Source organism: Streptomyces actuosus (assembly GCF_016921115.1).
In the GTDB taxonomy this organism is placed as follows: domain Bacteria; phylum Actinomycetota; class Actinomycetes; order Streptomycetales; family Streptomycetaceae; genus Streptomyces; species Streptomyces actuosus_A.
On record NZ_JAFFZS010000012.1, the window covers coordinates 1 to 56,946 of the forward strand.

49 protein-coding genes, 3 tRNA genes and 1 pseudogene (1 of these 53 only partly in view) are annotated in these 56,946 nt (G+C 72.9%); 29 read left to right on the plus strand and 24 right to left on the minus strand.

Annotated elements, in window-relative coordinates; genetic code table 11:
• Positions 1–281 precede the first annotated feature (281 nt).
• The 3 genes from JS756_RS16965 to JS756_RS16975 form a co-directional block, all read right to left on the minus strand.
• Positions 282–1,034, minus strand: coding sequence for a hypothetical protein (locus JS756_RS16965; protein WP_205383938.1), 753 nt, complete (start codon positions 1,032–1,034; stop codon positions 282–284).
• Between the two features lie 1,371 nt (positions 1,035–2,405).
• Positions 2,406–2,654, minus strand: a complete 249-nt coding sequence (locus tag JS756_RS16970) for a hypothetical protein (RefSeq protein WP_205383939.1) — start codon at positions 2,652–2,654, stop codon at positions 2,406–2,408.
• Between the two features lie 99 nt (positions 2,655–2,753).
• Positions 2,754–3,809, minus strand: coding sequence for a LacI family DNA-binding transcriptional regulator (locus tag JS756_RS16975; protein ID WP_205383940.1), 1,056 nt, complete (start codon positions 3,807–3,809; stop codon positions 2,754–2,756).
• A 365-nt stretch (positions 3,810–4,174) separates the two neighbouring features.
• Between JS756_RS16975 and JS756_RS16980 the strand changes: the two genes are divergently transcribed.
• The 4 genes from JS756_RS16980 (at position 4,175) to JS756_RS16995 (ending at position 8,981) form a co-directional block, all read left to right on the plus strand.
• The gene (locus JS756_RS16980) at positions 4,175–5,509 is read left to right on the plus strand and encodes an ABC transporter substrate-binding protein (RefSeq protein WP_205383941.1); all 1,335 of its coding nucleotides are present in this window, start codon (positions 4,175–4,177) and stop codon (positions 5,507–5,509) included.
• Entirely contained in the window at positions 5,506–6,543 is a 1,038-nt protein-coding gene (locus JS756_RS16985) for a carbohydrate ABC transporter permease (RefSeq protein ID WP_205383942.1), read from the plus strand. The genes JS756_RS16980 and JS756_RS16985 overlap by 4 nt, the downstream gene beginning before the upstream one ends.
• Positions 6,530–7,429, plus strand: a complete 900-nt coding sequence (locus JS756_RS16990; protein WP_205383943.1) for a carbohydrate ABC transporter permease — start codon at positions 6,530–6,532, stop codon at positions 7,427–7,429. The genes JS756_RS16985 and JS756_RS16990 overlap by 14 nt, the downstream gene beginning before the upstream one ends.
• A gap of 103 nt (positions 7,430–7,532) precedes the next feature.
• On the plus strand, positions 7,533–8,981 hold the full coding sequence (locus JS756_RS16995; RefSeq protein WP_205383944.1) for a GH1 family beta-glucosidase: 1,449 nt from the start codon (positions 7,533–7,535) through the stop codon (positions 8,979–8,981).
• A gap of 631 nt (positions 8,982–9,612) precedes the next feature.
• Here JS756_RS16995 and JS756_RS17000 read toward each other — a convergent pair.
• The 3 genes from JS756_RS17000 to JS756_RS17010 all read right to left on the minus strand — a co-directional run bounded on the left by JS756_RS17000 (position 9,613) and on the right by JS756_RS17010 (position 13,325).
• A complete protein-coding gene (locus JS756_RS17000) occupies positions 9,613–11,103 on the minus strand; it encodes a glycoside hydrolase family 18 protein (protein ID WP_205383945.1) in 1,491 nt (496 codons plus the stop codon).
• Between the two features lie 108 nt (positions 11,104–11,211).
• A complete protein-coding gene (locus JS756_RS17005; protein WP_205383946.1) occupies positions 11,212–12,621 on the minus strand; it encodes a sensor histidine kinase in 1,410 nt (469 codons plus the stop codon).
• Positions 12,618–13,325, minus strand: a complete 708-nt coding sequence (locus tag JS756_RS17010; protein ID WP_205383947.1) for a response regulator transcription factor — start codon at positions 13,323–13,325, stop codon at positions 12,618–12,620. The genes JS756_RS17005 and JS756_RS17010 overlap by 4 nt, the downstream gene beginning before the upstream one ends.
• Before the next feature lie 164 nt (positions 13,326–13,489).
• Here JS756_RS17010 and JS756_RS17015 point away from each other — a divergent pair, with 164 nt between their 5' ends.
• Complete coding sequence (locus JS756_RS17015; RefSeq protein ID WP_205383948.1) at positions 13,490–14,008, plus strand: hypothetical protein; 519 nt, start codon at positions 13,490–13,492, stop codon at positions 14,006–14,008.
• A 58-nt stretch (positions 14,009–14,066) separates the two neighbouring features.
• Here the strand turns inward: JS756_RS17015 and JS756_RS17020 are convergent, their stop codons facing one another.
• Both JS756_RS17020 and JS756_RS17025 read right to left on the minus strand, forming a co-directional pair.
• Entirely contained in the window at positions 14,067–14,936 is an 870-nt protein-coding gene (locus JS756_RS17020; RefSeq protein ID WP_205383949.1) for a spermidine synthase, read from the minus strand.
• Between the two features lie 48 nt (positions 14,937–14,984).
• Positions 14,985–15,425, minus strand: coding sequence for a hypothetical protein (locus JS756_RS17025; RefSeq protein ID WP_205383950.1), 441 nt, complete (start codon positions 15,423–15,425; stop codon positions 14,985–14,987).
• A gap of 300 nt (positions 15,426–15,725) precedes the next feature.
• Here JS756_RS17025 and JS756_RS17030 point away from each other — a divergent pair, with 300 nt between their 5' ends.
• Positions 15,726–17,147, plus strand: a complete 1,422-nt coding sequence (locus JS756_RS17030; RefSeq protein ID WP_205383951.1) for an NsdA family TPR-like regulatory protein — start codon at positions 15,726–15,728, stop codon at positions 17,145–17,147.
• An 86-nt stretch (positions 17,148–17,233) separates the two neighbouring features.
• Here the strand turns inward: JS756_RS17030 and JS756_RS17035 are convergent, their stop codons facing one another.
• The gene (locus tag JS756_RS17035; protein ID WP_205383952.1) at positions 17,234–17,839 is read right to left on the minus strand and encodes a histidine phosphatase family protein; all 606 of its coding nucleotides are present in this window, start codon (positions 17,837–17,839) and stop codon (positions 17,234–17,236) included.
• 330 nt (positions 17,840–18,169) lie between these two features.
• On the opposite strand from JS756_RS17035, the gene JS756_RS17040 reads away from it, so the two are divergent.
• The 7 genes from JS756_RS17040 (at position 18,170) to JS756_RS17070 (ending at position 24,562) form a co-directional block, all read left to right on the plus strand.
• Complete coding sequence (locus JS756_RS17040) at positions 18,170–19,132, plus strand: phosphatase PAP2 family protein (protein WP_205383953.1); 963 nt, start codon at positions 18,170–18,172, stop codon at positions 19,130–19,132.
• On the plus strand, positions 19,074–20,204 hold the full coding sequence (locus JS756_RS17045; protein ID WP_205384093.1) for a hypothetical protein: 1,131 nt from the start codon (positions 19,074–19,076) through the stop codon (positions 20,202–20,204). Before JS756_RS17040 ends, JS756_RS17045 begins: the two co-directional genes overlap by 59 nt.
• Entirely contained in the window at positions 20,195–21,841 is a 1,647-nt protein-coding gene (locus tag JS756_RS17050; RefSeq protein WP_205383954.1) for an amino acid adenylation domain-containing protein, read from the plus strand. The genes JS756_RS17045 and JS756_RS17050 overlap by 10 nt, the downstream gene beginning before the upstream one ends.
• Positions 21,838–23,190 carry an AAA domain-containing protein gene (locus JS756_RS17055; RefSeq protein ID WP_307790724.1) on the plus strand — a complete coding sequence of 451 codons (1,353 nt, stop codon included), beginning with the start codon at positions 21,838–21,840 and terminating at the stop codon, positions 23,188–23,190. Before JS756_RS17050 ends, JS756_RS17055 begins: the two co-directional genes overlap by 4 nt.
• Before the next feature lie 159 nt (positions 23,191–23,349).
• Entirely contained in the window at positions 23,350–23,721 is a 372-nt protein-coding gene (locus JS756_RS17060; RefSeq protein WP_205383955.1) for a DUF8844 domain-containing protein, read from the plus strand.
• Positions 23,722–23,934: 213 nt separating this feature from the next.
• On the plus strand, positions 23,935–24,498 hold the full coding sequence (locus tag JS756_RS17065) for a bifunctional DNA primase/polymerase (RefSeq protein WP_205383956.1): 564 nt from the start codon (positions 23,935–23,937) through the stop codon (positions 24,496–24,498).
• Positions 24,489–24,562 (plus strand) — tRNA-Lys (locus tag JS756_RS17070). Before JS756_RS17065 ends, JS756_RS17070 begins: the two co-directional genes overlap by 10 nt.
• Positions 24,563–24,722: 160 nt before the next feature.
• On the opposite strand, the gene JS756_RS17075 is transcribed toward JS756_RS17070, so the two are convergent.
• Complete coding sequence (locus JS756_RS17075) at positions 24,723–26,069, minus strand: M6 family metalloprotease domain-containing protein (RefSeq protein ID WP_205383957.1); 1,347 nt, start codon at positions 26,067–26,069, stop codon at positions 24,723–24,725.
• A 317-nt stretch (positions 26,070–26,386) separates the two neighbouring features.
• Between JS756_RS17075 and JS756_RS17080 the strand changes: the two genes are divergently transcribed.
• Positions 26,387–28,282 carry a putative bifunctional diguanylate cyclase/phosphodiesterase gene (locus JS756_RS17080; protein WP_205383958.1) on the plus strand — a complete coding sequence of 632 codons (1,896 nt, stop codon included), beginning with the start codon at positions 26,387–26,389 and terminating at the stop codon, positions 28,280–28,282.
• Between the two features lie 82 nt (positions 28,283–28,364).
• Here the strand turns inward: JS756_RS17080 and JS756_RS17085 are convergent, their stop codons facing one another.
• From JS756_RS17085 to JS756_RS17095, 3 genes are all read right to left on the minus strand, one after another.
• Positions 28,365–29,468, minus strand: coding sequence for an LLM class flavin-dependent oxidoreductase (locus JS756_RS17085; RefSeq protein WP_205383959.1), 1,104 nt, complete (start codon positions 29,466–29,468; stop codon positions 28,365–28,367).
• Positions 29,469–29,848: 380 nt separating this feature from the next.
• Entirely contained in the window at positions 29,849–30,580 is a 732-nt protein-coding gene (locus tag JS756_RS17090) for a maleate cis-trans isomerase family protein (protein ID WP_205383960.1), read from the minus strand.
• Positions 30,577–31,377, minus strand: coding sequence for a maleate cis-trans isomerase family protein (locus JS756_RS17095; RefSeq protein ID WP_205384095.1), 801 nt, complete (start codon positions 31,375–31,377; stop codon positions 30,577–30,579). Before JS756_RS17095 ends, JS756_RS17090 begins: the two co-directional genes overlap by 4 nt.
• Before the next feature lie 262 nt (positions 31,378–31,639).
• Here JS756_RS17095 and JS756_RS17100 point away from each other — a divergent pair, with 262 nt between their 5' ends.
• Together JS756_RS17100 and JS756_RS17105 are read left to right on the plus strand one after the other, a co-directional pair.
• Entirely contained in the window at positions 31,640–32,587 is a 948-nt protein-coding gene (locus JS756_RS17100; protein WP_205383961.1) for a D-2-hydroxyacid dehydrogenase, read from the plus strand.
• A gap of 17 nt (positions 32,588–32,604) precedes the next feature.
• Positions 32,605–34,011, plus strand: a complete 1,407-nt coding sequence (locus tag JS756_RS17105) for an amidase (protein WP_205383962.1) — start codon at positions 32,605–32,607, stop codon at positions 34,009–34,011.
• Here the strand turns inward: JS756_RS17105 and JS756_RS17110 are convergent.
• On the minus strand, positions 33,992–34,486 hold the full coding sequence (locus tag JS756_RS17110; RefSeq protein ID WP_205383963.1) for a DUF3830 family protein: 495 nt from the start codon (positions 34,484–34,486) through the stop codon (positions 33,992–33,994). The two genes, JS756_RS17105 and JS756_RS17110, sit on opposite strands and share 20 nt — an antisense overlap.
• Before the next feature lie 210 nt (positions 34,487–34,696).
• Here JS756_RS17110 and ehuB point away from each other — a divergent pair, with 210 nt between their 5' ends.
• From ehuB to JS756_RS17140, 6 genes are all read left to right on the plus strand, one after another.
• The gene (gene ehuB, locus JS756_RS17115; RefSeq protein ID WP_205383964.1) at positions 34,697–35,599 is read left to right on the plus strand and encodes an ectoine/hydroxyectoine ABC transporter substrate-binding protein EhuB; all 903 of its coding nucleotides are present in this window, start codon (positions 34,697–34,699) and stop codon (positions 35,597–35,599) included.
• Positions 35,600–35,614: 15 nt separating this feature from the next.
• Positions 35,615–36,358 carry an ectoine/hydroxyectoine ABC transporter permease subunit EhuC gene (gene ehuC, locus JS756_RS17120; protein ID WP_205383965.1) on the plus strand — a complete coding sequence of 248 codons (744 nt, stop codon included), beginning with the start codon at positions 35,615–35,617 and terminating at the stop codon, positions 36,356–36,358.
• Positions 36,355–36,999, plus strand: coding sequence for an ectoine/hydroxyectoine ABC transporter permease subunit EhuD (gene ehuD, locus JS756_RS17125; protein ID WP_205383966.1), 645 nt, complete (start codon positions 36,355–36,357; stop codon positions 36,997–36,999). Before ehuC ends, ehuD begins: the two co-directional genes overlap by 4 nt.
• On the plus strand, positions 36,989–37,816 hold the full coding sequence (gene ehuA / locus JS756_RS17130) for an ectoine/hydroxyectoine ABC transporter ATP-binding protein EhuA (RefSeq protein ID WP_205383967.1): 828 nt from the start codon (positions 36,989–36,991) through the stop codon (positions 37,814–37,816). The genes ehuD and ehuA overlap by 11 nt, the downstream gene beginning before the upstream one ends.
• Before the next feature lie 410 nt (positions 37,817–38,226).
• Positions 38,227–38,985, plus strand: coding sequence for an IclR family transcriptional regulator (locus tag JS756_RS17135; RefSeq protein ID WP_205383968.1), 759 nt, complete (start codon positions 38,227–38,229; stop codon positions 38,983–38,985).
• Positions 38,986–39,251: 266 nt separating this feature from the next.
• A tRNA-Lys gene (locus JS756_RS17140) sits at positions 39,252–39,328 on the plus strand.
• A 202-nt stretch (positions 39,329–39,530) separates the two neighbouring features.
• Here the strand turns inward: JS756_RS17140 and JS756_RS17145 are convergent.
• The 3 genes from JS756_RS17145 to JS756_RS17155 form a co-directional block, all read right to left on the minus strand.
• On the minus strand, positions 39,531–40,136 hold the full coding sequence (locus tag JS756_RS17145; protein ID WP_205383969.1) for a lytic polysaccharide monooxygenase auxiliary activity family 9 protein: 606 nt from the start codon (positions 40,134–40,136) through the stop codon (positions 39,531–39,533).
• Between the two features lie 135 nt (positions 40,137–40,271).
• Positions 40,272–41,399, minus strand: coding sequence for an SPFH domain-containing protein (locus JS756_RS17150; RefSeq protein WP_205383970.1), 1,128 nt, complete (start codon positions 41,397–41,399; stop codon positions 40,272–40,274).
• 40 nt (positions 41,400–41,439) lie between these two features.
• Positions 41,440–42,756 carry a peptidoglycan-binding protein gene (locus tag JS756_RS17155; RefSeq protein ID WP_205383971.1) on the minus strand — a complete coding sequence of 439 codons (1,317 nt, stop codon included), beginning with the start codon at positions 42,754–42,756 and terminating at the stop codon, positions 41,440–41,442.
• Between the two features lie 188 nt (positions 42,757–42,944).
• On the opposite strand from JS756_RS17155, the gene JS756_RS17160 reads away from it, so the two are divergent.
• The 3 genes from JS756_RS17160 to glxA all read left to right on the plus strand — a co-directional run bounded on the left by JS756_RS17160 (position 42,945) and on the right by glxA (position 47,525).
• A tRNA-Lys gene (locus tag JS756_RS17160) sits at positions 42,945–43,018 on the plus strand.
• Between the two features lie 575 nt (positions 43,019–43,593).
• The gene (locus JS756_RS17165) at positions 43,594–45,591 is read left to right on the plus strand and encodes a glycosyltransferase family 2 protein (protein ID WP_205383972.1); all 1,998 of its coding nucleotides are present in this window, start codon (positions 43,594–43,596) and stop codon (positions 45,589–45,591) included.
• Positions 45,588–47,525 (plus strand): radical copper oxidase GlxA, encoded by a 1,938-nt coding sequence (glxA, locus tag JS756_RS17170; RefSeq protein ID WP_205383973.1) that lies wholly within the window; start codon positions 45,588–45,590, stop codon positions 47,523–47,525. The genes JS756_RS17165 and glxA overlap by 4 nt, the downstream gene beginning before the upstream one ends.
• A gap of 48 nt (positions 47,526–47,573) precedes the next feature.
• Here the strand turns inward: glxA and JS756_RS17175 are convergent, their stop codons facing one another.
• Positions 47,574–48,581, minus strand: a complete 1,008-nt coding sequence (locus JS756_RS17175; RefSeq protein ID WP_205383974.1) for a glycoside hydrolase family 6 protein — start codon at positions 48,579–48,581, stop codon at positions 47,574–47,576.
• Between the two features lie 156 nt (positions 48,582–48,737).
• Between JS756_RS17175 and JS756_RS17180 the strand changes: the two genes are divergently transcribed.
• Positions 48,738–49,547 carry an ANTAR domain-containing protein gene (locus tag JS756_RS17180; protein WP_307790725.1) on the plus strand — a complete coding sequence of 270 codons (810 nt, stop codon included), beginning with the start codon at positions 48,738–48,740 and terminating at the stop codon, positions 49,545–49,547.
• Between the two features lie 428 nt (positions 49,548–49,975).
• On the opposite strand, the gene JS756_RS17185 is transcribed toward JS756_RS17180, so the two are convergent.
• From JS756_RS17185 to JS756_RS17205, 5 genes are all read right to left on the minus strand, one after another.
• Complete coding sequence (locus tag JS756_RS17185) at positions 49,976–50,641, minus strand: class F sortase (RefSeq protein WP_205383976.1); 666 nt, start codon at positions 50,639–50,641, stop codon at positions 49,976–49,978.
• A 2-nt stretch (positions 50,642–50,643) separates the two neighbouring features.
• Positions 50,644–51,180: a hypothetical protein gene (locus JS756_RS17190; RefSeq protein ID WP_205383977.1), complete on the minus strand. Its 537-nt coding sequence runs from the start codon at positions 51,178–51,180 to the stop codon at positions 50,644–50,646.
• Positions 51,181–51,331: 151 nt separating this feature from the next.
• On the minus strand, positions 51,332–52,111 hold the full coding sequence (locus JS756_RS17195) for an HAD-IIA family hydrolase (RefSeq protein WP_205383978.1): 780 nt from the start codon (positions 52,109–52,111) through the stop codon (positions 51,332–51,334).
• A 343-nt stretch (positions 52,112–52,454) separates the two neighbouring features.
• Positions 52,455–53,252: a hypothetical protein gene (locus tag JS756_RS17200; RefSeq protein ID WP_240203908.1), complete on the minus strand. Its 798-nt coding sequence runs from the start codon at positions 53,250–53,252 to the stop codon at positions 52,455–52,457.
• A gap of 148 nt (positions 53,253–53,400) precedes the next feature.
• On the minus strand, positions 53,401–54,618 hold the full coding sequence (locus JS756_RS17205; RefSeq protein ID WP_205383980.1) for an ROK family transcriptional regulator: 1,218 nt from the start codon (positions 54,616–54,618) through the stop codon (positions 53,401–53,403).
• A gap of 37 nt (positions 54,619–54,655) precedes the next feature.
• On the opposite strand from JS756_RS17205, the gene JS756_RS17210 reads away from it, so the two are divergent.
• From JS756_RS17210 to JS756_RS17220, 3 genes and pseudogenes are all read left to right on the plus strand, one after another.
• Entirely contained in the window at positions 54,656–55,765 is a 1,110-nt protein-coding gene (locus JS756_RS17210; RefSeq protein WP_205383981.1) for a Gfo/Idh/MocA family protein, read from the plus strand.
• Positions 55,765–56,274, plus strand: a complete 510-nt coding sequence (locus tag JS756_RS17215) for a heme-degrading domain-containing protein (protein ID WP_205383982.1) — start codon at positions 55,765–55,767, stop codon at positions 56,272–56,274. The genes JS756_RS17210 and JS756_RS17215 overlap by 1 nt, the downstream gene beginning before the upstream one ends.
• 107 nt (positions 56,275–56,381) lie before the next feature.
• Positions 56,382–56,726: pseudogene (locus JS756_RS17220) on the plus strand (LLM class oxidoreductase); the annotation flags it as partial.
• A 58-nt stretch (positions 56,727–56,784) separates the two neighbouring features.
• Here JS756_RS17220 and JS756_RS17225 read toward each other — a convergent pair.
• A protein-coding gene (locus JS756_RS17225) for a fumarylacetoacetate hydrolase family protein (protein WP_205383983.1) crosses the window boundary here: on the minus strand, positions 56,785–56,946 show its 3' portion. Its footprint extends 696 nt past the window's final position; the window shows 162 of its 858 coding nt (coding positions 697–858); its start codon lies beyond the right edge, outside the window; its stop codon occupies positions 56,785–56,787.

The window sequence follows — 56,946 nt, forward strand, 5'->3', positions numbered from 1 at the left end:
CGGGCTTGGCCCTGCTCCGCAAGCGCGTCCTGCTGGCCGGGTGACCGTGCGGCGGGGGCGGGCCCGTGACCGTCCGTCAACGCTGCACGGAAAGTGATCCAGAACCAGGATTCACCCGTCGCCGACACGTGGGAGAGGCGGGCGGCCCGCCTGACGGCAGATCAGGGGGCGGGCCGCGCGCGCTACGGGCCCGTGGCACGTTCATCGTTGAGGCACGGGCCTGACCGACACGCGAACGGCCCCGGCCGACGACAGCAGAGTCGCCTGCCGGGGGCCCCATGTCACGCTGCGGGACTGCCCACTTCTTCCCACTCCTGCGCTAGTCGCCGAGCTCGCTGCTCTGTGTACACCTCGTACTCGACTTCGGTAAGGATGCGCACGGGAAGCCGCCTGATAACAGGCTCGATACCGTCGGCAACGATGGTGACGACGAGGGTGCTATCACCCGGAACAAGCTCTCGAGCATGGGCAAGATCGAAGGAAGGCAGCACTCGCGACCACCGGCCATGGACGATGCTGTCCGTTCCGCCATCCCACTGGATTGCAGTCACCCCTACACCGTGAGTGAAAGCCACCGACTCCCACCCCTCCATTGCCGCGAATCCGCCCAGCCACTCGAGCTCAATCCTGACGCCCGGGTTCTTGGCTGCATACGTGCTGGCGTTGCTCATCACCACGCGTGCCCACGACTGCTCGAAGTCCGCGATCACGCGCCCTTCGAAGACACCGTCCTCGTCAGATGCAGCCGCGAAGACGGGCTCGTTCGGAAAGCTGAAGCTAAAGGTGATCTCGATGTCCAGCTCCGGACGCCCAGTGGCAGCCCTGTAGGCCAGCACGGCCACCACCGCGGCTGCGGCGGTCAGGAGGCAGGTGTAGATCACGAGGGCCGTGTTCACCAGGACGACTCGATCGTCAGTCCCGAGCCCCAACGTCCAGCCTGCAAAGATCACGCCCAGTACCAGCGCCAGGCCTGCGGCGATGGTTGCGAGCATCGCTAGAGTGGTCAGGTTCCGGATGTCCCTCAGGCGCTTCACGCCGGGATCTTCCCAGCTCCACCGCCCTCTGGCGACAGCCCAGACTCGCCCGCCCTCGACACCCGTGCGCTCTGCGGGTGGGTGAGGAAGCGGCCTGTCGGCTGACCACCCCGAAGTGAACGATTGTTAGCAACGCCTGCGGGGCGGACGTTGGGGGCAAGTGACCTCGTAGCGTGCTACCTCGAAAAAGGCACGGGCACGAATGGTCACCAATGTCCCACATTTGGGGCTTTGTACTGACGGCGGTTACAGGCATCGCCGCTGTGGAGTACCTACTGTTGAGGATCCGCAGCCTCGCCGACGCGGCTACAGACGCGATGACAGCACTGCTCTCCGCCGCCAAGACGATCCGCGACGCGTTCCGCGGAAACAGCTGACCCCCGTGACCCCGAATGTCGCATCCAGCGGCGTTGGGGGTCCACTCGACGCTCACCTTGGATTCGAAGGTGAGCGCACACGGCGCCGATTCGACCAGCAAACCTGCAGGTCAGCCGCATACCTTCGGCGACTCAACCACCCCTCCGAGCGAGATCCTCTTTGAGGCGTCACAATAGATTCTTCGGGTTGCCGCTGCTGGTGCCGCCGCTGATCAGGAACGACAGCGACCGCGACCGGGGGCAGCACGGCGTGCAGCCGGGCGTCGGCTCAGGGCCGGGCGTCGTCCAGCCGACGTTCGGCGACCGCGGCCCAGGCGCTGGGCGAGTCGCCGTACGGCCGCGACGTCGGGGAAGCGGACCGGGCTCCAGGTGCACAAGGCCAGGGAGAGCATTGCGTGGACGATGTAGGCCGGTGCGGGATGGCGTAGACACGGCGGTTGCAGGCGACGCGATGAACTGCGCGCGCTGCGGCAAGCCGAACCGTCCGTGGCAGCAGTAGGCGCAGGTGGACCACCACAGTGCGAGCGGCCCCGGCACGACTGCCTACGTCCACACTCAGCAATGCGTTCGGGTGCCGCGACAGACGTATCCGAGCCGCTCGACGTATGGCCAGTAGCCCGGCGGCCGTCCCCGCCCCCGTACGCGACGGCCGCCCCGAGCGCGCTCCTTGACGTGCCCCCAGACAGACAGGACAGGGCAGCAGCACCCCCGCACACGCGGGGCGCTGTCATTTCCTTTGGATCACGGATAGCGGGTTTTCTACTCACCCCGGGCGCCACCGCGGGGCAGGCCAGGAGACCCTGTTCCCGCGGGAACAGACCCCGGCTCTGACGGGCACTCGACGTCATCGAGCGACATCGAACGGCACGCATTTGTCCGAGTTTCAGACGTCGCCGCAGGTCACGATTCATCCAAGAATCTGGTTCGAGTCCCGTCACTCACCCTGAACGCCGAAGGGCCGGGCAGGCGACGGCTCCGTCGGGACCGCTCCCCTTCAGACGGCTCCGCCCGGATCCTTGGGCAGCTCCGCCTCGCGCCCCCAGTTCTCCGGCCCCGCCCCACGCCAGTCGATCAGCGGCGAGTCGGCGACCTCCTCGGGTTCCATCTCCAGCCCTGCCCGCCGCAGGAACTCCACCAGATCCCGGACGCCGTGCGCGAGCCCGAGGATCTCACCGTCCACCCGCACCCGGCGCCCGCCGGTCGGCGACGGCAGGTGCACGATCACAGGACGTTTGCCGGGCATGCCCCCAGGATGATCCCACCCGAACACCACCGCATCCGGAACACACGGGGCCGGCTCTCCCCACGGCCGGTGCCGCACGGCAGTCCCGATGTGCGTCGCTCAGGAGGACGCCCGCACCACCAGTTCCGCCGGCAGGACCAGTTGGCGGGGCTCCAGTTCGCGTGTCGGGGCCGGGCGGCGGTCGGCGATCTCGGTGAGGAGGAGGTCGATCATCCGGCGGCCCATCTCCTGGATGGGCTGGCGGACGCTGGTGAGCGGCGGGTCCATGTGGCGTGCGATGGCGGAGTCGTCGTAGCCGATCAGGGCTACGTCGTCGGGGATGCGGCGGCCTGCCTCGCGCAGCAGCCGGCGGGCGCCGGCCGCGGTGACGTCGGAGCCGGCGAACACCGCGTCCAGGTCGGGGCAGCGGTCCAACAGGGCCCCCATGGCGCGGTGACCGCCCTCCTCGGTGAAGTCGCCCACCTCGATGAGGCGCAGGTCGGCCTCGTACCCGGCGTCGCGCAGTGCGGCGCGGTAGCCGTCGGCGCGCCGCTGGGCACCGTAGACGTCGAGGCGGCCGGTGATGTGGGCGATGCGCCTGCGGCCCCGGGCGAGCAGGTGCTCGACGGCCTGCCGGGCACCGTCGTAGTTGTCGGAGTCGACCGAGGTGAGCGTCTCGGCCGCGGAGCGGGGGCCGCTGATCACCGCCGGGATCTCCAGCTGGGCGACCAGGTCGGGCAGCGGGTCGTCGGCGTGGACCGAGACCAGCAGGACGCCGTCGACCCGATGGGCGGCCAGGTACTGGGCGAGGCGGCGCCGCTCCCGGTCGTTGCCCGCGAAGATCAGCAGCAGCTGCATCTGCGTCTCGGCCAGCTCCGCGCCCACTCCCCGGAGCATGTCGGAGAAGTACGGCTCGGCGAAGAAGCGGGTCTCCGGCTCGGGGACGACCAGTGCGATCGCGTCGGTGCGGTTGGCGGCCAGGGCACGGGCGGCGTTGTTGGGGACGTAGCCGAGTTCGGCGACGGCGGCCTCGACGGCGGCGCGGGTGGCGGCGCTGACCCGGGGCGAGCCGTTGATCACCCTGGACACCGTGCCGCGTCCCACTCCGGCGCGGGCGGCGACCTCCTCCAGGGTGGGCCGTCCTCCGCTGCGGCCACCCCGTGCTCCGTGTGCCATGGACTCCGCCTCCCCGTCGACCCTCTCTCCGGCCTGGAATGTAACAGCCCCGCGCGCGGGTGCGTCGGCCTCCGCTTGCGGTCGCCGGAGGGGATCGGCCACCGTGGGGGTCGGCGTCGCGACCCGACGGCGGAACCGTAGAGTCCAGTCAACGGCCGGACAACTGAACACATTTCTCGGCGTCCTCTCCCTTGACACCCCCGGACGAACCTACGACTCTTCAACACATCACCTGTGGGAGCGCTCCCACAGTATCTGACACATACACGTCCCGCACGTTCCCCGCCCGAGCCGCAGCGAGCACGAACGGGCCCAACCACAGCAGTTGGCCGGGGGGTCGGCACATCAGGCAACAGGAGGACGCAATGCGCACGAGTACCCGCCGGTCCCACCGGGTGACGGCCCTGGCCGCCGTCGCCGTGCTGGCCACGGGACTGCTGGCAGGCTGCGCCAGCGACGACGACGACAACTCGTCCGCCTCGGACAACGGCGGGGGTGGGGGCGACGGGGGCGGCAGGATCACACTGACCGTCGGCACGTTCGGCACCTTCGGCTACAAGCAGGCCGGCCTGTACGACGAGTACACGAAGCTCCACCCCGACATCACGATCAAGGAGAACGTCACCACCCGCACCGACGTCTACTGGCCCAAGGTCCTCACCCGCCTCCAGGCCGGCTCCGGCACCGACGACATCCAGGCCATCGAGGTCGGCAACATCACCGAGGCCGTGCAGACACAGGCAGCCAAGTTCGTCGACCTCGGCAAGGACGTCGACACCTCGCAGTGGCTGGACTGGAAGAACGCCCAGGCCACCACCAAGGACGGCAAGCTGATCGGGCTCGGCACCGACATCGGCCCGATGGCCATCTGCTACCGCAGGGACCTCTTCGAGAAGGCCGGCCTGGAGACCGACCGCGCCAAGCTCGCCGAGATGTGGAAGGGCGACTGGTCCAAGTACGTCGCCCTCGGCACGGAGTACATGAAGAAGGCGCCGAGCGGCACCAAGTTCGTCGACTCCGCCTCCTCCGTGTACAACGCCGCGCTCGGCGGTGGCGAGGAGCGGTACTACGACAAGGACGGCAACGTCGTCTGGGGCCGGTCCGCGGGTGTGAAGAAGGCCTGGGACGCCGCCATGGCCGTGGCCACCAGCGACATGTCGGCCAAGCTCAAGCAGTTCGACAAGCCGTGGGACCAGGGCTTCGCCAACGCCAGGTTCGCCACCGTCGCCTGCCCCGCGTGGATGATCGGCTACATCCAGGAGAAGGCCGGCGACGCCGGCAAGGGCAAGTGGGACATCGCCGCGGCGCCCACCGCGGCGAACTGGGGCGGCTCGTTCATCGGCGTGCCGACGGCGAGCAAGCACCAGAAGGAGGCCGTCGCGCTGGCGAAGTGGCTGACCGCGCCGGAACAGCAGGAGAAGGTCTTCGCCAAGCAGGCCAGCTTCCCCTCCACCCCGGCGGCCTACGGCAACCTGACGCCGCAGCCCGACACCCTGGCCTACTTCTCGAACGCGCCGATCACCCAGATCTACTCCGACTCGGCCAGGACGATCCCGACGCAGTACTTCGGCACCAAGGACCAGCCGATCAACACCGCACTCACGGACGTCGGCATCCTGCAGGTGGAGCAGAAGGGCAAGACCCCCGAGCAGGGCTGGGAAGCCGCCGGCAAGGAGATCAAGGACGTGCTCGGCCAGTGACCGGTTCCAAGCAGGCTCTCACGCATCCCGCGTCGAGCGCCGGTACCGCGCCCGGTGACCAGCCGGGCGCGGCCCGCCGCGCTCGGGGTCGCGGCCGGCCGGCCCCGGGCGGCAGCTCGTGGCGCAGCCGGCTGTACCGCTGGGACATGAAGGCGTCGCCGTACGCGTTCATCTCGCCCTTCTTCGTGATCTTCGGCGCCTTCTCGCTGGTGCCGCTGCTCTACACGGCCTGGTACTCCCTGCACCATGTGCAGCTGTCCTCACTGGACCAGCAGACCTGGGCGGGGCTGGAGAACTACAAGAACCTGTTCTCCTCGGACTTCTTCTGGAACGCGCTCCGGAACACGTTCTCCATCGGCCTGATCTCCACGGTGCCGCAGCTGCTGGCGGCGCTCTGGCTCGCCCACATGCTCAACTACCGGCTGCGCGGCTCGACCGTGTGGCGCGTGGTGATGCTGACCCCGTACGCCACCTCGGTGGCGGCGGCGACACTGGTCTTCACGCTGCTGTTCGCCCCCGACAGCGGCATGATCAACTGGCTGCTGGGCCTCGTGGGCGCGGACCCGGTCAACTGGCGCGAGTCCGACTGGGGTTCGCAGCTCGCGGTGTCCTCGATCGTGATCTGGCGGTGGACCGGCTACAACGCGCTGATCTACCTGGCCGCCATGCAGGCCGTCCCGGCCGACCTGTACGAGTCGGCGGCCATCGACGGCGCCAACCGCTGGCAGCAGTTCCGGAGCGTGACGATCCCGATGTTGCGGCCGACCATCCTGTTCACGGTGGTCGTCTCCACGATCGGCGCGACCCAGCTGTTCGGCGAGCCGCTGCTGTTCGGCGGGGTCAGCGGCACCAAGGGCGGCTCCGAGCACCAGTACCAGACGCTCGGCCTGTACATGTACGACCAGGGCTGGATCGTCGGCAACCTCGGCAAGGCGTCCGCGATCGCCTGGTCGATGTTCCTGATCCTGCTGATCATCGCCGCCATCAACCTGCTGGTCTCCCGCTGGCTGAGGACTACCCATGACCACCAGTGAAGTCACACTGCCCCAGAAGACCGCGGGCGCCCCGGCCCGACGCCCGATGCGGGTGATGGGCGCCGGCAGGCAACTGCACGCGGGTCCGGTGACCTACGTCGTCCTGGTGCTCTTCGCCCTCGTCTCGCTGGCGCCGCTGGTGTGGACGGCGATCGCGGCCTCGCGCACCAACACACGGCTGGCCCGGACCCCGCCGCCGCTGTGGTTCGGCGGCAACCTGTTCAGGAACCTCCAGACCGCGTGGGACCAGGCGGGCATGGGCACCGCCATGTTCAACACCGTCTTCGTGGCCGGCACCATCACCGCCGGCACGGTGCTGTTCTCCACGCTCGCCGGGTTCGCCTTCGCCAAGCTGCGGTTCAGGTTCTCGGCCACCCTGCTGCTGCTGACGATCGGCACGATGATGATCCCGCCGCAACTGGCCGTCGTACCGCTGTATCTGTGGATGAGCGACCTGGGCTGGGCCAACCACCTCCAGACGGTCGTCCTGCCGACCCTGGTCAGCGCCTTCGGCACGTTCTTCATGAGGCAGTACCTGGTGCAGGCCCTGCCGAGCGAGCTGATCGAGGCGGCCCGGGTGGACGGTGCGAGCAGCCTGCGGGTCGTGTGGCACGTCGTCTTCCCGGCGGCGCGGCCGGCGATGGCGGTACTCGGTCTGCTGACGTTCGTGATGGCCTGGAACGACTTCCTGTGGCCCATCATCGCGCTGAACGGGGAGAACCCGACCGTCCAGGTGGCGCTCAACCAGCTCGGCACCGGGTACATCCCCGACGACTCGGTCATCATGGCCGGCGCCCTGCTCGGCACGCTGCCCCTGCTGATCGCCTTCCTGCTCTTCGGCAAGCAGATCGTGGGCGGCATCATGCAGGGCGCGGTCAAGGGCTGACGCCGCCGCCCCCGGGAGCCGGGCCACCGTCGCCCCGGCCCCCGCCCATCCTTCTTCCCCTCACGACCCGTCGGTCTCCACGACCACCTATGGGAGCGCTTCCATGCTTGTGCCCTCGAACCCGGTGACGCCCGCGACGAACCCGGTGGCCTTCCCGCCCGCCTTCCTCTGGGGCGCCGCGACGTCGGCCTACCAGATCGAGGGAGCGGTGCGGGAGGGCGGCCGCACCCCGTCGATCTGGGACACCTTCAGCCATACACCGGGCAGGACAGCCGGCGGCGAGACCGGCGACATCGCTGTCGACCACTACCACCGCTACCGCGACGACGTGGCGCTGATGGCGGAGCTGGGGCTGAACGCCTACCGCTTCTCCGTCTCCTGGCCCCGGGTGCAACCGACCGGCCGCGGCCCGGCCGTCCAGGTGGGCCTGGACTTCTACCGCCGCCTGGTCGACGAACTGCTCGAACACGGCATCAAGCCGGCGGTCACCCTCTACCACTGGGACCTACCGCAGGAGCTGGAGGACGCGGGCGGCTGGCCGGAGCGGGACACGGCGCTGCGGTTCGCCGAGTACGCCCAGATCGTCGGCGAGGCGCTCGGCGACCGGGTGGAGCAGTGGATCACCCTCAACGAGCCCTGGTGCAGCGCCTTCCTCGGCTACGCCTCCGGGGTGCACGCGCCCGGCCGCACCGACCCGGCGGCGTCCCTGCGGGCGGCCCACCATCTCAACCTGGCGCACGGCCTGGGCACCCAGGCGCTGCGCGCCGTCATGCCGACCCGCAACTCGGTGGCGGTCAGCCTCAACTCCTGCGTCGTACGGCCCCTTTCACCGACCCCCGAGGACCTGGCGGCCGTGCGCCGCATCGACGACCTGGCCAACGGCGTCTTCCACGGGCCGATGCTGCACGGCACCTACCCGCAGACACTGCTGACGACGACGGCGAAGATCACCGACTGGTCGTACGTCCTCGACGGCGACCTGCGCGCCATCCACCAGCCGCTGGACGCGCTCGGGCTCAACTACTACACGCCGTCGCTGGTGTCGGCGACCGAGCCGCACCGGGGCGGCCCGCGCGCCGACGGGCACGGCGCGAGTGACCACTCGCCGTGGCCGGGCGCGGACGACGTGGCCTTCCACCAGACGCCCGGCGACCGCACGGAGATGGGCTGGACCATCGACCCCACCGGCCTGCACGACCTGATCATGCGCTACCGCCGGGAGGCCCCCGGCCTGCCGCTGTACATCACGGAGAACGGCGCGGCCTACGACGACGAGCCCGGCGACGACGGCCGGGTCCACGACCCCGCGCGCATCGCCTACCTCCACGGCCACCTGGCCGCGGTGCGCCGCGCCATCACCGACGGCGCCGACGTGCGCGGCTACTTCCTGTGGTCCCTGATGGACAACTTCGAGTGGGCCTACGGCTACGACAAGCGCTTCGGCACGGTGTACGTCGACTACGCGACGCTCGACCGGACTCCCAAGTCGAGCGCGCTGTGGTACGGGCGGGCGGCGCGGACGGGGACGCTGCCGGAGACCGAGGACGTGTAGGGCCGGGGGCGCCCGGCTCTCCCGCCCCGGTCGCCCAAGGGGTCTCCGGGAGCCGTGGCTCCGGTGGCTCGTGGTACCGCGGTGCATGGGCCCGGGGGCTCTGGGGCCCGGGGGCTCAGGGGCAGCGGGGGCTCAGGGGCAGCGGGGTCGGGGCGCAGTGGTTCCGTGCGTGCCGCGGACTTCACGGACCTGGAGCTTCACGGTCCCGGGGATCACGGACCCGGCCCACTCAGGCCCCCTGCGACCCGGCAGTCCGGGGCCGGGAACCCAGGAGCCGGGAGTCCAGCGGCCGGGGACGTGGGGGTCGGAACTCCGGGGAACCAGCCACCTGGGCCAGGGACGCGGGGCCAGGATCCGGACGGGCCGGTCCTCGGACGCCGGGTGGAGGCCCGCCGTACGGCCCGGCGCGGCACGCAGTGGGGAGCGTGCCGCGCCGGGCGCACCACGGGCCCGCACGGCGACCGGACGGCCCCGGGCACCGGGCGGGCCGCTCAACCCGTCGGTGTCCGGGGCCGGCACGGCCGCCTCGGAGGGCGGGTCCGGGTGGCGCCCCGGCCGGCAGGGGGAAGGGCCGGCCGGGGCGAGCAAGGGGCGAGGGAGCGCCGGAGCTCCCAGCCGCCTCCCGGGAGGGTCAGTTGTAGGCCGAGAAGGCCTTCGAGAAGGCGAACGGGGACTGGTCGACGGAGCTGCACGTGGCGTCGGCCGACGGCTTGGGACCTCCCGGGCAGGCCTTGTCGCGGGTGGCGGACCACATCGACAGCCAGCCGAGGCCCTTGGACTTGGCGAAGTTCACCAGCTGGGTGGCGTCGTCGACCTTGAACACCTCCGACGCCACGTCGTTGACGCCGATCATCGGCGTGACGGCGACGGTCTTCCACGCGGCGCCGTCGCTCAGGCCGAGAACGCTCTTGATCTGGGCCTGCGTGGCGGTGGCGGCCTGCTCGGCGTAGGTGCCCATGTCGCCGCTGTAGGAGGCCCCGTAGTCCATCGCCATGATGTTGACCGTGCTGGTCCGCACGCCGTTCTGCTCGGCGTCGGCCAGGAGGTTCACGCCGTCCTGGGTGAGGCCCTCCGGCATCACCGGGAGGGTGAAGGAGACGTCGAGGTCAGGGTGCTGCTGCTGGAGCCTGGCGATGGCCTGGGCGCGGCGGGTGTTGGCCGACGTGTTGGGCAGGGCACCGCCCTCGATGTCGAAGTCGACCTTGGTGAGACGGTAGGCGTCGACTGCCTTGCCGTAGGCCGCGGCCAGGGCGTCCGCCGAGGTGCAGGAGGTGGCCAGCTCGGTGCCGGACGCGCCGCCGAACGAGACGCGCACGTCGCCGCCCTTGGCACGCAGGGCGCCGATCTGGGAGGCGACGCCGTCGCTCGCGAGGTCGGTCACGCCGCCCCACTTGGGGGCGCAGCCCCCGCCGTCGGTGATGAAGGCGAGGTTGTAGTTCTTCACGCCGGTCGCGTCGGCGCTCGCGAGCAGGTCGAAGGCCGGGTAGAGGGAGGTGTCGACGTAGGGGGCGAAGCCGGCGCCGGCGCCCGTGCCGGTCCCGGGGCTCTGCGAGGGAGTGGGGGTGGCGGTCTGCGTAGGCGTGGCGGACTGTGTGGGGGTGGCCGTGGGCGTGGCGGTCCGTGTGGGGGTGGCCGTGGGTGTGGCGGTCGGAGTCGGCGGGTCGGTGGGCCGGCCGCTGGGCTCGGGGGTGGCGCCGCTGTCGGCGGAGCAGCTGTCCCCGTCGATGAGGCAGCCCGTCGGGTCGGCGGTGCCGTTGACCACGAACCCGACGGTCACCGACTCGCCGGCGGCCAGCCCGTCGGTGTCCCAGGTCGGAGGCGTGACCGTGACGTGCTGCCCGCTGACGCTCGACTCGCCGTTCCACAGGGAGCTGAGCGTGGAACCGGACGGCAGGTCGAACTCCAGCTTCCAGTCCTTGCCCGCCTGGCCGCTGTTGTTGGTCACGACGTACTGCGCGGTGTAGCCGGTGGACCAGCCGCTGGTCCTGGTGTACGCGGCGCCGATGCCGGCCGCCTGCGCGGTGCCCGCGAGCAGGACCGCGCCGCCGCCGACGACGGCCGCGGCGACCAGGCCTCCGATCGCCTTGTTCTTGCCAGTGATCTTCCGCCGGTGCGTGGTCATGCGCGTGCCTGCCTTCGCTGTTCACGGGGTGGGGTGGGCAGCACGCTAGCGACCCGAAATCCGACAAACGGCTTGTTCCCGACCGGCGTTGAGGAGCTTAGGGTGCGCTTAAGGAAGGGATCGGGGAGGATTAAAGGTCGAGACCAATTTGCCCGGCCTGCGGCGCCGCACCGCGCCGCGGTGCCCCCGGCCGGAGGGTGTGCGCTGCCGCCCGTCCCGCTGGATCCAGATCCGCACCTCCGTGCCGCCCAGCACCGAGCGGCCGATCCGCACGTCGCCGCCCGTGGACTCCGCGAGCCGGCGCACGATGTCCAGGCCCAGCCCCGTGGAGCCGTCACTGCCCGAGCCCCGGCCGCGCGCCATGGCCGCCTCGGGGTCGGCGATGCCGGGCCCGGCGTCCGAGACGAGCACGATCACGGCGTCCTCGCCGCTGTGCACGTCGACCGCGAAGGCGGTGCCCTCGCCGGTGTGCCGGAAGACGTTGCCCAGCAGCGCGTCGAGCGCGGCGGCCAGGTCGGCGCGGGCCACGGGGGTGCGCACCGGGCGGTCGACGCCGGCCAGCCGCCACTTTCGGCCCTCGTCCTCGGCGAGCGCCGACCAGAACTCCATCCGCTCCCGGACCACTTCGGCGGCGTCACACCCGGCACCCGGCCCGGCCGCGGCGGTCTGCGGCTTGGCTTCCCGGGCCGTGCGGATGATGGTGTCGACCTCGCGCTCCAGTTGCTCGACGGCGGCCCGGGTCTGCTCGGCGGCCGGACCGTCGCCGAGGGAGGCGGCGTTGAGCCGCAGCACGGTCAGCGGGGTGCGCAGGCGGTGCGACAGGTCGGCGGCCAGTTCGCGTTCGTTGGCCAGGAGCTGGACGACCTGGTCGGCCATGGAGTTGAACGCGACGGCGGCGAACCGCAGTTCGGTCGGCCCCTCCTCGGGCACCCTGGCTCCCAGCTGCCCCTCCCCCAGTTCGTGCGCACCCTCGGCGAGGCGCTGCGCGGGCTGCACCATCCGCACTCCGAGCCGGTCGGCGACGGCGACCGAGCCGACGACGAGGGCGGCCCCGACCGCGGCGAGCACCGCCCAGGCCGTGCCGACGCCGTTGCTGACCTCGGCCTCGGGAACGTACACCTCGACCACGGCCATCGCGCCCGTGCTCAGCGCAACCGGCTGCAGCAGCGTCGACCCGCCGGGCACGGCGGTGGTGGAGGCGCGGCCCAGTCGACGCACGGTGGCGATGTCCCCGTCGGCGGCGCGCTGCCGCCCCAGGTCGACGGCCGGCTGGTCTCCGCTCGGGGGAATGTGGACGGCCATCCCCGCGTCGGACTCCGCGGAGGCGACGACCCGTTCAAGCTGGTCGCGGTCGGTGGTGATGGACAGGGCCGGGACGACCGCGGCGGCCACGCGTTCGGCGTTGGAGAACGCCCGGTCCCGGGCCATCTCCTTGATGACGAGGCCGAGCGGGACGGCGAAGGCGACCACGACCATGGTGGTGACCGCCAGGCAGACCCTGACCAGTGCCCATCTCATCGCGGTGGCTCCCCTTCCGCGGGCGGCTCCAGCTTCACGCCCACGCCGCGAAGGGTGTGCAGGTAGCGGGGTCGGGCGGCCGTCTCGCCCAGCTTGCGGCGGAGCCAGGACAGATGGACGTCGATGGTCTGGTCGTCGCCGTAGGACTGCTGCCACACCTCGGCGAGCAGTTCCCGGCGCGGTACGACGACACCGGGCCGGCCGGCCAGGAAGGCGAGCAGGTCGAACTCGCGCCGGGTCAGGTCCAGCCGCGCGCCGTCCAGTTCGGCCTGGCGGCGCGTCGGGTCGACGGTGAGGCCGCCGACGCGGATGACGGTGGACGGGGGCGTCTCCCCGGCGAAGGAGCGGGCGCGGCGCAGCACGGCCGCCATGCGTGCCGAGAGGTGCTCCACCGAGAACGGCTTGGTGAGGTAGTCGTCCGCGCCGGCGTTGAGCAGCCGGACGATCTCCGCCTCGTCGTCCCGCGCGGTGGCGATGATCACGGGAACGTCCGTGATGCCGCGCAGCATCTTCAGGGCCTCGGAGCCGTCCAGGTCGGGCAGACCGAGGTCCAGGATCACGACGTCGAAGCGGAAATGGGCGACCTCGCGCAGCGCCTCCAGCGCCGTCCCGACACTGCGCACCGTGTGGGCGGCGTCGGTCAGATGCCGGATGAGCGCCGAGCGTACGAACTGGTCGTCCTCGACCACGAGCACACTTGCCATGCGCCGCACCGTACGCCATGCGGGCGACGGGCCTCCGGGCCCTGTGGACACCTTCCGCCCTGTGGACACCTTCCGCCCGCGGGGGTGCCCTCCGTCGCGGACGATCGGGGAGCGTTCCCCGTCGGCGGGACACCCGCGGGGCGCGTGAGGCAGTATGGCTCGCGATGCGCAGAGGACTCCTACACGTACTGGCGTGGTCGCTCGCCACGGGCGCGGCGGTCACGCTGTCGTGGTGGGGTGTGCACACGGTGATGGCGGGCACGGCCTACGATCCGCCGCGCGCCCTGCCCATCACGGCGGCCGACGCGACCACGCAGAGGTCCGCGCCGCTGGCGTCGTCGACGGCACGGCCGAGCCCGTCCGGGCCGTCCTCCCCGCCGGAGCCGGCGCCGAGCCGGACGTCCCCGCGGCCCGCGCCGTCCGCCCCGGCGGCGAGCACCACGCCCTCCCCCTCGGCCTCGGGCCGGGTGAAGGGCTACGACACCGACGGCGGCCGGGTGGTCTTCGACATCCGCGCCGCGGACGCCTCCCTCGTCTCCGCCACGCCCGGACCGGGCTGGTCCATGCAGGTGTGGAAGACGGAGTCCTGGATCCGGGTGGAGTTCACGTCGGGCGCGGACCGGGTCTCGGTGTTCTGCACCTGGCACGACGGCCCGCCGCGGGTGGAGGTCGGCACCTACTGACGCGGCCCGCGGGCACGCACCCGCGGGGCTCCGCCGGGCCGCGGCCCGCCCCCGGCCGTCAGCGGAACACCGACGGCGGCGGCGCCGGTGAGGCGACGGCCCGCGCGTCGGTGACGGGGACGGCGCCGCCGGTGAAGTCGACGAGCGCCCGGCCGTGCTCGACCCGGCCCGGGTGCGGGTCGGAGGCGGCGCGGCGGGTGAGCTCCGCTGTCGGCAGCGGGTCGTCGCAGGCGACGAGGACGGCGTTGCCGAAGCGCTTGCCACGCAGCACCGTGGGGTCGGCGACAAGGGCGAGTTCGGCGAAACGGGCGGCGGCGGTGGCGATCTGCCCGCGCAGGTGGGCCAGCGGCGGCCCGTCGGCGAGGTTGGCGGTGTACAGGCCGCCGGGCCTCAGGGCCCTGCGGACCTCGTCGAGGAACTCGGTGGAGGTCAGGTGGGCGGGGGTGCGGGCCCCGCTGAAGACGTCGGCGATGACGAGGTCGGCCCAGCCGTCGGGCACCTTGGCGAGCCCTTCGCGGGCGTCCGCCGACCGTACGCGTATCCGGGCGTTCGGATCCAACGGCAGTGTCCGCCGGACCAGTCGGACGAGGGGCGCGTCGCGCTCGACGACCTGCTGGGTGGAGCGGGGGCGGGTGGCGGCGACGTACCGGGCGAGGGTGAGCGCGCCGCCGCCGAGGTGCACGGCGTGGATCGGCCGGCCGGGCGGGGCGGCGAGGTCGATGACGTGGCCGAGGCGCCGCTGGTACTCGAAGGACAGGTACACCGGGTCGTCCAGGTCGACGTACGACTGGGGCGCGCCGTCGAGCAGCAGCGTCCAGGCGCGCGGCCGGTCCCGGTCCGGCACCAGCTCCGCGAGCCCGCCGTCGACACCTTCGACGACAGGTTCCGCGGCGTCCTGCCGGCGCCGGGAATTCTTCGACCTGCCCACTCGGCCATTATGCGGAGCCGCGCGTCGGACCGCCCGCCCGGGTCGGTCTCAGCGGCAGCTGTCCGCCGCCTCGATCAGCCGTGCCGCCTCCCCCAGCGCGGCGCGCAGCACCGCCGCGTCGGTCGCCAGGTCCGCCTCCCCGGGCGGGACGAGCCAGTCGGAGCCCTCCACCGGCGGCTCGGGCAGCGCCGGGCCGGCCCCGCGGCCGTCGGTCTCGGTGCAGGTGCTGCCCGGCACGTCCCAGCCCGCCGCGGTTCCTGGCGGGACGAGGAAGCCCAGCGTCTCGCGGTCGTCGTCGTGCAGGACGGGGCCGACCGCGTCGAGCGCGACACGGCGCAGGATGTCCACCGCCTCCAGTCCCTGCCGGGTCGGCACCGTGACGAGGTCCCAGGCGGCCCGCGCGGCCGGGGGTGCGCTGCACGCCGGACTCGGCGGGTGCCCTGCCGTCGACGGCGCCGTACAAGGCTCGATGCTCTGGCTGGTCTCCATCCCGGCCTCCACCACGGAACCCCTCTGAAACACCTTGCGCGACCCGCGAGAACGTCTTGTGCGGTCCACAGAGTCCAACGCATCTCGACGTCAACGGCTACGGCGGAAGTCCGCCGCAAAGGATGGCAGTTCATGGCAGATCGCGGATGAGATATCCGCTTTGTAGCCGAACACCGCGTGGCGGCTCCGTCGCAGCAGGTACGTTCTAGCCCGCTGGAGACAGGGTGATCAGGCCGGCAAACCGGTCAACTCGTCCCATGTTCCGGCATGGTTCGACGGTTCGCACGAGAGGACCCGGCCATGGCGTCGTCCACGCTGAACGCATCCCAGACGTCCCAGCCCGACCGGCCACCGCGGCCCAACCTCGCCTTCCGGCAGGTGCGCGGGCGGCGGTCCCCGGCCGAGTTCGCCGCACTGGTACGGCGGGCCGCACGCGAGATCGGTGAGCGGGTCAGCTGCGACGCGCGCTACATCGGCCGGGTCGAGGCGGGTGAGATCCGCTGCCCCAACTACGCCTACGAGCGGGTGTTCCTGCACATGTTCCCCGGCCGCACGCTGACGGACCTGGGGTTCGCGCCCCGCTCGGCCGTCCGCGGGCGCAGGCCGCGGGCCGCTGAGACGCAGGGCACCGGCGATCCGTATGACACGCCGAGCACGCACCACGCGCAGGACCCGTACGACACGCACGACGACCACGAGGAGAGCGACGTGCTGCGTCGCGCATTCATGACCGGCGGGGGCGCCACCGTGGCCGCCGCCTCGCTGGGCACCTTCGGCCTCGCCCCCGACGCCGTGGCGGCGGAACGTCCCGCCGGCCGTCCGGGAGCGGGTGAGGCGAGCGCGCTGGAGGAGGCCGTCCGCAGGATCCGCCTGCTCGACGACCGGCACGGCGCCGACGGCCTGTACCGGCGCGCCGCGGCCCCGCTCCGCGCCGCGTACGCACTGCTGGACGCCGGCGCGACCCGGCAGGCGACCGCCGACCGGCTCCACTCCGGCGCCGGCGAACTCGCCATCTCGGTCGGCTGGCTGGCCCACGACTCCGGCCGCTTCGACGACGCGCGCTCCCACTACGCGGAGGCGCTCGCGACCGCCCGGATGACGGGGGACGACGCGCTGGAGGCGCACGCCTTCTGCAACGCCGCCTTCCTCGCCCGGGACGCCGGGCGCCCGCGCGAGGCGCTGCGCGCCGCGCAGGCCGCCCAGCGCGCGGCGCGCCCTCTGGGCTCCGCCCGCCTGATGTCGCTGCTGGGGCTGCGCGAGGCGGGCGGCTGGGCGGGGCTCGCCGACCGCGCCGCCTGCGAGCGGGCCCTGGTGCGGGCGCAGGCGCTGTTCGCACGCGGCGCCTCGGACGCCGACCCGGAGTGGATGAGCTTCTACGGCGAGGCGGAACTGGAAGGCCTGGAGGCGCAGTGCTGGTCCACGCTGGGCGACTGGCGGCGCGCGGCGCAGCACGCACGGCGCGCGGCGCAGCTGCAGGACCCGCACTTCACCCGGAACACCGCGCTGTACACGGCCGAGCTGGCCGACGACCTCGCGCGCGGTGGACGGCCCGACGAGGCCGCCACGGCCGGGATGCGGGTGCTGGACCTGCTGGGCGAGGTGCAGTCGTCGCGGATCCAGACGATGCTGGCGGGGACCGCGCGGGTGCTGCTGCCGCACCGGCGGACCTCGGGTGTGTCGCAGTTCCTGGAGCGGCACGCCTCACTGCCCCGGACCGCCTGACGCCGGTCGGCCGGCGCCCGCCGCCGGGGCCGGCGGGCACGCCGCGGCGCCGCGGATCGCGCGCCGCGCGCCCACCGGCGCCGGGGCTACGGCAGCTGCCCGGCCAGGTGCCCCAGGTCGTTCCAGCTCTCGACGGCCGGCTCGCCGTAGGCCCAGCCCAGGACCGACAGGGAGGTCGGGTTCAGCCGTATGCGGGCCGCGAAGTCGAGCGGCAGGCCCAGCCAGCGCGCGCCGATGGAGCGCAGGATGTGGCCGTGGGCGAAGACCAGGACGTCGCGGTCGGCGGAGCGGGCCCAGGCGACGACCTCGTCCGCGCGCGCGGTGACGTCGGCGAGGGACTCCCCCTCGGGGACGCCGTCGCGCCAGATCAGCCAGCCGGGACGGACGGCCTGGATCTCGGCGGGGGTCATGCCCTCGTACGCCCCGTAGTCCCACTCCATGAGCGTGTCCCAGGTGGCCGCCCGGTCGCCGAAGCCGGCGAGTTCGCACGTCTCCCGGGCGCGTGCCAGCGGGCTGGTGCGGACCTCGGCGCCTGCGAGGCCGTCGAAGGGGACCCGGTTCAGCCGCTCACCGAGCAGTTCGGCGCCCCGGCGGCCCTCCGCGAGGAGGGGGACGTCCGTCCTGCCGGTGTGCTTGCCGGACAGCGACCACTGGGTCTGTCCGTGCCGGGCCAGCAGGATGCGCGGTGCCATGAGCGGCCTTTCCGTGGGAGTGGGAGTGAACCGTGTGAAAGGAACGGAGCGGACGAGGGGGCCGGGGGAAGGCCGTGCGAGTGGGCCGGAGAGCGGTGGCGGCTCTGGGGGGTGTCAGCGCGTCGGCCGCCCGCACACCCCGTCAGGCGGCGGGGCGGCCCGAAGCGGAACCCCTTCCATCATCGCGCACCGCTGTCGCGGGCAACCCGGTGGGCGATCACGACGTCTTTCAGGGCCGGGGGGCGGCCGGTACGGGCGCCCGCCCACGCCGTAGAGTGACCGTCCGCGCCACCGGGTGCCGCAGCGACAAGAAGGGGGAGGGCGAATCGGATGCCGCAGACCGAGCCTCCAGGCATCGAGGCAGCCCCACGGACCCGGCTGCGATGGTGGACGGAGCTGCCGCTGATCCTGCTCGTGTACGGGTGCTACTCCGCCGGCCGGCTCCTGGTGCGCGGCGACGTGTCCTCGGCCGTCGGCCACGGGCTGGACATCCTGCGGATCGAGCAGGCCCTGCACCTCGACGCCGAGCACCCGCTCAACCGGCTGTTGACCCGTCAGGCGTGGCTCGGCGTCCCGGCCGACTTCTGGTACGCGTCACTGCACTACCTCGTCACGCCCGCACTGCTGGTCTGGCTCTTCCGGTCGCGCGCCGTGCACTACCGGGCGGCCCGCACCTGGCTGATGACGTCGACCTTCCTCGGCCTGATCGGCTTCACTCTGCTGCCGACCTGCCCGCCGCGGCTGCTGCCGCCGGGCCACGGCTTCGTGGACACGATGGCCCAGTACAGCTCGTACGGCTGGTGGGGCGGCCAGGCCAGCGCGCCGCGCGGCCTGGGCGGCATGACCAACCAGTACGCGGCCATGCCGAGTCTGCACGTCGGCTGGGCCCTGTGGTGCGGAGTGATGCTGTGGCGGTACGGCGGCACGCGCAGCACGAAGGTGGCCGGTGTCGTCTACCCGCTCGTCACCACGCTCGTGGTGATGGGCACCGCCAACCACTACTTCCTCGACGCGGCGGCGGGCGCGGCCGTGATGGGCGTCGGGCTGCTGCTGGCGCCGGTCGTCATGCGCCGCCTGGACCGGGTGTGGGCCTGGACGGGCGCGCGTGTCCCGACCGTCGCGGTGGGCTCCGGCGCCGCAGGCGCCCCGCTTGTCAGTGACGGATGCCAGACTTCGGCGGGTGAGCGAATTCCACGGCAGCGCGACGCGCGGCTCGGAGCCGGAGCCGAGCCGGGTGCCTCCCCCACGGACAACGCCTCGGCGGGGGAAGGCGCTCCGGCACCGGCTCGCTGAGTTGCGCGGTCCGGACGTACCGGCCAAGGCACTGGACGCCCGCGGACTCGCGGCGCTGGCCGCGAACCCGGGCTGCAGCAGACGCGCGCTGCTCGACGGCGCCGGGGTGAACAAGGCGGCGCTGGCGAGCGCGCTGGGCGCGCCCGCTGCGTTCGGACAGTCCCAGTTCGCCCTCACACGGGGCAACGCCTTCGAGACGCGGGTGAAGGCGGACGGCGGCGCGGTGCTGCTGCGGCTGGTGCGGGAGCAACTGGACCCGGCGGCGCCGCCGCCGGAGCGGACGTACGCGCCCGACCTGACCGCGCCCGGCCCCGAGGGCCGCACGGCACGGACGGCGCTGGCGCTGCGGGAGGCCGTCGCGGCGGGCGGCTGGACGCTGCTGGACCATCCGATGCTGGCGCTGGACGTCGCGGGATCCCCCGCCTTCCTGGAGCCGGACGCGGTCGTGGTGCACCCGGACGGCGCCTGGACCGTCGTGGAGATCAAGTCGTTCCCGATGCTGGACGGCTCCGCGGACCCGGCGAAGGTGGGGGCCGCGGCCCGGCAGGCCGCGGTGTACGTGCTCGCACTGGAGGAGGTCGCCGGCCGGCTGGATCCGGCGCCAACGGTCCACCACCGGATCCTGCTGGTGTGCCCCAAGGACTTCTCCAACCTGCCCGCCGCCTGCGCGGTCGACGTCCGCAAGCAGCGCGCGGTGACCGCCCGGCAGCTGTCCCGGCTCACCCGCATCGAGGAGATCGCCGACGCGCTCCCCGCAGGCACGTGCTTCTCCCCCGACCTGCCCGCCGAGCAGCTCACGGCCGCTGTGGAGGCGGTGCCGGCGACCTACGCGCCGGAGTGCCTGGCCGCCTGCGAGCTGGCCTTCCACTGCCGCGACCGCTCCCGCGGGGCGGGCGCGGTGACGTCGCTGGGCCGTTCGACGCGGGCCGAACTGGGCGGCCTGGCCACCGTCGAGGACGTGCTGGCCGCGGCCCGCGGGGAGGCCGGCGACCCGGACGACCCGGTGGTGGCGGCGCTGCGCAGGGCGGCGGCGCTGCGGGTGGAGGCACTGGAGGGGGCGGCGTGTCGCTGATCGTCACCCTCGCGCGTCTGGAGGCCGTCAGCACCGGCCGCGCGCAGCCCACCGCGACCGTGCGGCACCGCCGTCTGTCGGACCGTCCGCTGGTCGTCGTCCCGCTGACGACCGCGGGCGAGGCCGGTGCCCCCCTCGGCGCGCTCGTCGGCGCCGATCCCCACGCGCCGCGGCTGCTCGTCGTGCCCCAGCCGCGCGACCGCGACCTGAGGTTCGCGTTCCTGTCCGAGCTGGCCGACATCGTCCTGCCGCACATCGAGTCCTGCGCCGACGCCGTGGAGGCGGCCGAGCGGACCGAGACCGATCCGGAGACAGGCAAGCGGGTCAAGGTCGAGGTCGACCTGTGCGCGGACGCACCGCAGCTGATCGTGCCGAGCCGCGCGGGCATCGAGTTCGTCCGGCTGCTGGGCCGCTCCATGCGCTTCCGCCGTACGGCCGAGCAGGATCCTCAGGCGCCGTACCCGGCGCCGCCCCGGGTGCCGCTGCTCGGCCGGTGGCTGACCCACTACGGGGAGCGGGCCCGGGTGCCCGGCTCCTCGCTGCTGCTGGCGCTGACCGACGTGCTGGCCCGGCACTGGGCGACCGGCCAGTCCAGCCTGGAGGACCAGCACCTGGGCGCACTGCTGGCGTGGATCGACCCGCCGCAGCGCATGACGGGCGCCGAGGCCGCCGAGCGGGCCGAGCGCGAACGGGACGGCGCGGGGCAACTGGTGTGCCCCCCGGCCGGCCCGGCCACCGACCCTGCGTTCGACAACAAGCTGCTCGCCCCCGCCATCGAGCGCTACGACCGCGCCCGTACCGCCCTGGCCGCCGCCGAGGACGGCCCGGCCGCCGACGAGCGGCTCGGCGTCCTGACCGCGGCCGAGCAGGAGATCCGCACGCTGGTGGAGGAGGTCGCGCTGCCCACCTGGCGGGCGGTGTGGCGCGGTCTGGAGCTGCTGCGGCGGCTGCCGGAGGGCGCGCACGTCGAGGAGCGGTGGACGCGGGACCGCTGGTCGTTCACCGGTCACCGCGACCGGGTGCTGGCGGGCGAGCCGCCGCAGCCGCGCCGCGACGACGCCGTGACGGCCGCGAACAAGCTGGCCGCGCGCGAGCGGGAGCAGGCCCGGCTGGAGGCGCAGGAGGCGCTGGACGACCCGCTCGTGATGGCGGGGCGGCGGCTGGCCGGGGAGGCGTTCGCCGGTGAGGTCACCGACGTCGTCATGACCTGGAGCGAGGGCCAGCGGCCCGCCCCGCGTCCGCTGGTGACCGTCCGCACGGACGACCGCCCGCACCTGGCCGGGTGCACGAAGGTGTACCGGTCGCTGGGCGGGAAGGCGCAGACGGCCGAGTTCGTGGGACACGCCGGCGGCGACCACGGGGAGGGCGGCGGCGGGGGGCCGGGCGGCACCGGGACCGACGACGGTCCGGTGGTGCTGCGGATCGTCGACCGGATGGGCCGCGGCAAGGAGCCCGTGGAGGGGTCCGTTCCCGTGAAGGGCGATCGGCTCTGCTTCACCCTGTTCGAGCACGAGCAGCGCGGCGGCGCGAAACTGCCCGACCCGGAGGACACGCCGTGGACCCATGGCGGGCCGCCGGGCGGGCAGGCCGCACCGGCGGAGGCAGCCGACCCGGTGACCGAGGAGGACGTCCTGTGACCCTGCCGCAGACCCGCGAGGCCGCGTTCGACCCGGGTGCGGCGGCTTCGCGGGCCACCGATGCCATCCTGCGCGACACGCTGCACGGCCCGCACCGCGGTGTCGTCGTCGACTCGCCGCCCGGTGCCGGCAAGTCCACGCTCGTGGTGCGGGCGGCGCTGGAGCTGGCGGACGCCGGGCGTCCGCTGATGATCGTCGCGCAGACCAACGCCCAGGTCGACGACCTGGTGCTGCGGCTGGCGGAGAAGAACGCCGAGCTGCCGGTGGGCCGCCTGCACAGCAGCGACGCCGACCCGTACGACAAGGCGCTCGACGGCCTGCCGCAGGTGCGTACGTCGGCGAAGGCGGCCGAGCTGGCCGGTCTGCCCGTGGTCCTGTCCACCGCCGCCAAGTGGGCGCACGTCAGGACCGACGAGCCGTGGCGGCACGCGATCGTCGACGAGGCGTACCAGATGCGCTCGGACAGTCTGCTCGCCGTGGCCGGGCTCTTCGAGCGGGCCCTGTTCGTGGGCGACCCGGGCCAGCTGGACCCGTTCGCGATCGTCGGCAGCGAGCAGTGGGCGGGGCTGTCGTACGACCCCTCGGCGTCGGCGGTGACGACTCTGCTCGCGCACAACCCGGAGCTGCCGCAGCACCGCCTGCCGGTGTCCTGGCGGCTGCCGGCGTCGGCGGCGCCGCTGGTGTCGGACGCCTTCTACCCCTATACGCCGTTCCGCAGCGGCACCGGCCACGGCGACCGCCGCCTGTCGTTCGCCGTGCCGTCGGACGGCTCGGCTCCCGACCGGGTGATCGACGAGGCGGCCGCCTCGGGCTGGGGGCTGCTGGAGCTGCCGCGGCGGCACACCCCGCGCACGGATCCGGAGGCGGTGGGCGCGGTGGCCGACGTCGTGCGGCGGCTGCTGGAGCGCGGCGGGGCGGCCGTCTCCGAGCGCTCCGACGGTCCCTGCCCGCTCACCTCCGACCGTGTCGCCGTCGGCACCGCCCACCGCGACCAGGCGGCGGCCGTCCGGACGGCTCTCACCGACGTGGGCGTGACCGAGGTCACCGTGGACACCGCAAACCGGCTCCAGGGCCGCGAGTACGACGTGACCGTGGTGCTGCATCCCCTGTCCGGCCGCCCCGACGCGACCGCGTTCCATCTGGAGACCGGCCGCCTGTGCGTCCTGGCCTCTCGGCACCGGCACGCGTGCATCGTGGTGTGCCGGGCGGGTGTGGGCGAGCTCCTGGACGACTACCCGTCGACGGAGCCGGTCCAGCTGGGGACGGTCGTGAAGTTCCCCGACGGCTGGGAGGCGAACCACACCGTGCTGGCGCACCTCGGGGAACATCGCGTGGCCTGGAGACCTTGAGTCTGCGGGGGTGCGGGGCCAGGCTGTGGTGTCCGCCGGTCCGGGGCCCCCTTGCGTCGGCGCGGGACAATGGAAGGCGGCCCACGCACGAGACACCCGGCAGCCCACCGGCGGCCCCCGGAACGCACACACGGGACGACCCCACGAGGAGGACATGACATGGCGGAGCCCACGCCGCGTCGCAACGAACCGCGGCTACGCCCCGCGCCCCTGCTCTTCGAGCCCGCGGAGGCGGCCTCCGACCCCGAGCACTTCTTCGACCTGGAGTCGATCGCCGACCCGCAGGCGCTGCTGGCCCGGGCGACGGAGCTGACCCAGGCGTTCCGCGCGGCGACCGACCGGGCCATGGAGTTCCAGGCGATCGCCGCGGCGCAGCTCGCCGACCCGCGCCGGTTCGACCGGATGACGACCGCGGACATCGCCGAGCGGGCCGCGTGGACCGAGGACTACGCGAAGAAGATGGTCGAGTTCGGCCGCGACCTGCTGCGCAGCGGCGAGGGCGCGGCAGCGGGCTTCGGCGACCCCACCTGACACGCCCGGGCCGTCGGGGGCGCCCGGGACATCCCCCTCAGGTGCCCGCCGGGGCGTCGAGGCCGCCGGTTTCCGCCCGGCGCGCCCGGTTCGCCGCCTTCCACGACACCTGGCATATGCCAGGCGGGCAAGATACTCCTCGCCACCCTCCGATGTCCCGGATTCCCGCAACTCTGAAGAACCGTTCGTTCACCCCCGGTAGATGTAGGTGGCATGAGCAGCACTCGCCATGTCACGCACGACGGCGCCGCCTGGCTCGCCTCGGCGGCCGCGTACCCCCGCAGCACTCTCGCGCTCTGGGACGAGCGCCCGGACGTCCCGGTGGTCCTGCCCTGCGGCTCCGCCTTCGACGTCGTCGGTGTGCCCGCCCTGTTCGGGCGCCGCATGCTGGACCGGCTGTGGGACGAGGGGCCGGGTTCCGGACCGGTGGCGGTCCACCGCGGGCGGATGCTGCTCTTCGCCGCCCCCGGCACCGCCCAGCGGCTGCCCGCGTTGCTGGAGTGGGAGGAGTGGGCCGGCGGCCGTACGGCGGGCATCCCGCCGCTGCTCTGCCACGGCACCGGCGACGCGGTGACCGTGCCGGCACCCGCCCCCTCGGGCCGGGCGACGGCGGCGAGCCGCTGGCTGGTGGCGCCCGACACCCGGCACCCCTGGCTGCCCGGCCCCGAGGTCGTGCTGTGGGCGGCCGTCCGGGCGGCCCGCGCCGCCGTGCGGATATCGATTTCGCACCCCGCCGACCAGGGTGCTAATGTCTACGACGTCAGCAGGCGCCGCTAGCTCAGTTGGTTAGAGCAGCTGACTCTTAATCAGCGGGTCCGGGGTTCGAGTCCCTGGCGGCGCACGACAGTCGAAAGGCCCCTCGCCTCAGCGGGGGGCCTTTCGTCGTCCCCCCGAGCGCCGTCGCCGGAGCGTCCCCGCCCCGGAGCGCCACCCCACCGGCCGCCGCCGGGCCGCGGACCGTTCCGCGCCGACCGGCCGCCGCGCCGGGCCCCGCCGCCGGGTCAGGCGTCCGTACCCGCCTCGGGCACTCCCGGCGTGATCTGCACGGTCCACGCTCCCGACGCCGTACGCCCCTGCACCTCCACCCGCACACGCTCCCCGGGGACGGTGAAGCTCTCGCCGAGGGCGACGGGGGCGTCGGCGAGGGGCGGATAGACCGATCCCGCCCAGCAGGCCTCCTCGCGCGGGTGGGCGTCGATCACCTCGACGGGACCCCGACCGGACTCGGCCGTGCTGCGCACCCGGTAGACGAGGATGCCGGCACGGCAGGCCGCGCGGTCGTTGCCGACGGGCCCGCGCGCCTCGAACGCGAGGACGCTGTCGCGGCCGGTGCGGACGACGGCGAGCTTGATGCCGTTGCCGAGCCCGAAGGCGGGCGCGCCCGCGGCGCCGGTGACCGGGACCCCGGGACCGGCGCCGAGGGGCTCCAGGGTGAGCCGGGTCGGCCTGGTGCCCCGCACGCACCTCACCTGCCGCGGCTCCAGCCAGCCCAGCTTCCACTTGTGCCACCCGAACAGGTCCGGAGCCATTCCGAACTGGCTGCCCATCAGATCCCAGTCGCCGACGAAGGTGTCCCAGTCGCCCTTGCCGTCGACCGGCCGGTGGTAGAGGTCGGGCAGATCCAGGACGTGCCCGGTCTCGTGCGCCAGGACCAGCCGGTCGGGCGGGTGGTGCTCGAAGACCGTCACGACACGGCGCAGGTCGGTGCCGTCGGCGTGCAGCGGCGCATCCAGGTTGACGACCTTCGTGGCGTCCGAGTCGACGCCGGGCGCGTCCGGGTCGGCGACGAGGTAGACGATGTCGTACCGGGAGAAGTCGACGCGCGGGTCGGTGACGGCGAGGGCGTCGTGCAGGTAGGCGGCGCGGTCGGCGGCGTTCCAGTCCCGCTGCAGGGCGTAGGCCGTGGAGGGGCGCGGCATCCTGAACCAACGCCGCAGGACGTGCGGGCGCAAGGTGAACTTGCCGTAGGAGGCGCGGGCGAAGTAGCGGCTGGTGCCCGGGAAGTGGTCGGCGGCCAGCTCGGCGGGGGTGGCGAGGGGCTCGGAGTCCGGGAAGGAGAGGAAGAGCATGACCGCGTCCAGCGGGCGGGTCGGCCGCGGATAGGCGGCATTCCAGGTGTCCAGCCCCTCGGAGTGGTGGGCCACGGTGCGCCGCAGGGCGCAGGGCGCCGTGGAGAAGGGTTCGGCGACCGAGGGGCCGGTGACCAGGGAGGTCGCGGCGAGCGCCGACATGGTGGTGAACACGGCGGCGGTGCTGCGCAGTCGGGGCCGCACAAGCGCGCCGCCGAGCCCCCGGGCGCGTACGGCGGCCGTACGGGCGAGCCCCTTGAGGCGGAGCTGACGCGACAACGGGACCTCCGGATGCGATGGACGGAACACCGCACCCAGCTTGTCCGTGTTTATTGACGTATCGCCTGTTTATCTGATCCAGACGTGTGAGGAGCGCCGTAGGGGGCGCCACCAGGCCGACACCCCCGAATCGCTCACGGAACGTCACATTCGGTCGAGGGCGGGAACAAGCCGCCCAGGCGCACGCAGAAACGATCTGCCGTAACGACCCCGCGGCCCTGAACCATGGACGGCGGCTGGAAGGGGCCGGCGCCAACCTCTATGATCGGCACACTTTCCTGCGCGGACAACGATCGAGTGGACTGCGGGAGCCAGCGGTGAACGGAACGTCCGATGGGCCGACGCCCGCGACAGACATCGATGGGTCGATCATCACAGAGAGTGACGTGATCGACTCCGCCCGTGCCGGATCGTCCTCCGCCCGTGCCGGATCGTCCTCCGCCCGGACCGGATCGCCCGCACTGTGCCCCGAGCCTCCCCGCCGCGCCGCCTACCACTCCGCGTTCGACGCCGCACCGCTCGCCATGGCCGTCGTCGACCCCGAGGGCCTGGTCGTGCACGCCAACGACACGCTCGGGGACCTGCTCGGCTGCGCTCCGGACGAACTGTCCGGGCGGGCCGCCGCCGACCTGGTGGACCTGGCCTCGGACGCCCGCACCTGGCGCACCTACCGCGAGGTGCTGCGCGGCCGCCGGGCGAATCTGCGCTGCACGCGCCGCCTGAAGCATCCCGGCGGCCCGTCGGTGTGGGCGCAGGTCACCGTCTCCCCGCTGGCCGGGGACGAGCCCGGCGCCCTGCTGTCGGTCGCCGACATCAGCGCACGCCGCGAACTCCAGGCGAGGCTGCGGCACTTGGAGATGCACGACCCGGTGACCAGGCTGCCCAACCGCACCCTCTTCTTCGAGCGCCTGTCGGCGGCGCTGGACGCGCAGTCCTACGAACTGGGCGGCACCGGCCGGATCGGCCTGTGCTACCTGGACCTGGACGGCTTCAAGGCCATCAACGACACCCTCGGACACCGCGAGGGCGACCGCCTGCTCGCGGCGGTCGCCGAGCGGCTGACCCGCTGCGCCGACGAGGCCAGGCAGAACCGCGTCAGCGCGCCGCTGGTGGCGCGGCTGGGTGGCGACGAGTTCGCGCTCCTCGTGGAGGACTCCACCGGCACGGAGCAGCTCTCGGAGCTCGCCGAAGCGGTCCTGACGGCTCTTCAGGCCCCCTTCGACCTGGCCGGGCAGCGGCTGTCGCTGTCGGCGTCGATCGGCGTGGTCGAACGCCACGCCGCCGGCACGACGGCCACCGGACTGATGCAGGCCGCCGACACGACGCTGTACTGGGCGAAGGCGGACGGCAAGGCCCGCTGGACGCTGTTCGACCCCGAGCGCAACGCCCACCTGATGACCCGCCAGGCTCTGGCGTCCACGCTCCGCCCCGCCGTCGAGCGGGGCGAGTTCGTGCTCGACTACCAGCCGCTGGTCGGCATGGCGGACGGGCGGCTGCGCGGCGTGGAGGCCCTGGTCCGCTGGGACCACCCGCGCTTCGGGGCACTACCGCCGAATCGGTTCATCACACTGGCCGAGGAGGACGGCTCCATCGTGCCGCTGGGACGCTGGATCCTGGCCGCCGCCTGCCGCCAGGCACGCCGCTGGCAGCACGAGCACCCCGGTGAACCGCCGGTCTTCGTCAGCGTCAACGTCGCCGTCCGCCAGGTCTGGGACTCGGACCTGGTCGCCGACGTGGCCCGGACCCTGACCGAGACCGGACTGGCGCCGCACCTGCTCCAGCTGGAGCTCACGGAGTCGGCGGTCATGGGCTCGGCGGGTCGGCCGCTGCGGGCACTCCAGGCCCTCAGCGACATGGGCGTGCGCATCGCCATCGACGACTTCGGGACCGGCTACTCGAACCTGGCGTACCTCAGCCGCCTCCCGGTCGACGTGCTGAAGCTCGACGGCTCCTTCGTGCGCGGCTTCCAGTACGACGGCGGCGAGGCCGCCCCGAGCCCCGCCGACGAGGTCATCGTCGAAGCCATGATCCAGCTGGCCCACCGCCTCGGCCTCACCGTCACCGCCGAATGCGTGGAGACGGCCGCCCAGGCCGACCGACTGCGCGGCATCGGCTGCGACACCGGGCAGGGCTGGCTGTACTCCCGCCCGGTGCCGCCGGAGCGCATCTCCGAACTGCTGGGCGCAGGGTCGGCCTGCACGCCGGGCAGCTGAGCCGTCCGCCGGCGGCGCCCCAGGCGTCGGCACCGGTGCCGGCGCCGACGACCCGGCGGGGCGGTGCCGCGCGGCGCCGCCGTCAGACCGCGGGGAGGCGGTAGGCGTCGGCGACGAGCTGATACGACCTCAGCCGCACCTCCCCGCCGTGCGCGTTGGAGGTGAGCATCAGCTCGTCCGCCCCGGTGCGCTTGTGCAGGTCGTCCAGGCCCGCGCGGACCTCGTCGGCCGTGCCGTGCATGACGTTGGAGCTCCAGGAGGCGACGAACTCCTCCTCCCGTGGGCTGAACTCGTACGCCTCGGCCTCCTCCGGGGTCGGCACCAGCCCCGGCCGGCCCATCCGCAGGCGCAGCATGCTGAGCGCGCCGGCGCGCACCTGCCGACGGGCCTCCCGCTCGTCGTCGGTGGCGAGGGCGGCGACACCGATGAGGGCGTAGGGCTCGTCGAGCACCGCGGACGGCCGGAAGGACTCCCGGTAGAGGTCCAGGGCCGGGATCGTGTTCTGCGCCGAGAAGTGGTGGGCGAAGGCGAAGGGCAGCCCCAGCAGGCCCGCCAGCCGTGCGCTGAACCCGGACGAACCGAGCAGCCAGACCGGCGGCCGGTGCGGGGACTGCACCCCGCCGGGCGAGGTGGCCTGGACGGGGCCCGGGACGGCGTGGATGGGGCGGTAGGGGTGCCCGTCGGGGAAGTCGTCGTCGAGGAACCGCGTCAACTCGGCCAGCTGCTGAGGGAAGTCGTCGGCGCCCTCGTCGAGCCGGTCGGCGCGGCGCAGCGCCGCCGCCGTCGCCCCGTCCGTCCCGGGCGCCCGGCCCAGGCCCAGATCGATGCGCCCCGGCGCCATCGCCTCCAGCGTCCCGAACTGCTCGGCGATCACGAGCGGTGGGTGGTTGGGCAGCATCACGCCGCCCGAGCCGAGCCGGATGCGGTCGGTGTGGGCGGCGAGATGGGCGAGGATCACCGCCGGGGACGAGGAGGCCACGCCCGGCATCGAGTGGTGCTCGGCCACCCAGTACCGGTGGAACCCGCGGGACTCGCTCAGCCGGGCGAGGGCGACGCTGGTGCGCAGGGCGTCGGTGGCGGTGCGCCCGGCCCCGACCGTGACCAGGTCCAGCACCGACAGCGGCACCGCGGCGGTCCCTCGCGCCGTCCCTCGTATCCCGTCGCCGGTGGTGTCGTCTGCGCCCACGGGGGTGCCTCCTGCGGTGTGCGGTGCGGTGTCCTCCGGACGCCAACAGGAGGAGGTCTCCGGTTATTCCCCGAGGCGGAGGCCCGGAAGGGGGAGGAACCGCTGCGCGTCCCGCGGCCCGCGGGACGGGGGCCGGGTTCCGGCACGCCGGGACGGCGGGGCGACGACCGCGGGCACGTGGGTGACGACGCGGGCGCGGCGGTGACCGCGGGGCGTCCGCGCCGGCCCCGCGGGGGTGATGCCGGCGCGGACGCTCCGGCCCGGCGTCCCGCTGAGACACGCCCGCCAGGGTGGGGCATCCGGCGAGGCGGCATCGGCCGGGCGCGGCTTTGGCCCCGCCGAGCCGGAACGGCGGGGCCAAAGCCGCGCGGTGCGGCGCTTCACGCCTGGACGAGCGGCTCCCGCCGGAACAGGACGCCGAGCTCCGGTGCGTTCACGCGGCGGTCCGCCAGCCGCAGCCCCTCCCACACGGTCACCTGGTTCGCCGTGAGCACCGGCTTGCCCAGCTCCATCTCCAGGGCGGGCAGGCACGAGGCCGTGTGCAGCGCGGTGTCCGGCAGCAGCACCGCGCCCGCGTCCTCCCGGTCGGCCTCCCGGGCCAGCGCCAGGACCTGCTGCTCCCCCCAGGTGCCGACCTCGGCCGCCGTGATGATCCCGGCCCCCCGCACCCCGGTCACGTCCAGGCCCGCGGTGTGCAGGAAGTCGGCGAACAGCCCGGCGACGTCGTCGGGGTAGGTCGCCCCGACGGCGACCCGGCGCAGCCCCAGCTCCCGCACCGCGTGGACGAAGGCGAAGGACGTCGAGGAGGCCGGCATCCCGGCCGCCCGGGCGAGGGCGCGCACCTGGTCGTGGGCACCCTCCCAGCCGTGGACGAAGCTGCCGCTGGTGCAGGCCCACACCACCGACTCGGCCCCGATCAGCCGCAACTCCTCCACCCCGGCGGCGAGCCGCTCCGGCGCACCCATCCGGCGCAGCGCGTCGACCCGGTGCGCGTCCTCGCCGATGTCCGTGTGGACGAGGTCCAGTCGGATGTCGCTGCCCAGGAGCTGCTCGATGCGCGGGTAGTCGTCCTCGGCCGAGTGGCCCGGATAGAGGAACCCGAGTGATGTCATGTCCAGCCTTCCTGCTGCTCGCCGTCCGGCACCTCCGGGACGGCCGGGGGCCACACCCGCGCGGATGCGTCGAGCAGCGCCTGGTACGGCCCCACGGCCCGGGTACCCAGCCGGCGCAGTGCCGCCCACATCGTCACCTGGTTGGCCGAGAGCACCGGAATGCGCAGTTCGGCCTCCAGTTGGGGGATCACGTCGTACGTCGGCAGGTTGGTGCAGGAGATGAACAGCGCGTCCGGCGCGCCCACGCCTGTTGCCCGCCGCGCCATGTCGGCCACGTCGCGGTACGGGACCTTCCAGATGTGCCGGGTCAACCCCATGAAGGCGCACCCGGTCACGGTGACACCCGCCTGCGCCATGTACAGCTCCAGGGCCCGGGTCACCGACTCGGTGTACGGCGTCACCAGCGCCACCCGGCTCGCCCCCAGCTCGGCCAGTGCCTCCAGCAGCGCCCCGGAGGTGGTGAGGGACGGCACGACGCCCGCCCGTGCCATCGCCTCGCACATGCGCTGCTCGCCCGTGATCCCGGCGACGAAGCTGCCGGAGGCGCAGGCGTAGGCGACGACCTCGGGCGCCACCGCGATCAGCGTGCGGACGGCGTCGGTGAGCGTCTCGTGCTCGCTGACCAGCCGGGCCAGGCCGAGACTCACCTCGACCGGGACGTAGGGCGTCCGGGTGAGGTGCAGGGAGACGTCGTCGGGCGTCCAGCGCCACAGCTCCCGGTCGAGCGCGAAGTCGAAGGGGGCGACCACACCGACTCCGCGCTGGGCGTGGGGGCCGCCGAGAAAACTGACATCCATGACGCCCATGGAGGACACCGCCTCGCGGTCGGAGACGACGGGGCAACGGATCGTACAGGCGCCCCTGTTGACGACGGTAGGTTCGGGTGCGAGCGTGGTCAATCCGCGCATGTCAGACAACAGGTCACCGCTCCGCCCCGGGCCGGATCACCCGTTTCCGCCCCGGGAACCTCCCGCACGGCTCCCGCACCGCCGCCGGATGAAACACGCGCAGAACGCCAGGAGACCGTCCATGAAGCAGCCACGGCAGAAACGGCCCTGAATGACCGCCCCGACCCTCCTCGTCCTCGACGCGGATCCCCCACCCCGCCTCGGCCGCCTGACCGGCCGCGCCCGGATCGTGCACACGGACGAGGCGGGCCTCGCCGACCGGCTGCCGGACGCCGACGTGCTGCTGGTGTGGGACTTCACCTCGCACGCGGTGGCCCGGGCCTGGCCGGGCGAGGGCCCGCGCCCGCGCTGGGTGCACACCGCCAGCGCGGGGGTGGACCATCTGATGTGCCCGGCGCTCGCCGCGTCCGACACGGTGGTCACCAACGCACGCGGCGTCTTCGACCAGCCGATCGCCGAGTACGTCGCCGCGCTCGTGCTGGCCATGGCCAAGGACCTGCCCCGGACCTGGGAGTTCCAGCAGAAGCGGGAGTGGCGGCACCGCGAGAGCATGCGTCTGGCCGGCACCCGCGCGTGCGTGATCGGTTCCGGGCCGATCGGCCGAGCGATCGCCCGCACCCTGAAGGCGCTCGGGGTGACCGCGGCGATCGTCGGCCGCACCCCCCGTACCGGCATCCACGGCCCGGACGACCTGGACCGGCTGCTGTCCCGCGCCGACTGGGTGATCGCGGCGGCCCCGCTCACGGACGCCACCCGGGGCATGTTCGACCTGCGCCGCTTCGGGGTGATGCAGCCCTCCGCCCGGTTCGTCAACGTCGGCCGGGGCCCCCTGGTCGACGAGGACGCCCTTGCCGAGGCCCTGTCGAAGCGGTGGATCGCGGGCGCCGCCGTGGACGTCCTCACCCATGAGCCGCTGGCGCCGGACAGCCCCCTGTGGCAGGTTCCGGGGCTGCTCGTCTCCCCGCACATGAGCGGCGACACGGTCGGCTGGCGGGAAGAGCTCGGTGCGCAGTTCGTGGAGTTGTACGAGCGCTGGGCCGCCGGCCGGCCCCTGGTGAACGTGGTCGACAAGAGCCGCGGATACGTCCCCGGTCACTGACGCCCCTGGGAGGATGCATGACGGATCTCACCGAGCCGACGGCCGTACGGCTCGCCGAGGGCTACCGCAAGGGCGAGTTCTCCCCGGTGGAGGCGACCCGGGCGGCTCTGGAGGAGGCCGAGCGGATCCAGCCGCGGGTGAACGCGTTCGTGCGGCTCCTCGCCGAGGAGGCCCTCGCGCAGGCCCGCGCGGCCGAGGACCGCCTGCGGCGCGGGGAACCTCGCGGGACGCTGGACGGCGTGCCCGTCACCGTCAAGGACATGCTGCTGCTGCGCGGCCGTCCCACCCTGCGCGGCTCCCGGACCGTCGCCGAGGACGGGCCCTGGACGGAGGACGCCCCGTCCGTGGCGCGGCTGCGCGAGCAGGGCGCGGTGTTCATCGGCAAGACCACGACCCCCGAGTTCGGCTGGAAGGGCGTCACCGACTCGCCGCTGACCGGGGTCACCCGCAACCCGCGCGACCCCTCCCGCACCGCGGGCGGGTCCAGCGGCGGCAGCGCGGCGGCGGTCGCGCTCGGCGCCGCCCCGCTGTCGCTGGGCACGGACGGCGGCGGAAGCGTCCGCATCCCCGCCTCGTTCTGCGGGATCTTCGGGCTGAAGCCGACGTACGGCCGGGTCCCGGTGTATCCGGCGAGCCCCTTCGGCACGCTGTCGCACGTGGGGCCGATGGCACGGGACGCGGCGGACGCGGCGCTGCTGCTGGACGTGATCGCCGCGCCGGACGCCCGGGACTGGTCGGCGCTGGCCCCGGTCACCGGCTCCTGGGCCGACGCCCTGGCCGAAGGGGTGCACGGGCTGCGCGTGGCGTTCTCGCCGTCGCTCGGCGGGCAGGTGGCGGTCCGCCCGGCCGTCGCCACCGCGGTGCGGCACGCGGTGGAGCAGTTGGCCGGGCTCGGCGCGTACGTCGAGGAGACCGACCCCGACGTCACCGACCCGGTGGACGCCTTCCACACCCTGTGGTTCAGCGGCGCCGCCCGGCTCACCCACGGTCTGGGGCGGCAGCAGCGGGAGTTGCTCGACCCCGGACTGCGGGAGATCTGCGCCCGCGGCGCCCGGTACAGCGCCCTGGACTATCTCGCCGCGGTCGACGTCCGGATGGACCTGGGCCGCCGGATGGGCCGCTTCCACGAGACGTACGACCTGCTTCTGACACCGACGCTGCCGATCACCGCGTTCGAGGCGGGCGCGGAGGTGCCGCGGGCCTCGGGGCACCGGCGCTGGACGGGGTGGACGCCCTTCACCTATCCGTTCAACCTGACCCAGCAGCCCGCCGCCACGGTGCCGGTCGGGACGGACGCGGACGGGCTGCCGGTGGGACTGCAGATCGTGGCCGCCCGGCACCGCGACGACCTGGTGCTGCGGGCGGCGCACGCCCTCTACGAGGCGGGCGTCGCCTCCTCGGCGCTCACGCCCGCCGGAAGCTGAGCGTCTCCCCCGCCGCACCCGTCCGCCACAGGTCGGTGCATGCCTCGGCCATGGCCTCCAGCCCGTCGACGACCTGCCCCCAGACGATGCCGGGCACCCAGCCCACATCGCCGTTGAGCAGCAGGTTGTTGCGCTCGTAGAACAGGGCCAGGTCCACGACGGTGGTCCCGGCGCGGACCTCGCGGTCGTAGCCGTAGGCCCGGGTGCCCAACTCCGTTCCGGCGAAGGAGAAATAACAGAGGTCTCCCGGGATCGGGGTGACCGTCGGGTTCTCCAGCGGGGGCTCCCGCCGTGCGAACGGCGGGAAGAGGGCGTAGATCTCGTTGCGCGCGTACTTGGCGTGGTAGACGTCGCCGGCCAGCGGCAGCGCGTCCCACACCGCATCACACGTCAGCGGCGCACGGTCGTCGAGCAGTTGTGCGGTGCAGCGGATCCCCCGCCGGGCGAGGGACACCTCCAGATAGCGATCGGCCATGCCTTGCCCCTTCCCCGGCCCGGCGGGTGCGCATGCCCGGACGGGACCCGAAGACAAAGAGAAGATCACGTTCCGGACACTGTTGGGTCACATCCACCGGGCGCACCGCATAGGTCGCCGGGATCGGGCAGGCGCCACCACTGGTCTGCGTAGGACCGCAGGTCTGTGCAAGGCCGCCCCGGCAACGCTCTCTTTGGAGGTCGAGTGTCCATGTCCGAGTTCCCCCACCTGTCCCGCCGCGGTTTCCTCACCAGAAGCGCGGCCGTCGGCGGTCTGGTCGCCGTCCCCGGCCTGATCACCGCCTGCAGCAAGACCGACAGCGGCAGTGACGGCGAGGGCTCGAAGCTGGAGCAGCTCAAGAAGCAGGGCTACGTGAAGGTGGCCTACGCCAACGAGGCGCCCTACGGCTACAAGGAGGACGACCAGCTCAAGGGCGAGGCGCCGACCCTGCACCGGGAGATCTTCAAGGCGCTGGGCGTCGCGGAGCTGCGCCCGACGTTCTCGGAGTGGGACGGCCTGATCCCCGGACTGCAGGCCGGCAAGTACGACGTGATCAGCGCCGGTATGGCGATCATCCCGGACCGCTGCGAGAAGGCGCTGTTCTCCGAGCCGGAGTTCGTCTCGCCGACCGCGATGATGGTGAAGAAGGGCAACCCGAAGAACCTGTCCGACCTGGCGTCGGCGAAGGAGGCGGGGGTCACCGTCGGTGTGATGTCGGGCGCGGTCGAGAAGAGCTACGCCACCGCCGCCGGGATCTCCGGGGGCAGCATCAAGACGCTCCAGAAGCCGCAGGACGGCGCGGACGCGGTCAAGGGCGGCCGGATCGACGCCTTCCTGCTGACCAGCATCTCGCTGAACTGGCTGGCCAAGAACAACAGCGGCCTGGAGGTCACCGAGGCCTTCATCCCGGAGGCCGACGGCAAGAAGCAGTACAGCCCGGGCGGTGCCGTCTTCCGCAAGGGCACCGAGGACCTGCGCGACGCCTTCAACCGCGAGCTGAAGAAGATCACCTCCGACCCGGACCGGTACGTGCAGCTCATCGGCGAGTACGGCTTCGGCAAGGAGACCATCCCGCCGGCGGACCTGAAGACCGCCGCCCTGTGCAAGGGCTGACGAGGACACCTGCCCATGGGTGACTTCTTCTCCTATTTCTTCGACCACATCTCGCAGGTGTGGTCCGGGCTGAGGGTGACGGTCGAGGCCACGGTCCTCGGCGCGGCCGTCGCGCTCGCCCTGTCCTTCGTGTTCGGCTTCATGGCGTTCAGCGGGCCCCTGCCGGTGCGGGGCCTGTCACGGGTGATCGTGGAGTTCTTCCGCGGCACCTCGCTGTACGTCCAGCTGTTCTGGCTGTACTACGCGTTCCCGCTGCTGTTCGGCTACGAGCTGTCGCCGCTGTTCTGCGGAGTCCTGGCGTTCGGCATGAACTACGGCGCGTACGGCTCGGAGGTGGTGCGCGGTGCGCTGAACGCCGTGCCGAGGGCACAGTGGGAGGCGGCCGTCGCGCTGAACATGACGCCGTTGCAGCGCATGCGCCGGGTCATCCTGCCGCAGGCGTGGGTGCAGATGATCCCGCCGTTCACGAACCTGCTGATCCAGCTGCTGAAGGCGACCCCGCTGCTGTGGCTGATCACGGCGGCCGAACTGACCACGGTGGTACAGCACTTCAGGGACCGCACCGGTGAGACGACCTGGGCGTACCTGACCCTGCTGGTGATGTACTTCGTGCTCGCCTACGCGCTCACCCTGATGATGAACGCCCTGGAGCGGCACGCCAAGATCCGGCTCGGCCGGCACCCGGGGGGCGGCGGCCTGCTGCACTCCCGCGGCGCCGACGCGCCACGCAGATCCGAGACGGCGGGGGGTGCGCTGTGAACTACCAGTGGGACTGGGGCGCGGTCCGGGAGTCGCTGCCGTACCTGCTGGACGGGTTCGGCATCACGCTGCTGGCCACGGTGCTCGGCACGCTGGTGGCGGCCGTGCTCGGGCTGGTCGTCGCCGTGCTCGGGCGGGTGCCGAGCCGGCTGGTGACGGTGCCGGTGCGCGCGCTGACCGAGTTCGTCCGGTCCACGCCGCTGCTGGTGCAACTGGTCGGCGCCTACGCGATCTTCAACTCGATCGAGCCGCTGACCATCGGTATCGCCGTGCTCGGCATCCACTACGCCTCCTACATGTCGGAGGTGTACCGGGCGGGCATCGACGCCGTGCCGAAGGGCCAGTGGGAGGCCTGCCGGGCGCTGTCGATGTCACCGCGCCGGACGTGGCAGGCGGTGATCCTGCCGCAGGCGGTGCGCAACGTGCTGCCCGCGCTCGGCAACTACGGCATCGCGATGTTCAAGGAGACCCCGTTCCTGGCCGTGATCACGGTCGTGGAGATGGTCGCTCAGGCCCGGGAGTACGGCGCGAACCACTTCGTGTACGCGGAGACGTTCACCCTCGCGGGCCTGATCTTCCTGGCGGCCAGCTATCCGACCTCGCTGCTGATGAGAAGACTGGAGAGGCGTCTTGGCCACTGATCCCCTGCAGAAGACGACCCCCGCCCCGGCGGACGCGGAGCCGGACGCGCCCGGAGACCTCGTGCGCTTCGACCACGTGGTCAAGCGCTTCGGCGACCACACGGTGCTCGACCGGCTGGACTTCTCCGTCCAGCGCGGTGAGCACGTGACACTGATCGGGCCGAGCGGTTCGGGCAAGACGACGATCCTGCGGCTGCTGATGACCCTGGAGCGGGTCAGCGACGGCGTGATCTGGGTGGACGGACAGCCGCTGTCGCACATGCCAGGCCCGGACGGCCGGCTCAGGCCGGCCGACGAGAAGCACCTGCGGCAGGTCCGCAAGAAGATCGGCATGGTGTTCCAGCAGTTCAACCTGTTCCCGAACATGAAGGTGCTGCAGAACATCACCGAGGCGCCGGTGAACGTCCTCGGACTCGGCCGCGAGGAGGCGGAGCAGCGGGCGCGCGAGCTCCTCGACCTGGTCGGACTCGCCGACAAGGTCGACGCGCACCCGTCCCAGCTCTCCGGCGGCCAGCAGCAGCGGGTCGCCATCGCCCGGGCACTCGCCATGCGCCCGGAGATCCTCCTGCTGGACGAGGTGACCTCCGCCCTCGACCCGGAGCTGGTGGCCGGGGTGCTCGACCTGCTCAGGGAGATCGCGCACACCACCGACATCACCATGCTCTGCGTGACCCACGAGATGAACTTCGCCCGGGACATCTCCGACCAGGTGATGATGTTCGACTCGGGGAAAGTGATCGAGTCCGGTGCCCCGGACAAGATCTTCGGCGACCCCGACCACGAACGGACCCGGTCGTTCCTGAGCGCCGTTCTCTGACATGGCTCCCGGCCCGAGGTCCAGGGATCCCGGCCTCGCGGTGTCTCCGCATCGTGCGGCGGAGCACCGCCTGTGGTCGTCCGCCCCGTAACATCGCGCAGCACGGACGATCGAGCAGCGGGAACGCCCGCTCCGCAGTCGACGTCGTCCGGGCAGCCCGGAGACGCAGTCGTCCCCGGCGTGAACGCCGGGGCTCTCCGCGGAGGGTTCCTGTAATTGCACAACGCGCCCGGACCGTCGTTCCAGGTCGGAATGCGGTTGCATGTCAAGGACATATGCCAGAGTGCCAGCGTCGCAGTTGAGGAGGCCGGAATCTCGCCAACACCCCCTCCACGCAGGGCTCTTGCCGGTTATCGTGGAGGGGATCCGGACCGGATCACGGCCAGAAAGCGACCGCTGGGGGGACCACCGTGGCGCTGATGCACGAGCCGACCGCGCCGTACCGATCGGCCCAGGACGCCCTGCGCGTCCTGGAGACCGTGGCCCGGCACACCACCGGCGTCAGTGACGCCGAACTAGCCCGCGAGACCCAGCTCGGCACGGAGCGGCTGACCACCCTCCTGCGGATGCTGCGCCGCGAGGGGTACGTCGAGCAGATCACCGACGGCGCGTACGTCGCCGGCGGCGCGCTCGCCCGGCTGGGCGCGGCGCAGGGCCGGGACGAGGCAGTGCGCACGCAGCTCCAGCGCATCCTCCGCCGGCTGCGCGACTCCGTCGGCGCCGCCGTCTACATCAGCCGGTATGTCGACGGCGAGGTCAAGGTGACCCAGTACGCCGACGGTCCGGCCACGCCCGCCGTGCACGAGTGGGTCGACTTCCGCTGCTCCGCCCACGCCACGGCGGTCGGCAAGAGCCTGCTCACCCAGCTCGACCACAACGGCCGCCGGGACCACCTCTCCCGGCACAGGATGGCCCGGCTCACCTCCCGCACGATCACCAGCGACAAGCTGCTGCTGTCCCGGCTGGCCGCCCAGCCGCCGACCGTGCCGGTGCTGGACCTGCAGGAGTACGCGATCGGCACGGTCTGCGCGGCCGTCCCGATCACCGCGGGGTCGTCCGTGGGCTGCCTCGCCCTCTCCCTTCCCGTGGAGCACGCCCACCGGCTCCGCCAGGCCGCCGACACCCTCAACCGGAACGCGGCGCCGGTCCTGCTGTCACTGACGATCTAGGCGCCAGGGCGTGTTTCGGGGGTTCCGTCCTGCTCGCGGCGTCCGGGCGGACGACGCTGCTTTCGAAACACGCCCTGGTCGCACCGCCCCGCGGCGGGAAGGCTTCGCCGACGGGCCGCAGACCCCGTCACGGGCGCGCCGCGGGCGGTGGTCCCCGTCGCGGCCCGGGCCCGGTTCCGGGTGGTCGGGAGCACCCCCGGGGACCGGGTAGTATTTTCTTCGTCACCCGGCACGGAGCGAGATGTTCCGAGGCCGGTGGGAGTCATGCGCCGCTAGCTCAGTTGGTTAGAGCAGCTGACTCTTAATCAGCGGGTCCGGGGTTCGAGTCCCTGGCGGCGCACCATGGAGGAGCCCCTCGCGCGAGCGAGGGGCTCCTCTGCGTGTCACTCCCGCCCCGGACGGCACCGGGTGTACGGCGCACCCCCGCGCCCCGGTGTCCGCGCCCGGTGGGTGCCGGGCGCGGACGGCAGCCGGCTCCGGTGCGGTGCGGCCCCTGCCGGACGGGGACCGGCACGGGCCGCCGGGAGCCCGGGCGCGGTCGGAGGTCAGAACGTGACGTCGGAGCAGGCGTAGAACGCGTTGCCCGTGTCGGCGATCGTCCAGACGGCCAGGATGACGTGGTGGCCGCTCAGGCCGGACGGCAGCCTGCCGCTGTGGGACAGGGTGGACGGGGGGCGCCGACCGCCGTAGGGGACGGTCAGGAACGGGGTGAGGTCGAGGTCCGAGCGGGTGAGGGCGTGGTTCTGGTTCCAGCCCTGCTTGGTGACGTAGTAAGTGAAGTCGGTCGTGGCGTGCCGGGCGGTGAACTGCCAGCGGAAGGTGTACGACTGCCCGCCGGTCACCGCGGTCCTCGGCCAGGGGGCGCCCGAGGGCGTGACCGGCGAGCTGAGCTGGGCGAACCTGCTCACGCTGCCGTTGCAGATCTGCCCGTCGGCGGGACCCGCGGCCGGGAAGCCCTTGGGCCCCTCGACGCTCTGCGGCTCCCACCGGATGTCACCGCAGCCGGTGACCGTGCCGATGGCGCAGAGCTTCTGCCTGCTGACGGGGAGGTCGGTGTAGCCGTGGGCGCTGGCGCCGCCGGAGGAGAGGACGAGAGCTCCGGTCGTGGCCAGTCCCACCACGGCGGCGTACCACTTGGTCCTTCTGCGCATGCTGCCGCTCCTGGAGAACGTGGGGAGGTCCTGTGAGCCGTGCAGGTAGGTCTAGACCAAGTCGCAGCGTATTGCCGCAAGTTGAACATGTCCATACCAATCACGGCGACCGCCGCCGCACCCTCCGGAGCATCGTCACGGCCCGGCCTCGCCCCGCCCCGCACAGAAGGCCACCGTCAGGTCCTTCACCAGCGCCTTGCGCTCGTAGTCGTCCAGGTCGACCAGTCCGCGGACGGTCAGCCGGGTCACCGTGTCCTCGACCGAGTCGACGACCGAGGTGAGCACGCTCGCCCGGTGCTGGGCGTCCAGCGCGGCGATCCGGCGGCGCTGCATCACCGCGGCGACCTCCGGCGCGTACTCCACCCGCACCGGCTGCACCGAGAAGACCTCGAGCCCGACCGGCGCCATCTCCTCCGCCACCGACCGCGTCAGCACCTCCGACGCCCCCTCGGCCGGCACCCGCCCACCTCCGGGTGGTTCCACGGCGACCCGCGCCAGCGCCGCCTCGACACACTCGCGCAGGTACGCCTCGTGGTCGTCCACCCCCAGCGCGGCCCGCGCGGTGTCCCGCACCCGCCACACCACCAGCACCACCGCCTTCAGCGCCACCCCGCTGCCGTCGGCAGCGGGCATCGGATCGCTGCGCCAGTGCCGCAGCCGCACGTCGACACGGCGACGCAGCAGCAACGGGTTGACCCACATCAGGCCGGTGCGCCGGACCGTGCCCCGGTAGCGGCCGAACAGGCCGAGCACCCAGGCCCGGCCGGTACGCCCCCGCGCCAGTCCGCCGAAGCCGAACAGGCCCACCGCGCCCGCCCCCGCGTACGCCGCCCACTGCGCGGGCCCCAACCCCGCCCCCGCGTACGCCGGCAGCCGCAGCGCCTCCAGCGCCACGGGCGGCAGCACCCCCGCCCACCACGAGGTCGCCGCACACCCGGCCGCCCCGCAGACGCCCGCCAGCACCCCTACCGTCCCGGGGAGCACCCGTGCGGGCCGCTCCGCCAGCTCCGGGTCGACCTGCGGCACCGGATGCCGGCGCAACTGCGGGCCGGGACGGCGCACCCGGGGCTGCTCCCCGGTGCCCTGCCGGCGGCCCACCACGGCGGGCCGCACCGGCACCGGCTCAGGGTCGGGGTCGTCGCGGAAGAGCAGGTGGACGGGGATCTCCGTGGTCGCCTCGTTCTGGATGAGCCGCGTGGGCCGGGGCGCCTGCCCGTCGGCGTTCTCCTCGGGCTCGGGTGACGATGCAGTGGTCGTACTCATACATGCCTCCAACCGCTCCGCATGGGTGAGGTCATCGACGTCACGAGAAGAGCCGGCGCCAGGTCTCCGGCCCGGGATAGCCGTCCGCCGCGATGCCGCGCCAGCCCTGGACGCGCTGGAAGGCCTCCACGTTGCGCCGGTCCGCCTCGCCCCAGCGCGGACCGGGACCCTTCGTGTAGTGGGTGCCGTACCCCTTCGCGACCAGCTGCCTGCCCAGCTGGGTCACATACGCGTTGTTCGCCCCGGGCCGGAACATGCCCCGGCCCGGGAACGGCGGGACGGTTCCGGGCGCCGGCGAAGTCGCGGGCGGCACGTCCCGGCCCGTGCCGGTGACCAGCAGCGACCAGGTGTGCGGCCCGGGATAGCCGTCCGCCTCTGCGCCCTTCCAGCCCTGCGCCCGCTGGAAGGCCTCCACGGCGCGGCGGTCGGACTCCGTCCAGCGCGGGCCGGGCCCGCTGGAGTAGAAGCGACCGGCGCCGCGGGCCACCAGCATCCGGCCGAGCCGGGTGACGTACTCGTTGTCCGCCCCGGGCCGGAAGGAGGCCACCCCCGGGAACGGGGTCTGCTCCTCGGGCTCCGCCGGCCCCTCGGGCTCCGCGGCCTCGCCGCCCGCCGCGCCCGCCGCGCCCGCCGGGTCCGCGGTGACGCCCTTGTAGCGGTAGGGGACGTACTGGCTCGCGTTGCTCCAGTAGGGGTAGGGGGTGGCCTGGCGGCGGGTGGTGGGGGCGGTCTGCTCGTAGGCGATGTAGTAGGTGTGCGTGTAGTCCGTCCAGCCTCCGAAGATCACCACGTGCGAGCCCTTCGCGGGGTTCGCGAGATTGTGGAAGAGCAGGATGTCGCCGGGCTCCAGCTCGTCCCGGGAGATCCGGTCCGCGTACTGGGCCAGGCTGCCGGTCCACTCGTTGCCCGGCAGGTTCCAGGCCATGGAGACGAAGCCCGAGCAGTCCTGCCGGTAGCCGTCCGACCAGTAGCTGGTCATGCTGTACGGCACCTTCGCCGCGACCCACACCTTGGCCCGGCGGATGATCTCCGCACGGGTCGTCGCGGGCAGCTTCACGGTCCCCGCCGGCGTGTCGGTCCCGGCGCTCGGGCCGTGCAGCGGAGCCGCGGTGCCCTGCGGGGTGTCGGGCTCGTCACCGGCGGGGAGGCCGGGCAGTCCGGCTCCGTGCGGGACGGCCGCGGCCGGGGCGGCGTGCGCCGCGGCCAGCGCGCCCGAGGCGGCCGCCGCCACGATCAGGGCCCCTCGGTGGGCCGGGGGGCGGCACACCGAGGGCGGGAGCGTCCGCCGGCGCTGAGCGCATCCGGGGCAGTCGCAGTCACTCTCGGGGTCGACCTCCTCGAAGACCGGTGTCTCCATGCGATTCCCCTCACACTCCGGGTGGAAATGTCCACGCTTGTGCACATTGATCAGTTTCCCAACTGATATCCGGGCGCGCATGCTGACGGTCCGAATGATGTACACAGGGTCTATTTCGGAATATTTCCGGCGTGTCGCAGTGGCGGAAGGCACTCCTGGAGGTCATGTAGAGTTGTCGACGTCAGCAGGCGCCGCTAGCTCAGTTGGTTAGAGCAGCTGACTCTTAATCAGCGGGTCCGGGGTTCGAGTCCCTGGCGGCGCACCGACAGCAAGGCCCCTCACTCACGCGAGGGGCCTTCTGCTTTCCGACACCGCCGCGATCGGCGCGGCCGGCGGGGCGCCGGTCCGGCCGCAGCCGGTCGGCGTGCGGACGCTCGGGCCACCGCGCGGACCGGCGACCCCGTCCGCCCGGATCGGGTCGCAACCGATCGTTTCGAGAAAGATCCGAACCCTCCCGTGCACGACTGTGCACAGTGCGCCCACAGGGACTCCACAGCCGCCACAATGACCGCGTATGACCAGTAAACACCGCGTTTCGCATCTTGCGATCATGCTGAGCACCGTAGAACCCTGGTTGTTCAAGATGACGCGGATCAGCGGCACTTGGGGCGTAAGTAACCGGTTGCGGGAGGCTTGACGGGGAGAGGGACCCCGTACGCGGATCGATGCCGAGGGGGGCATCATGCAACCGGAAGGGCGCACTTCCATGTCTGTAGGGTTGGTCGGGCGTGGTGACTGCGACCCACCACTGCAACGCCTGTGACGGTCGAGGGGGCTCGAAGCAGGCGCACGGACAACCGGACGACACGCGGGGACCAGCGTGTGGGGGGATGACTCATGACGTCGACGCCGAGCGGCGCCCGGCGGGATCTCGACCCGTCGGAAACCACTCAGCTCAGGGTGCCTTCGCACCGGATGAGCACCACCGGAACCTTCCGGCGGATCAAACGGACCCTGCCGAGGTACGACTACGAGCACTACAGCCGCCTGGCGGGCCCCCTCACCCAGCCGGAGCGGGGCAAACCGTACACAGTGCAGTACCGCTCGCTCATCTCCCAGGAGCCGCACCGCATCCGGGTGGCCCTGATGCTGGCCGCCGCCCCGGTGCTGTCGCTGGTCCTGCTGTTCTGGCTGCTCCAGCCGGAGCACTGGACCGAACGCGACTACCCCTCCTTCGACTTCCTCCCCGCCCTCGACGTCGTCATGCTCGTCTCGATCGGCCTGATCGAGTTCTTCCGCTGCATGAACGTGCTGTCCAACGCGCACGCCACGCTGGTCGCCCGCGACCCGGTCCCGGTCGTGCCCGAGACCGGCACCCGCGTCGCCTTCCTCACCTCCTTCGTGCCCGGCAAGGAGCCGCTGGAGATGGTGACGAAGACGCTGGAGGCCGCGGTGAGGATCCGTCACCGCGGCCTGATGCACGTCTGGCTGCTCGACGAGGGCGACGACCCCGAGGTGAAGGCCGTGTGCGAGCGCCTCGGCGTGCACCACTTCTCCCGCAAGGGTGTCGCCGAGTGGAACCGGCCCAAGGGCCCGCACCGCGCCAAGACCAAGCACGGCAACTACAACGCCTGGCTCGAGGCACACGGCGACGACTACGACTACTTCGCCTCCGTGGACACCGACCACGTGCCGCTGCCCAACTACCTGGAGCGGATGCTCGGCTTCTTCCGCGACCCGGACGTCGGCTTCGTCATCGGCCCGCAGGTCTACGGCAACTACGACAACTTCGTCACCAAGGCCGCAGAGTCGCAGCAGTTCCTCTTCCACGCGCTGATCCAGCGCGCCGGCAACAAGTACGGCGCCCCCATGTTCGTGGGCACCTCCAACGCCGTGCGCATCAAGGCGCTCAAGCAGATCGGCGGCCTGTACGACTCGATCACCGAGGACATGGCCACCGGCTTCGAGATCCACCGCCACAAGAACCCGGCGACGGGCCGCAAGTGGAAGTCGGTGTACACCCCGGACGTGCTCGCCGTCGGCGAGGGCCCGGCCGCCTGGACGGACTTCTTCACCCAGCAGATGCGCTGGTCCCGCGGAACGTACGAGACGATCCTCAAGCAGTACTGGAAGGGCTGGTACTCGCTGCCGCCGGGCAAGCTCTTCAACTACACCATGATGATCATCTTCTACCCGATGTCGGCCCTCAACTGGATTCTCGCCGCGCTCAGTTGCGCGCTGTTCCTGGGTCTGGGTGCCTCGGGTGTGAACATCGACCCCACCGTGTGGCTGATGCTCTACGGCAACGCCTCCGCCCTCCAGATCGGCCTGTACATCTGGAACCGCCGCCACAACGTCTCGCCGCACGAGCCGGAGGGCTCCGGAGGTGTGGCCGGCATGGTGATGTCCGCGCTGTCCGCACCGCTGTACGCCAAGGCGCTGATCGACTCCGTGCTGCGCCGCAAGAGCAAGTTCGTGGTGACCCCCAAGGGCGACTCCGCCAGCCCGGACACCTGGTTCGGGACGTTCCGGTACCACTGGTACTTCATCGCCGTCTTCGGCGCCTCGGTCGTCGCCGGCTTCGTCCTCGGGCACTCCCACCCGGCGATGATCACCTGGGCCGTGTTCGCCATGCTGATCACCGCCTTCCCGGTCTTCGTCTGGCGGCACGAGCTGCGCGAGGCGCAGAAGAAGTCCGCCGCCACGGAACCGCCGCACGCCGTCGCAGCGTCGACGCCGGGGACGGCGGGGCAGGTGCCCGGCTCCTACGCCCCGCACGGCGCCGCACCGCACGGGCCCGCGCCGCAGCCCGGCTGGGCCGCCGGCGGCCCGGACGCGGGCAACGACCAGACCATGCAGATCGCCCTTGGTGGACTTGGGGGACGTAAGGAATGAAAGACCAGGCCGGCCGCCGTCGCGTCCGTCGACTCGCGATAGGCACGGCGGTGGTACTCGCGCTGGCCGGGATGAACGGGCCGTGGCTGTACCGTTTCAGCACCGAGAAATACCACCAGTACCAGATCAACAGACCCGAGTACAAAGCCGACAACGGCCACTGGCAGGTCATCGAGTTCCCGAAGGAGTTCCGGCAGAACACCATCCACGCGGCCCTGCTGCACACCGGCAAGATCCTGATGGTCGCGGGCTCGGGCAACAACCAGGACAACAAGGACGCCAAGAAGTACGACACCCGGATCTGGGATCCGGTCAAGGGCACCATCAAGAAGGTGCCCACGCCCAACGACTTCTTCTGCACCGGCCACACCCAGCTGGCCAACGGCAACCTGCTCATCGCGGGCGGCACCCGGCGCTACGAGAAGCTGAAGGGCAACGTCAAGAAGGCCGGCGGCCTGATGATCGTCCACAACGAGAACCCGGACAAGCCGATCACCCTGCCCGCGGGCACCAAGTTCACCGGCCGGGACAACGGCAAGACGTTCGTCTCCAAGGACCCGGTGCTCGTGCCGCGCGCGAAGAAGGTCTTCGACAAGCAGACCGGCACCTGGCTGCGCAACGACCCCGGCTACGGCCGCATCTACGTCGAGGCCCAGCAGGAGGGCGCCGAGTACGAGACCGGCACCGAGGACAACTACCGCGTCCAGGGGCTGACCGGCGTCGACGCCCGCAACACCTACGGCATCGCGCAGAAGCTCGCCCTCGACAAGAAGGACTTCCAGGGCATCCGCGACGCCTACGAGTTCGACCCGGTCGCCGAGCGGTACATCAAGGTCGACCCGATGAACGAGGCGCGCTGGTACCCGACGCTCACCACACTGAGCGACGGCAGGATCCTCAGCGTCTCCGGCCTCGACGACATCGGGCAGATCGTGCCCGGCAAGAACGAGATCTTCGACCCGAAGACCAAGAAGTGGACGTACACGGGGAAGCAGATGCAGTTCCCCACGTACCCGGCGCTGTTCCTGATGCAGAACAGCAAGATCTTCTACTCGGGGTCGAACGCCGGCTACGGCCCGGACGACGTCGGCCGTGACCCGGGCGTCTGGGACCTGGACACCTACACGTTCACCAAGGTGCCCGGCCTGAGCGACCCCGACCAGATGGAGACCTCGGGGACGGTGCTGCTGCCGCCGGCACAGGACGAGAAATACCTGGTCATCGGCGGCGGCGGAGTCGGCGAGTCCAAGAAGTCCACCAACCGGACCCGCCTGGTCGACCTCAAGGAGAAGAACCCCCGCTTCGTGGACGGGCCCACGCTGGACAAGGGAACCCGCTACCCGCAGTCGTCGGTCCTGCCCGACGACACGGTGCTGGTCTCCGGCGGCTCGGAGGACTACCGGGGGCGCAGCGAGTCCAACATCCACGAGGCGCGGATCTACCACCCGGACACCAACAGCTTCGAGCGGGTCGCCGACCCCAACGTGGGCCGCAACTACCACTCCGGCTCGATCCTGCTGCCCGACGGCCGCGTGATGTTCTTCGGCTCCGACTCGCTGTACGGCGACAAGGCCAACACCAAGCCCGGCACGTTCGAGCAGCGTGTGGAGATCTACACGCCGCCGTACCTGTACCACGGCTCGCGGCCCTCTCTCGGTGAGGGGCCGCAGACCGTCGAGCGCGGCGGGTCCGCCACCTTCCCCACCCGGCACGCCGCGTCCATCAGGACGGCCCGGCTGATCCGGCCGAGCGCCACCACGCACGTCACCGACGTCGACCAGCGGTCCATCGCCCTGGAGCTGAAGAAGACGCAGAACGGCGTGACGGTCACCGTGCCGAAGAACCGGAACCTGGTGCCGTCCGGCTGGTACATGCTGTTCGTGACCGACGACCAGGGGACGCCGAGCAAGGCGCAGTGGGTCAAGGTCCCCTGACGGTGGAGAACGTGGGGCGCCCTTCCGTCGGGAGGGCGCCCCTCGGTGTCAGCGCGAGGCCTTGGCCAGCTTCAGGGCGTAGTCCGGCCACCACTGCCCGGCCTTCGGGCCGCCCTTGCACTCGCCGTCGGACTCCCCCGGCCGCTTCACCCACAGATAGGCGTCGACGAGCGGGTCCGCCGTCTTCGTCGTCGGGGGCTCGCCGAGGGCCCGGCCGGGCGGGTTGCACCAGCGCTCGTCCGGATCGCCGTCCGTGTAGGGGCCGTTGCCGTTGCGGCTGGTGTCGATGACGAAGTGCTTGCCGCCGACCTTCGCGGACAGCCGCTTGCCGTAGGCGACGGAGTCCCGCGTGGAGTAGAAGTTGGAGACGTTCACCGCGAAGCCGTCGGCTCGGTCGACGCCCGCCCGGCGCAGCGGCTCGAAGATCTGGTCGGGATGGCCCCAGCCGGCGTTGCCGGCGTCGAGGTAGACCTTGGTCCTCTTCAGCGACTTCAGCGTCTTGACGGCGTCCTTGAGGAGGTCGTAGCGCTCCTCGTGGAACTCGTCCGGGGTGCACCCGTCCACCAGGTGCAGCACGGCGTCCGGTTCCAGGATCACCGTGGCGGGGCGGTCCCCGATGCCGCGGGCGACCGCCGCGACCCAGGTGCGGTAGGCGTCGCCGTCGGCGGCGCCGCCCTGCGAGTACTGGCCGCAGTCCCGGTGCGGGATGTCGTAGAGGACGAGCAGGGCGGTCCGTCCGGCCTTGTCGGCGGCCTCGGTGAACCCGCGTGCCTCCTGCTCCGGGTTCTCCGGGCCGATCCACTCGCCGGTCGGCTGCGCGGCGATCTTGCGGATCTGTTCCGCCTCGTCCTTCTTGCCGCGCTGGACATAGGCGGCCACCTGCTGGGCCGCGTTGCCGCTGGGATTGACCCAGAACGGGTCGGCCTCCCTGGGCTGCTGGGTGATCCCGGCGTCCGCGCCGTCCCCCGTGGTCTTCCCGCCGCCGTCCCCGGAGGAACAACCGGCGAGCAGCAGTGCCGCCCCCAGCACCGCCGCCGCCCCCCTCGTGCCGTGCATCCAGCTCCCCCTCGGAGTGTGTTCCGTGGCTCAATGCTGACACACACCCCGCGGCGTCCACGATGCAGGCCGGGACGGTGTCGGCCGACTGTTACAGCGTGCGGCCCCGGGGTAAGTGGCGCGTACAACGGCGTCGGGCGGGAAGGGCGGCGGACGGTGGACCGGCACATCCCCCTGGAGATCCGGCTGGCGGCGGCACTGGTGGAGGCGGCCGACACCCTCGACGACGGCTTCGACACCGGGCGGTATCTCCAGCGGATCTCCGACCACTGCGTGGACCTGCTGTCGGCCCGGGCGGCGGGGGTGATGCTGATCGGCTCCGGGGGGCCGGCGGCCCTGGCGGGCAGCAGCCGGCACCAGGAGACGGCCCTCGACCTGCTGCGCGCCCAGCACCGCGGCGGACCCTGCCGGGACAGCTGCGTCACCGGCCGGCCCGTTCCGCCGGTCTCCATCCGGGACGCCCACACGGACGCCCGCTGGCCGCACTTCACCGAGCGGGCGCTGGCGCACGAGGTGGCGGCGACGTTCGCGGTGCCGCTGCGGCACCGGGGCACCCTGCTCGGCGCGCTCAACGTGTTCGCCCCGGCGCTGCCCGGCGCCCCGGCATCCGACGGGCCGGCGCAGCTGCGGGTGACGCAGGCGCCGGCCGACGCCGCCGCGGTGGGGCTGCACAACCGCCGCGCCTTCGCCGAGTACCGCGCGCTGTCGCGGCAGTTGCAGCGGGCCCTGTCCACCAGGATCCGGATCGAGCAGGCCAAGGGCATGCTCTCCGAGCGCTGGGGGACGACCGCGGACGAGGCGTTCGCGGCGCTGCGGCGACATGCGCGGCGCCGCCGGGTGCCGCTGGACGAGGTGGTGCTGGCGGTCGTCGAGCGGACCGCGGACGACGCGGAACTCAACCGGGAAGCCCGGTACGGCCGGAACGGGGACCGACGGGACCCGGGCTTGCCGGGCGGGCCCGCTTGAGGGCGTCCCGGGCGCGGGGCAGGTCCCGACGGGCGTGGCCGGGACGGGCTCGCGCCGCGTTCCCGCCGCCCCCGCCCGCGCTCCCGCCGTGCCGTGCGCGGTGGCGGACGGTTCGCGGCGGCCCGGCCCCGAGCGGCGGCGGGGCGACCTGTGCGGATCACGCAGCGCGTCGGGACGGGGACTTGACGTCACATCACCCCTGGGCCCGGGGCGCCCGTTCGTTCTAGAGTCGGGTCCACGGCCCCAGTCCCCGGCCGGTGGTTCACTCACCGTTGCCCGTCCATGCCTCCCGCGCCGACCGCCGGGTTACTCCCGCAGCCCGAGCGCGCGCGGTCGAGGACCGGCCCGGTCGGTGGTCTCGGGGGGGGGCGGGCTGCCGGCCGGGCCGCGTGCGCCGACGGCACGGTCGGGCCGCTGTACGGCCCCCGTCACGCACTCGTCCCCGTCAGGTAGGCCGACACGATCACGTTCGCCGTGTAGGCGTGGCCGGTCCGGTCGAAGATGCCTCCGCAGGTGATGAGGCGGAGTTCGGCGCGGCCGGCCCGGCGGGTGCCGTAGGCCCGGTGGGCGTCGAAGCGGTCGCGGGGGACGACGTCGACGGCGTCGACGGTGAACTCGGCGACCTTCCCGTCGTCGCGGACGACGCGGACGGTACGGCCCGGCACGAGTGTGCTGAGCTTGTAGAAGACGGCGGGCCGGGTCTCGGTGTCGACGTGCCCGACCATCAGCGCGGTCCCGGCGGCCCCGGGCCGCACTCCGCCCGCGTACCAGCCCACCACGGCCGCCTGGTCGAACGGCGGCGGGTCGATCGCGCCGTCGCCGTCGAGGCCGCGTGCCACGACCGGCGCCTGCACGCCGAGGACGGGGATGTCGATGCGCTGCGGCAGCGCGGCCGGCAGAGGCTGTGCGGGAGGCGGCAGTTCGACGTCGCCGGGACGCCCGACGGCCGCCACGTCACCGGCGGCCCGCGCGGACGCCCCGGACCGGCCACCGGTGACCTCGCTCCCCCACATCCACAGCCCGAGCAGCAGCACCGCCCAGGCCAGGCCGGTCAGCAGCCGCCCGGTGCCGGCGTGACGTTCGCTGTCGGCCATGGTCAGTCCGTCCTGCGGCTCCGGCGGGTGCTGCGGAGCGCCACGGCCACGGCGGCCACGCCGGCCAGGACCAGCCCGGTGACGGCCTGGGCGGTGCCGGGCCCGTGGGCGCGGGCCTCGGACGCGGCCAGCCGCGCAGTGCCGCCGCCGCCCGCGGGGACGGGCGCGACGGGGGACTCGGGCACCTCCGCCGGATGCGGACGGCCGGACCGCTCCACGACGGTGATGCGCCCCTTGATCGTGAAGTCGGCGCAGGTGATTCTCACGTCGTAGGCGCCGGGATCGATCGAGGAGCGGACCTTGGTCTCCCCGGCGAGTGTGCCGTCGGTGCCGGCGAGGTGGACGTCGGCGACGAACGCCGTGGACACCGCCGTCGCCGTTCTGCCGGAGCAGCCGCTCACCCTCAGCGCGACGTCGGCCCCGGCGACGGGCGAGGACGGGCTCACGGAGACCCCGCCGCCGTTCGACGCGTATGCCGTCGGGGTGAACGCCGCGAGGGCGGCGGCTGTTGCACAGAGAGTGAGCTTTCGTCGACCCATGGTGTACCTCCAGTTATCTGGAGGGTCCTCCCCGGTGCATGGCGCCGCATCCGCTGGGGGACGCGGCTACGCCGTACGGGTTGTGGCAGGTTTCGGGCCCGCGCCGCGGTTCCCGGGCCCGGGCCGCAGGTCACGGGCCCGGACCCGGGGCTCAGATGCGGTCGACCAGGTCCGCGATCGAGTCCACGACGGTCGACGGCCGGTAGGGGAAGTCCTCCACCTGCTCGGGCCGGGTCAGGCCGGTGAGCACGAGGAAGGTCTGCATGCCGGCCTCCATGCCGGCCAGCACGTCGGTGTCCATCCGGTCGCCGATCATCGCGCTGGTCTCGGAGTGGGCGCCGATCGCGTTCAGGCCGGTCCGCATCATCAGCGGGTTGGGCTTGCCCGCGAAGTAGGGCTGCTTGCCGGTGGCCTTGGTGATCAGCGCGGCGACGGCGCCGGTCGCCGGCAGGGGGCCCTCGGTGGAGGGGCCGGTCTCGTCGGGGTTGGTGCAGATGAACCGGGCACCGCCGTTGATGAGGCGGACCGCCTTCGTCATGGCCTCGAAGGAGTAGGTGCGGGTCTCGCCGAGGACCACGTAGTCGGGCTCGTGGTCGGTGAGGATGTATCCGATGTCGTGGAGCGCCGTGGTCAGGCCGGCCTCGCCGATGACGTAGGCGCTGCCGCCGGGGCGCTGGTCGTCGAGGAACTTCGCCGTGGCCAGGGCCGAGGTCCAGATGTTGTCGATCGGCACGTCCAGGCCCATGCGGGTCAGGCGGGCGTGCAGGTCGCGCGGCGTGTAGATGGAGTTGTTGGTCAGCACCAGGAAGGGCTTGCCGGACTCGCGCAGCTTCTTCAGGAAGGCCTCGGCGCCGGGGATGGGGACGCCTTCGTGGATGAGCACACCGTCCATGTCGGTGAGCCACGATGCGACGGGCTTGCGTTCTGCCATGTGCTGCGTCTCCTGGCGATGTACGTCAGACCGGAGCGGACACCGGACTGGGAATACCGGACTGGGGCGCCGGAACCACGGCGTACCGACGCCGCACAGCCTAGTGCCGCGGCAGGCAACGTTCGCCCGTCGAGGAGCGGCGTCCGGTGCGTGCTCCCGGTGTGCCGGCCGGAAGCCCTCGTACGGGATGTACTCGGGCTTTCGTCCGGTGCAGCGAGAGTGCGTGCCGGGCGTCGCGACGGGGCGAACGTCGCCCGGTGCGGCACTGGTCAGGACGGGCTGATCCGTACCCCGTCGATCACCGGGTACCCGTTGTCGCCGCCGGCGCGGCGGAAGCGGACGGTCAGCGCCGCCGGCGCGTCCTGCGGGCGAGCGCCAGGCCGGCGCCGGCGAGCAGCAGGCCGGTGGTGGCCGCGGCGAGGGCGGCGCGCGGGACGGGGAATCCGGTGCGGGCCAGTTCGTCGGGCAGCCGGGGCTCGCGCGACCGGCCGGCGTCGGCGGGCTCGGTGGGGGAAGCGGACGGATCGGTACCGGTGGAGTCGGAGCCGGTGCCCGGGTCCGTGGCGGCGTCCTGCTCCGCGGGGGCCCGCACCACCGAGAACCGGTAGTCGTTCGACTGCCCCACCCAGTCGCCGTCGTTCGCGTGGCGCTGCACGAGGGTCGCGTTGACGGTGACGTCGTCGGGCGCGGCGTCGGCGCCGAACGCCAGCCGCACCCGCACGTCCAGTGTGCGGTGCGGCCCCACGGTGAAGCCCGTGAACCCGTCCGCATCGGTGAACGCCCCGACCAGTTCGTCCTCGTCGGTGGCCTCCAGGCGCACGGCGTGCGTGCGCCTCCCGTCGGAGAACTCCAGGCGGGCCCGTTCGGGGGTCAGCGTGTGGCGCTCGTCGACCAGGACGACGACGGGGTGGATGCCGGTGCAGGTGCGGGTGGTGGTGTTGCGCAGCTCGATCTGCCAGGTGCCGTGACCGCCTCCGGCCTCGTAGGAGTCGGGACCGCCATGGATGCGGGTGGTCAGGGGGAAGTTCCGGCTGTCGGAGACGGCGCAGCCGGAGGGGGGCGCCGCCGCGTGCGCGGGCGCTGCCGCGGCCGGCGCGTTCAGCTGCAGAAGCACGGCGGCGGCTGCGAGACAGGGGGACATGGATGTGCACAGTCGCATGAACATATGAGCGTGGTGGACCGGGTGTGCCGGGCCGGGCACCACGCCGAGCGGGGCCCCGAAGGGGGGAGGGCATTGCGACTGTTCGGCGCAGGCGCGGGAGCCGCCGGGCGGCTCCCGCCGCAGGCACTCACGCGTCACCCCGCCCGAACACCGCGCCCAGCACCAGCTGGGCCGCCCCGGCCGCGACCCTCCGCTCGCCGCCGCCGACCATCCGCACGGGCACCGGATCCCCCACGGCACCCTCCCTCCGCGCCCGCGCCCGCAGGACGTCCGCCACACCGCGGACGAACACGGCCGGCGCGGCAGCCACCATCCGCCCGCCCAGCAGCACCTCGTCGATGTCCAGCAGCCCGACGAGGTTCGCGGCTCCGGTGCCGAGCACCCGTGCCGCCTCCTCGGCGTCCCCGCGCGCCACGGCGGCCAGGCACAACGCCTCGATGCACCCGCGGTCACCGCAGCCGCAACGCGGCCCGTCCAGCTGGATCACCTGGTGCCCGAACTCCCCCGCTCCGGTGCGCGCCCCGCGGTGCACGGCCCCGCCGATCACCAGCCCGGCCCCCAGTCCCGTGCCGAGGTGCAGATAGGCGAACGACCGCCCCGGGCCGGTGCCCGCCCGGACGCCGGCCTGCCCGTCGTCGCCCCGACTGCCGCCCTCCGGCCCGCCGCGCCCCGGCCCGTCGTCCTCCGGCCCGCCGACGCCCTCCCCCGCGACCGCGAGTCCCAGCGCCGCCGCGTTCGTGTCCTTGTCGACGACCACCGGCACCCCCAGCCGCTCCGCCAGCACCTCCCGCAACGGGAACCCGTCCCACTGGGGAAACCCGGTGACCCGGTGCAGGACGCCCCGCGCGTGGTCGAGCGGCCCCGGCAGCGCCACCCCGGCACCGAGGAGGGTGCCGCCGCGCACCGTTCCCGCCAGCGGTTCCGCCTGCCCGGCCACGGCCGCGGCCGCCGCGCCGGCCCCCGCCCCGTCGAGGTCGACCGCGGCCCGCCGCTCGGCGACGATCCGCCCGGTCAGATCGACGAGCACCGCCCGCACCTCGTCCCGGTCGAGGTGGATCCCCATGGCGTGCCCGGCCTCCGGCACCAGCCGCAGCACGGTCGGCGGCTTGCCGCCGGTGGAGGCGCGCCGCCCCGCCTCGGCCGCCAGCCCCTCCTCCCGCAGCCGGGCAATGATCTTGCTGACCGCCTGGGGGGTGAGCCCGGTCCGCTCGGCGAGTTCGAGCCGGCTGATGCCCCACTCTCCCGCGGTGCGCAGCAGGTCCAGCACCAGCGCGGTGTTGTGACTGCGCAGGGCCAGCAGATTGACGCCACCGTTCGTCCTGTTCACGACGCCATTGTCCCCCATGCTTGCACTTTGGCAACAGTGTTGCGAAAGTGGCTCCATGACTGGCACCCCCCTCGGCACCCCGCACGGCGGCGCCCCCAGCTCCCCGCTCCGGGCCGGCCTGATCGGCTACGGCCTCGCCGGCTCCGTCTTCCACGCCCCGCTGATCGCCGCGACCGAGGGCCTCGCCCTGGACACCGTGGTCACCGCCCGCCCCGAACGGCAGGAGCAGGCGCGCGCCGAACACCCGGACGTGCGCGTCGCGGCCACCGCCGACGAGCTCCTGGACCGCTCCGGCGACCTGGACCTCGTCGTCGTCGCCGCCCCGAACAGGACGCACGTCCCGCTGGCCACGGCCGCCCTGAAGGCCGGCCTGGCGGTCGTCGTCGACAAGCCGATCGCCGGCACGGCCGCCGAGGCGCGCGAGCTGGCGGCCCTCGCCGCGGACCGCGGCCTGTTCCTGTCCGTCTTCCAGAACCGCCGCTGGGACAACGACTTCCTCACCCTGCGCCGGCTCGTCGCCGACGGCGAGCTGGGTGAGGTGTGGCGGTTCGAGTCCCGGTTCGAACGCTGGCGGCCCCGGCCCAAGGGCGGCTGGCGCGAGTCCGGCGACCCCGCCGAGATCGGGGGCCTGCTCTACGACCTCGGCAGTCACGTCGTCGACCAGGCGCTGGTCCTCTTCGGTCCGGCCGTGGAGGTGTACGCCGAGTCGGACGTGCGCCGGGCCGGTGCGACGGCGGACGACGACACGTTCATCGCGCTCACCCACACCGGCGGCGTCCGCTCCCACCTCCACGTCTCCGCCACCACCGCCCAGCTCGGCCCCCGCTTCCGCGTGCTCGGCTCGCGGGCCGGCTACGTCAAGTACGGCCTCGATCCGCAGGAGGCGGCCCTGCGCGAGGGCCGGCGCCCGGGCACCGGCGACGCGTGGGGGACCGAGCCCGAGTCGCTGTGGGGCCGCGTCGGCGCCGGAGAGTCCCCGGTGACCGGCGGGGGACGCGCCGTGCCGACCCTGCCCGGCGCCTACCCCGCGTACTACGCTGCCGTGGTCGGGGCACTCGCCGGGCGCGGCCCCAATCCGGTGACCGCCCTGGAGGCCGCCGCCGCGCTCGACGTCCTGGAGGCGGCCCGGCGTTCGGCCCGTGACAAGGTGGCGGTGACCCTCTGATGAGTGCACATGAGCTGACCCCGAAGTTCCATCCCGAGCTCACCCCGGGCATCGAGGAACTGGAGGCCCAGGAACGGCGCCTGGCCCTCCCCCGGTTCACCCATGACGACGCCTGGGCGCTCGGCTCCCTGCTGGTCCGGCTGGCCCGGGAGCGCCAGGCCCCCGTCGCCGTGGACATCCACCGCGGCGGGCAGCAGCTCTTCCACGCCGCACTACCCGGTTCCACCCCCGACAACGACGCCTGGATCGGGCGCAAGCGCCGCGTCGTCGAACGCTACGGCGCCTCCTCCTACCTGGTCGGCGCCCGCTTCCGCGCCAAGGGCACCACCTTCGAGGAGTCCTCCCGCCTCGACCCGGACGTCTACGCGGCGCACGGCGGCTCCTTCCCGATCCGCGTCGAGGGCGCGGGCGTCATCGGCGCGGTGACGGTGTCCGGGCTGCCGCAGCTCCAGGACCACCGGTTCGTCGTGGCGGCGCTCGAGGAGTTCCTGGGCCTGGACCTGGACTGACCACCGCGGACACCGGTGCACCGGGGAGCGTGGCGTCGCGAACGCCGCAGACGGGGCTCCCGGCGGCCGGGGACGGGGAAGCCCCGGACGTCGGGGGCCGAGGAGTCGAAGGCCCGCTGCTCGCCCCCGAGCTGGGGGTCGTCCTGGAGGCCGACCCGGCCCGCGCTCGGGAACTGGCCCGCGGCGCCCTGGCCCTGTACCTCGGCCTGCCGAACTACACCGGCAACCTGCTGCGCCTCGGCTTCACCGAGGACGACCTCACCGACGGCGGCAGCGACCGCCTGGTGGACGCGTTGTACGCCTGGGGCCCACAGGACCGGATCCGTGCCCGGATCGAGGAGTTCCGCGCGGCGGGCGCCGACCATGTGGCGCTCCAGGTGATCGACGGCGGGACGAGGGAGTCCCTGCCGAGAGAGGCGTGGAGCCGACTCGCCGAACTGCTGCCGGCCTGAGAGCGCGGGGAGCCGCGAGCCGGGCCGTTGCCGGCCGGGCCCGCGGCTCCCCGCGCTCTCAGGCGTCCTTCAGTTCCTGCCGCTGCCGGCCGAGCCCGGAGATCTCCAGCTCGACCACGTCCCCCGCCCGCAGGTACGGCTTCGGCTCGGGCTGCCCCATGGCCACCCCGGCCGGCGTCCCCGTGTTGATGACGTCGCCCGGGTACAGGGTCATGAACCG

Bases quoted from the DNA above. Each gene is read 5' to 3' on its own strand.
- JS756_RS16970 (WP_205383939.1), bottom strand. From the start codon at position 2,654: ATGCCCGGCAAACGTCCTGTGATCGTGCACCTGCCGTCGCCGACCGGC.
- JS756_RS16975 (WP_205383940.1), bottom strand. From the start codon at position 3,809: ATGGCACACGGAGCACGGGGTGGCCGCAGCGGAGGACGGCCCACCCTG.
- JS756_RS16980 (WP_205383941.1), top strand. From the start codon at position 4,175: ATGCGCACGAGTACCCGCCGGTCCCACCGGGTGACGGCCCTGGCCGCC.
- JS756_RS16990 (WP_205383943.1), top strand. From the start codon at position 6,530: ATGACCACCAGTGAAGTCACACTGCCCCAGAAGACCGCGGGCGCCCCG.
- JS756_RS16995 (WP_205383944.1), top strand. From the start codon at position 7,533: ATGCTTGTGCCCTCGAACCCGGTGACGCCCGCGACGAACCCGGTGGCC.
- JS756_RS17000 (WP_205383945.1), bottom strand. From the start codon at position 11,103: ATGACCACGCACCGGCGGAAGATCACTGGCAAGAACAAGGCGATCGGA.
- JS756_RS17005 (WP_205383946.1), bottom strand. From the start codon at position 12,621: ATGAGATGGGCACTGGTCAGGGTCTGCCTGGCGGTCACCACCATGGTC.
- JS756_RS17010 (WP_205383947.1), bottom strand. From the start codon at position 13,325: ATGGCAAGTGTGCTCGTGGTCGAGGACGACCAGTTCGTACGCTCGGCG.
- JS756_RS17015 (WP_205383948.1), top strand. From the start codon at position 13,490: ATGCGCAGAGGACTCCTACACGTACTGGCGTGGTCGCTCGCCACGGGC.
- JS756_RS17025 (WP_205383950.1), bottom strand. From the start codon at position 15,425: ATGGAGACCAGCCAGAGCATCGAGCCTTGTACGGCGCCGTCGACGGCA.
- JS756_RS17030 (WP_205383951.1), top strand. From the start codon at position 15,726: ATGGCGTCGTCCACGCTGAACGCATCCCAGACGTCCCAGCCCGACCGG.
- JS756_RS17035 (WP_205383952.1), bottom strand. From the start codon at position 17,839: ATGGCACCGCGCATCCTGCTGGCCCGGCACGGACAGACCCAGTGGTCG.
- JS756_RS17040 (WP_205383953.1), top strand. From the start codon at position 18,170: ATGCCGCAGACCGAGCCTCCAGGCATCGAGGCAGCCCCACGGACCCGG.
- JS756_RS17060 (WP_205383955.1), top strand. From the start codon at position 23,350: ATGGCGGAGCCCACGCCGCGTCGCAACGAACCGCGGCTACGCCCCGCG.
- JS756_RS17065 (WP_205383956.1), top strand. From the start codon at position 23,935: ATGAGCAGCACTCGCCATGTCACGCACGACGGCGCCGCCTGGCTCGCC.
- JS756_RS17090 (WP_205383960.1), bottom strand. From the start codon at position 30,580: ATGACATCACTCGGGTTCCTCTATCCGGGCCACTCGGCCGAGGACGAC.
- JS756_RS17095 (WP_205384095.1), bottom strand. From the start codon at position 31,377: ATGGATGTCAGTTTTCTCGGCGGCCCCCACGCCCAGCGCGGAGTCGGT.
- JS756_RS17100 (WP_205383961.1), top strand. From the start codon at position 31,640: ATGACCGCCCCGACCCTCCTCGTCCTCGACGCGGATCCCCCACCCCGC.
- JS756_RS17105 (WP_205383962.1), top strand. From the start codon at position 32,605: ATGACGGATCTCACCGAGCCGACGGCCGTACGGCTCGCCGAGGGCTAC.
- JS756_RS17110 (WP_205383963.1), bottom strand. From the start codon at position 34,486: ATGGCCGATCGCTATCTGGAGGTGTCCCTCGCCCGGCGGGGGATCCGC.
- ehuB (WP_205383964.1), top strand. From the start codon at position 34,697: ATGTCCGAGTTCCCCCACCTGTCCCGCCGCGGTTTCCTCACCAGAAGC.
- ehuC (WP_205383965.1), top strand. From the start codon at position 35,615: ATGGGTGACTTCTTCTCCTATTTCTTCGACCACATCTCGCAGGTGTGG.
- JS756_RS17145 (WP_205383969.1), bottom strand. From the start codon at position 40,136: ATGCGCAGAAGGACCAAGTGGTACGCCGCCGTGGTGGGACTGGCCACG.
- JS756_RS17150 (WP_205383970.1), bottom strand. From the start codon at position 41,399: ATGAGTACGACCACTGCATCGTCACCCGAGCCCGAGGAGAACGCCGAC.
- JS756_RS17155 (WP_205383971.1), bottom strand. From the start codon at position 42,756: ATGGAGACACCGGTCTTCGAGGAGGTCGACCCCGAGAGTGACTGCGAC.
- JS756_RS17165 (WP_205383972.1), top strand. From the start codon at position 43,594: ATGACGTCGACGCCGAGCGGCGCCCGGCGGGATCTCGACCCGTCGGAA.
- glxA (WP_205383973.1), top strand. From the start codon at position 45,588: ATGAAAGACCAGGCCGGCCGCCGTCGCGTCCGTCGACTCGCGATAGGC.
- JS756_RS17175 (WP_205383974.1), bottom strand. From the start codon at position 48,581: ATGCACGGCACGAGGGGGGCGGCGGCGGTGCTGGGGGCGGCACTGCTG.
- JS756_RS17185 (WP_205383976.1), bottom strand. From the start codon at position 50,641: ATGGCCGACAGCGAACGTCACGCCGGCACCGGGCGGCTGCTGACCGGC.
- JS756_RS17190 (WP_205383977.1), bottom strand. From the start codon at position 51,180: ATGGGTCGACGAAAGCTCACTCTCTGTGCAACAGCCGCCGCCCTCGCG.
- JS756_RS17195 (WP_205383978.1), bottom strand. From the start codon at position 52,111: ATGGCAGAACGCAAGCCCGTCGCATCGTGGCTCACCGACATGGACGGT.
- JS756_RS17200 (WP_240203908.1), bottom strand. From the start codon at position 53,252: ATGTCCCCCTGTCTCGCAGCCGCCGCCGTGCTTCTGCAGCTGAACGCG.
- JS756_RS17205 (WP_205383980.1), bottom strand. From the start codon at position 54,618: ATGGGGGACAATGGCGTCGTGAACAGGACGAACGGTGGCGTCAATCTG.
- JS756_RS17210 (WP_205383981.1), top strand. From the start codon at position 54,656: ATGACTGGCACCCCCCTCGGCACCCCGCACGGCGGCGCCCCCAGCTCC.
- JS756_RS17215 (WP_205383982.1), top strand. From the start codon at position 55,765: ATGAGTGCACATGAGCTGACCCCGAAGTTCCATCCCGAGCTCACCCCG.